This window comes from Microbulbifer sp. GL-2 (genome assembly GCF_007183175.1).
GTDB lineage: Bacteria > Pseudomonadota > Gammaproteobacteria > Pseudomonadales > Cellvibrionaceae > Microbulbifer.
This window is the reverse complement of record NZ_AP019807.1, coordinates 2,068,357-2,126,027: the sequence shown is the minus strand read 5'-3', so window position 1 is coordinate 2,126,027 and position 57,671 is coordinate 2,068,357. Positions and strand designations below refer to the sequence as shown.

Annotated in this window: 45 protein-coding genes; 17 read left to right on the top strand and 28 right to left on the bottom strand. The window is 50.7% G+C overall.

Annotation, left to right across the window (positions count from 1 at the left end):
* Positions 1-83 precede the first annotated feature (83 nt).
* Complete coding sequence (gene aceK / locus GL2_RS09265; protein ID WP_143730384.1) at positions 84-1,838, top strand: bifunctional isocitrate dehydrogenase kinase/phosphatase; 1,755 nt, start codon at positions 84-86, stop codon at positions 1,836-1,838.
* Positions 1,839-1,894: 56 nt separating this feature from the next.
* Positions 1,895-2,395, top strand: a complete 501-nt coding sequence (locus GL2_RS09260) for a hypothetical protein (RefSeq protein ID WP_143730383.1) — start codon at positions 1,895-1,897, stop codon at positions 2,393-2,395.
* A gap of 5 nt (positions 2,396-2,400) precedes the next feature.
* Here the strand turns inward: GL2_RS09260 and ppk1 are convergent, their stop codons facing one another.
* On the bottom strand, positions 2,401-4,449 hold the full coding sequence (gene ppk1 / locus GL2_RS09255; protein WP_143730382.1) for a polyphosphate kinase 1: 2,049 nt from the start codon (positions 4,447-4,449) through the stop codon (positions 2,401-2,403).
* A 272-nt stretch (positions 4,450-4,721) separates the two neighbouring features.
* On the opposite strand from ppk1, the gene GL2_RS09250 reads away from it, so the two are divergent.
* The 3 genes from GL2_RS09250 to GL2_RS09240 all read left to right on the top strand — a co-directional run bounded on the left by GL2_RS09250 (position 4,722) and on the right by GL2_RS09240 (position 8,313).
* Complete coding sequence (locus GL2_RS09250; RefSeq protein ID WP_143730381.1) at positions 4,722-6,194, top strand: Ppx/GppA phosphatase family protein; 1,473 nt, start codon at positions 4,722-4,724, stop codon at positions 6,192-6,194.
* 73 nt (positions 6,195-6,267) lie between these two features.
* Entirely contained in the window at positions 6,268-7,734 is a 1,467-nt protein-coding gene (locus GL2_RS09245; protein ID WP_143730380.1) for a YdiU family protein, read from the top strand.
* A gap of 159 nt (positions 7,735-7,893) precedes the next feature.
* Positions 7,894-8,313: a DUF2147 domain-containing protein gene (locus tag GL2_RS09240; protein WP_143730379.1), complete on the top strand. Its 420-nt coding sequence runs from the start codon at positions 7,894-7,896 to the stop codon at positions 8,311-8,313.
* Positions 8,314-8,395: 82 nt separating this feature from the next.
* Here the strand turns inward: GL2_RS09240 and GL2_RS09235 are convergent, their stop codons facing one another.
* From GL2_RS09235 to parC, 3 genes are all read right to left on the bottom strand, one after another.
* Positions 8,396-9,475, bottom strand: a complete 1,080-nt coding sequence (locus GL2_RS09235; RefSeq protein ID WP_172621100.1) for an HlyD family secretion protein — start codon at positions 9,473-9,475, stop codon at positions 8,396-8,398.
* A complete protein-coding gene (locus GL2_RS09230; protein ID WP_143730377.1) occupies positions 9,468-9,932 on the bottom strand; it encodes a MarR family winged helix-turn-helix transcriptional regulator in 465 nt (154 codons plus the stop codon). The genes GL2_RS09235 and GL2_RS09230 overlap by 8 nt, the downstream gene beginning before the upstream one ends.
* Positions 9,933-10,066: 134 nt before the next feature.
* The gene (parC, locus tag GL2_RS09225) at positions 10,067-12,316 is read right to left on the bottom strand and encodes a DNA topoisomerase IV subunit A (RefSeq protein ID WP_143730376.1); all 2,250 of its coding nucleotides are present in this window, start codon (positions 12,314-12,316) and stop codon (positions 10,067-10,069) included.
* Positions 12,317-12,572: 256 nt separating this feature from the next.
* Here parC and GL2_RS09220 point away from each other — a divergent pair, with 256 nt between their 5' ends.
* Both GL2_RS09220 and fetB read left to right on the top strand, forming a co-directional pair.
* Positions 12,573-13,178, top strand: coding sequence for an ATP-binding cassette domain-containing protein (locus GL2_RS09220; protein ID WP_143730375.1), 606 nt, complete (start codon positions 12,573-12,575; stop codon positions 13,176-13,178).
* Complete coding sequence (gene fetB, locus GL2_RS09215) at positions 13,175-13,972, top strand: iron export ABC transporter permease subunit FetB (protein ID WP_143730374.1); 798 nt, start codon at positions 13,175-13,177, stop codon at positions 13,970-13,972. Before GL2_RS09220 ends, fetB begins: the two co-directional genes overlap by 4 nt.
* Before the next feature lie 76 nt (positions 13,973-14,048).
* On the opposite strand, the gene GL2_RS09210 is transcribed toward fetB, so the two are convergent.
* The 5 genes from GL2_RS09210 to GL2_RS09190 form a co-directional block, all read right to left on the bottom strand.
* Positions 14,049-14,396 carry a hypothetical protein gene (locus GL2_RS09210; RefSeq protein WP_143730373.1) on the bottom strand — a complete coding sequence of 116 codons (348 nt, stop codon included), beginning with the start codon at positions 14,394-14,396 and terminating at the stop codon, positions 14,049-14,051.
* A 262-nt stretch (positions 14,397-14,658) separates the two neighbouring features.
* Positions 14,659-17,700, bottom strand: a complete 3,042-nt coding sequence (locus GL2_RS09205; RefSeq protein ID WP_143730372.1) for a hypothetical protein — start codon at positions 17,698-17,700, stop codon at positions 14,659-14,661.
* A gap of 733 nt (positions 17,701-18,433) precedes the next feature.
* Entirely contained in the window at positions 18,434-18,742 is a 309-nt protein-coding gene (locus GL2_RS09200) for a hypothetical protein (RefSeq protein WP_143730371.1), read from the bottom strand.
* 187 nt (positions 18,743-18,929) lie between these two features.
* Positions 18,930-19,253, bottom strand: coding sequence for a GFA family protein (locus GL2_RS09195; protein ID WP_197736541.1), 324 nt, complete (start codon positions 19,251-19,253; stop codon positions 18,930-18,932).
* Between the two features lie 166 nt (positions 19,254-19,419).
* On the bottom strand, positions 19,420-19,785 hold the full coding sequence (locus GL2_RS09190; protein WP_143730369.1) for a hypothetical protein: 366 nt from the start codon (positions 19,783-19,785) through the stop codon (positions 19,420-19,422).
* Positions 19,786-20,017: 232 nt separating this feature from the next.
* Between GL2_RS09190 and GL2_RS09185 the strand changes: the two genes are divergently transcribed.
* Entirely contained in the window at positions 20,018-20,557 is a 540-nt protein-coding gene (locus GL2_RS09185; protein WP_143730368.1) for a carboxymuconolactone decarboxylase family protein, read from the top strand.
* A gap of 14 nt (positions 20,558-20,571) precedes the next feature.
* Here GL2_RS09185 and GL2_RS09180 read toward each other — a convergent pair whose 3' ends face one another.
* Both GL2_RS09180 and GL2_RS09175 read right to left on the bottom strand, forming a co-directional pair.
* Positions 20,572-22,143: a DUF748 domain-containing protein gene (locus tag GL2_RS09180; RefSeq protein ID WP_172621099.1), complete on the bottom strand. Its 1,572-nt coding sequence runs from the start codon at positions 22,141-22,143 to the stop codon at positions 20,572-20,574.
* Positions 22,144-22,211: 68 nt separating this feature from the next.
* Entirely contained in the window at positions 22,212-25,757 is a 3,546-nt protein-coding gene (locus tag GL2_RS09175; RefSeq protein WP_143730366.1) for a hypothetical protein, read from the bottom strand.
* A 261-nt stretch (positions 25,758-26,018) separates the two neighbouring features.
* Between GL2_RS09175 and selD the strand changes: the two genes are divergently transcribed.
* From selD to cobB, 3 genes are all read left to right on the top strand, one after another.
* The gene (gene selD / locus GL2_RS09170) at positions 26,019-28,304 is read left to right on the top strand and encodes a selenide, water dikinase SelD (RefSeq protein WP_143730365.1); all 2,286 of its coding nucleotides are present in this window, start codon (positions 26,019-26,021) and stop codon (positions 28,302-28,304) included.
* A 128-nt stretch (positions 28,305-28,432) separates the two neighbouring features.
* Positions 28,433-29,740 (top strand): NAD(P)/FAD-dependent oxidoreductase, encoded by a 1,308-nt coding sequence (locus GL2_RS09165; RefSeq protein ID WP_143730364.1) that lies wholly within the window; start codon positions 28,433-28,435, stop codon positions 29,738-29,740.
* A gap of 179 nt (positions 29,741-29,919) precedes the next feature.
* Positions 29,920-30,624, top strand: coding sequence for a Sir2 family NAD+-dependent deacetylase (gene cobB, locus GL2_RS09160; protein WP_143730363.1), 705 nt, complete (start codon positions 29,920-29,922; stop codon positions 30,622-30,624).
* Between the two features lie 11 nt (positions 30,625-30,635).
* Here the strand turns inward: cobB and GL2_RS09155 are convergent, their stop codons facing one another.
* The gene (locus GL2_RS09155; protein WP_143730362.1) at positions 30,636-31,220 is read right to left on the bottom strand and encodes a histidine phosphatase family protein; all 585 of its coding nucleotides are present in this window, start codon (positions 31,218-31,220) and stop codon (positions 30,636-30,638) included.
* Positions 31,221-31,397: 177 nt separating this feature from the next.
* Entirely contained in the window at positions 31,398-31,874 is a 477-nt protein-coding gene (locus tag GL2_RS09150) for a DNA binding protein (protein ID WP_143730361.1), read from the bottom strand.
* A gap of 547 nt (positions 31,875-32,421) precedes the next feature.
* Between GL2_RS09150 and GL2_RS09145 the strand changes: the two genes are divergently transcribed.
* Complete coding sequence (locus GL2_RS09145; protein WP_232053808.1) at positions 32,422-32,868, top strand: CBS domain-containing protein; 447 nt, start codon at positions 32,422-32,424, stop codon at positions 32,866-32,868.
* 24 nt (positions 32,869-32,892) lie between these two features.
* Here GL2_RS09145 and GL2_RS09140 read toward each other — a convergent pair whose 3' ends face one another.
* On the bottom strand, positions 32,893-34,743 hold the full coding sequence (locus GL2_RS09140) for an SLC13 family permease (RefSeq protein ID WP_143730360.1): 1,851 nt from the start codon (positions 34,741-34,743) through the stop codon (positions 32,893-32,895).
* 200 nt (positions 34,744-34,943) lie between these two features.
* Positions 34,944-35,543 (bottom strand): hypothetical protein, encoded by a 600-nt coding sequence (locus GL2_RS09135; RefSeq protein WP_143730359.1) that lies wholly within the window; start codon positions 35,541-35,543, stop codon positions 34,944-34,946.
* Between the two features lie 825 nt (positions 35,544-36,368).
* Here GL2_RS09135 and mnmH point away from each other — a divergent pair.
* Positions 36,369-37,520 carry a tRNA 2-selenouridine(34) synthase MnmH gene (gene mnmH, locus GL2_RS09130; protein WP_197736540.1) on the top strand — a complete coding sequence of 384 codons (1,152 nt, stop codon included), beginning with the start codon at positions 36,369-36,371 and terminating at the stop codon, positions 37,518-37,520.
* Positions 37,521-37,563: 43 nt separating this feature from the next.
* Here mnmH and GL2_RS09125 read toward each other — a convergent pair whose 3' ends face one another.
* The 9 genes from GL2_RS09125 to GL2_RS09085 all read right to left on the bottom strand — a co-directional run bounded on the left by GL2_RS09125 (position 37,564) and on the right by GL2_RS09085 (position 44,393).
* The gene (locus GL2_RS09125; protein WP_143730358.1) at positions 37,564-38,493 is read right to left on the bottom strand and encodes an SDR family oxidoreductase; all 930 of its coding nucleotides are present in this window, start codon (positions 38,491-38,493) and stop codon (positions 37,564-37,566) included.
* A 14-nt stretch (positions 38,494-38,507) separates the two neighbouring features.
* Positions 38,508-38,891, bottom strand: coding sequence for a VOC family protein (locus GL2_RS09120; protein ID WP_143730357.1), 384 nt, complete (start codon positions 38,889-38,891; stop codon positions 38,508-38,510).
* 55 nt (positions 38,892-38,946) lie between these two features.
* On the bottom strand, positions 38,947-39,315 hold the full coding sequence (locus tag GL2_RS09115; protein WP_143730356.1) for a DUF2750 domain-containing protein: 369 nt from the start codon (positions 39,313-39,315) through the stop codon (positions 38,947-38,949).
* 182 nt (positions 39,316-39,497) lie between these two features.
* Complete coding sequence (gene rlmD, locus GL2_RS09110) at positions 39,498-40,862, bottom strand: 23S rRNA (uracil(1939)-C(5))-methyltransferase RlmD (RefSeq protein WP_143730355.1); 1,365 nt, start codon at positions 40,860-40,862, stop codon at positions 39,498-39,500.
* A gap of 45 nt (positions 40,863-40,907) precedes the next feature.
* Positions 40,908-41,615: a M48 family metallopeptidase gene (locus tag GL2_RS09105; protein WP_143730354.1), complete on the bottom strand. Its 708-nt coding sequence runs from the start codon at positions 41,613-41,615 to the stop codon at positions 40,908-40,910.
* 30 nt (positions 41,616-41,645) lie between these two features.
* Positions 41,646-42,077: a hotdog fold thioesterase gene (locus GL2_RS09100; RefSeq protein WP_143730353.1), complete on the bottom strand. Its 432-nt coding sequence runs from the start codon at positions 42,075-42,077 to the stop codon at positions 41,646-41,648.
* A gap of 73 nt (positions 42,078-42,150) precedes the next feature.
* Positions 42,151-42,762 (bottom strand): DUF2799 domain-containing protein, encoded by a 612-nt coding sequence (locus GL2_RS09095; protein WP_143730352.1) that lies wholly within the window; start codon positions 42,760-42,762, stop codon positions 42,151-42,153.
* Between the two features lie 43 nt (positions 42,763-42,805).
* A complete protein-coding gene (locus GL2_RS09090; RefSeq protein ID WP_143730351.1) occupies positions 42,806-43,456 on the bottom strand; it encodes an MBL fold metallo-hydrolase in 651 nt (216 codons plus the stop codon).
* 43 nt (positions 43,457-43,499) lie between these two features.
* Entirely contained in the window at positions 43,500-44,393 is an 894-nt protein-coding gene (locus GL2_RS09085; protein WP_143730350.1) for a hypothetical protein, read from the bottom strand.
* 460 nt (positions 44,394-44,853) lie between these two features.
* Between GL2_RS09085 and malT the strand changes: the two genes are divergently transcribed.
* The 4 genes from malT (at position 44,854) to GL2_RS09065 (ending at position 53,248) form a co-directional block, all read left to right on the top strand.
* Positions 44,854-47,544, top strand: a complete 2,691-nt coding sequence (gene malT / locus GL2_RS09080) for an HTH-type transcriptional regulator MalT (RefSeq protein WP_232053807.1) — start codon at positions 44,854-44,856, stop codon at positions 47,542-47,544.
* Positions 47,545-47,807: 263 nt separating this feature from the next.
* Positions 47,808-49,457: an alpha-amylase family glycosyl hydrolase gene (locus GL2_RS09075; protein ID WP_143730349.1), complete on the top strand. Its 1,650-nt coding sequence runs from the start codon at positions 47,808-47,810 to the stop codon at positions 49,455-49,457.
* Positions 49,458-49,798: 341 nt separating this feature from the next.
* Positions 49,799-52,336: a plasma-membrane proton-efflux P-type ATPase gene (locus GL2_RS09070; RefSeq protein WP_143730348.1), complete on the top strand. Its 2,538-nt coding sequence runs from the start codon at positions 49,799-49,801 to the stop codon at positions 52,334-52,336.
* A 39-nt stretch (positions 52,337-52,375) separates the two neighbouring features.
* A complete protein-coding gene (locus tag GL2_RS09065; RefSeq protein ID WP_143730347.1) occupies positions 52,376-53,248 on the top strand; it encodes a polyphosphate kinase 2 family protein in 873 nt (290 codons plus the stop codon).
* 67 nt (positions 53,249-53,315) lie between these two features.
* On the opposite strand, the gene GL2_RS09060 is transcribed toward GL2_RS09065, so the two are convergent.
* From GL2_RS09060 to GL2_RS09045, 4 genes are all read right to left on the bottom strand, one after another.
* Positions 53,316-53,717: an alpha/beta hydrolase gene (locus GL2_RS09060; RefSeq protein ID WP_232053806.1), complete on the bottom strand. Its 402-nt coding sequence runs from the start codon at positions 53,715-53,717 to the stop codon at positions 53,316-53,318.
* A 155-nt stretch (positions 53,718-53,872) separates the two neighbouring features.
* Positions 53,873-54,079 (bottom strand): alpha/beta hydrolase-fold protein, encoded by a 207-nt coding sequence (locus tag GL2_RS22340; RefSeq protein WP_172621098.1) that lies wholly within the window; start codon positions 54,077-54,079, stop codon positions 53,873-53,875.
* A 284-nt stretch (positions 54,080-54,363) separates the two neighbouring features.
* The gene (locus GL2_RS09050) at positions 54,364-54,600 is read right to left on the bottom strand and encodes a DUF1059 domain-containing protein (protein ID WP_143730345.1); all 237 of its coding nucleotides are present in this window, start codon (positions 54,598-54,600) and stop codon (positions 54,364-54,366) included.
* 607 nt (positions 54,601-55,207) lie between these two features.
* Complete coding sequence (locus tag GL2_RS09045) at positions 55,208-57,040, bottom strand: Ig-like domain-containing protein (RefSeq protein ID WP_143730344.1); 1,833 nt, start codon at positions 57,038-57,040, stop codon at positions 55,208-55,210.
* Between the last annotated feature and the right edge of the window lie 631 nt (positions 57,041-57,671).

The following is a 57,671-nucleotide window of genomic DNA, read 5'->3' as shown; positions in this document are numbered from 1 at the left end:
TGGCCCGGGAACCCCGGATTCCACAGGGAATGGTTTCCTCTGTGAAAAAGCTTAACCTGTAACTCAGTAAAAAAGTCTAGTGCATGACCAATCACTCACCGACCGCCCGCCGCATCGCAAAGACCATCCTAAATGGTTTTGACGCGTATTTTGCAGACTACCAGAACATCACTCTAGGCGCCAAGGCACGCTTTGAGACCGCTTCATGGCAGGCCGCACACCAGGCCAATAAAGAGCGGATCGACCTGTACAAGACCAAGGTCAACCAGGTGCTCAAGCTGGTGCATTCCGTCACCAGTAAGGACACCAGCCAACTGGACCTGTGGCGGGATGCCCGCGCCACTTATGCGCAGTTGATCGCCAGCCACAGTAACTACGAAATTGCCGAAACTTTCTTTAACTCGGTATTTTGCAGTCAGTTCGAGCACGCCAACATCCACGACAGCAATATTTTTGTCAAACCCTCGCGCACGCTCGATGATAAGCCATTGCGTGATTACAGCATCTATATCAGCTACAGCGGGCGTGGTGGTATAGAAAACATGATTGAGGATATCCTCAGGGATTTCAGCTTTTCCACGCCCTGGGAAAATATGCAGCGGGATATCGAAAATATCTGCAGGGCTCTGCGTGGAAAACCACTAGCCGAACTGGAAAGTGAAAAGCAACTGCGTGTGGATATGCTGGAGTCCGTTTTCTACCGTAACAAGGCCGCTTATCTTGTTGGGCGGATGATCTTCAATAGCGAGGTTGTACCTTTGATCCTGCCCTGCCTGAACAATGGCCGCGGCAGCATTTTTGTGGATACCCTGCTGCACAGTAATGACTCCGCCAGCATTATCTTCAGTTTTACACGCTCCTATTTTATGGTGGATGCGCCCATTCCCTCACGTTTTGTGCGCTTCCTCTCCACCATTATGCCATTGAAGGAAAAATCGGAACTGTACAATTCCATCGGTTTCCATAAACACGGCAAAACGGAGTTCTACCGCCATATCCTCGCCCACATGAAGGTGAGCAACGACAAATTCGTAATTGCACCGGGTATTAAAGGCATGGTGATGAGTGTATTCACGCTGCCTTCCTACCCGGTGGTATTCAAGGTGATCAAGGACCACTTCGATCGGCCAAAAACCGTCACGGAAAAAATCGTGCGGGAGAAATACAAATTTGTATCCCGCTCAGACCGGGTCGGCCGCATGGCAGATACCCAGGAATACACCAATTTTATTTTCTACCGCAATCGCTTTAGCGATGAACTGCTGGAGGAACTACAAAAACTTGCGCCCTCCAAGCTGCTGATCGATGACAAGTGGGTGATCATCAAGCATCTGTATGTTGAGCGCCGCATGGAGCCTCTCAACCTCTACTTGCAGAATTCCAATGAAGAAGAAACCCGGGAAGCTATGGAGGAATATGGCAACGCCATCAAACAGCTGGCCGCAGCCAATATTTTCCCCGGCGATATGTTGTTGAAGAACTTTGGGGTTACCCGCCACGGCCGTGTGGTTTTCTACGATTACGATGAGTTGTGCCCATTAACCGAGTGCAACTTCCGCAAGATTCCCGAGGCTAAGACCGCCGAGCAGGAGCTGGCCGACAAGCCCTGGTACACCGTGGATGAGGCGGATGTCTTTCCCGAGGAATTCCGCCTGTTCTTTTCCGGCAACCCCATCGCGCGTTCAGCTTTCGAGAAGCAGCACAGCGACCTGTACGACTACCGTTACTGGAGGCGACTACAGGACCGCATTCGCGCAGGCCATGTGGAAAGTGCTTTCCCCTACAGGCGCAAGTGGCGCTTTCGCCGCCGTGCACCGGCTATCGCCCGTAAAAAGTAAGGACTCAATCTAAGGCTATATTGGTAGGAGGTTTTCACTAATTAAAAAGGTGATGAGTGCGCATTTTTACATGGACTGTAACCCTTGCCGCCCTGGCTTTACTATCCTCCAGCGGCTGTGGCTACCTTCCCAGTGAAATGACCATTGCCGGCAAGGAAAAGGCGCCTCCACCTCACGCACGCATCACTGGCAAACCCCAGGTTGTCAGCTGCAATACCCCCGCTCAGGGGTTTCGCCCTATCGCCTTCGATACGCTCTACACCTTTACCGGTGATGAGCGCCAACCCTTCCATGAAAAAAGCAGCCTGCCGGCACAATACGATGTAGATGCCTATGTCTGGGGCAGCGAGCGCTGTGCGCCGCGCGCCTTCTGCAAGAGAGGGGACTACTATTGGCTGATTGGTCGCGGCCCCGGAGATGAATTTAATACCTGGGTGGTGACACCCCAGTATCCGCGTATGATTATCCAGTCCACTTGCTACGAGTGGCTACGGGTAGGACAGCGCTACCGCTTTTCTTTTAACCGCGGCAAGCTGGTGGGCTTTAGCAGGAACTAAGCCGATCAGGCCGAGCTGTGCTGTTTGAGGAAACGGTAGATAGCATCCTGAGCACGGCAACCCCGGCGGCTGTTACAAGCCAGGCGCCTGTTACTCTGGCCAGCATCCAATACCCTAGCCTTCTGGTTGTCGCTCCATTGCAACTCTAGGATTTTACGCACAATTTCACGATGCCCACTGTTACTCACCGGAAAAGTGACCTCCACACGGTGATCCAGGTTGCGGGTCATCAGATCCGCCGAAGACATCCACATCAGTTCCTCACCGCCATTATAAAAAATATAGACTCGCGCGTGCTCCAAGAACTTATCTACAAGACTGATCACCTGGATATTATCGGAGAGTCCCGGAGTTTCACACACCAGTGAGCACATACTGCGCACAATAATTCGCACCTTTACCCCCGCGCTGCTTGCGCGATAGAGCCGCTCAACTATCTGGCTGTCCACCAGGTTATTACACTTGAAAAACAACTCAGCACGACGCCCCTGCTGCGCCGCTTCAATTTCACGGTCTATGGCCTGCAATAGCGCTGCACGGTTGGTCAACGGGGAAACTGCAATATGCTGGAATACCGGTCGTCGCCGGGTGCGCTGGATAAGTTCAAAGACATTGTAAACATCCAGCCCCAGCTCCTGGTTGTTTGTAAGCAAACTGAAGTCACAATAGATACGCGCGGTGCTTTCATTAAAATTGCCCGTACCTAAGTGACTGTAAAATCGATCCTTCCCTTCCTCTCGCCGTACAATGGAAACCAGCTTGCAGTGCACCTTTAATCCGGGCACTCCGTAAATCACCTCAACACCAGCATCACCCAGTTCTTTTGACCAGTGGATGTTTGCCAATTCATCAAATCGCGCGCGTAGCTCTACCACCGCGATGACTTTTTTATTGTTGCGAACCGCGTTGATTAGTGCAGCAACCACCCGTGAGTTTTTCGCCACCCGATAAAGGTTGATACGGATCTCTCGCACTTGCGGGTCGATAGCTGCGGAAGCCAGTAAATTAGTGATCACGCAAAAGTCGTGGTAGGGATAGTAATAGAGGCGATCGGCGCTGGAGATATGGGCAAAGGCGCTCTCATCATCAGGTAATGTCGGCAGTGGTGCCAGGGATTTGTAGATATAGCGGGCAGAATCCGCCGGGAACTTCATAAGGTCTTTGGAGTTATGGTAACGACCACCCGGTGTATAAGTATCGTAGCGGCCCATCTTCAGTTTTTTCTTCACCAGGCTCAGCAATGTCTCCGGCATATCCGCATCGTAAGCGAGGCGCACGGGATCTGCTCGCTTGCGCCGCTTCAGGGATTTCTCCATGCGATCTATCAGGTTCTGGGTAATCTGCTCACCCAATTCCAACTCGGCATCACGACTGATCTTGAACATATAGGCTTGCGCCGAGCGAATCGGTATCACATGACGGAATACTTCCACCAGGCAGGCGCGGATAATATTGTCGAGAACGATGTACACCTTTTCATGCTTGCCCTCTCGAGGTGGAATAACTACGAAACGCGATAACGTATTGGTAGGAATTTCCATAGCCGCATAGCGCTGGCTACCATCCTTGAGGCGCAGAAAAATCGCAAAATAAATACTCGCTTCATTGAGCAGGGGCATGGTTTCACGATCATCAATAAAAAATGGTTCCAGCTCAGGCAGAACTTCACGGTGAAAATAATCCTCCACAAAACCGCGCTGGCGCTCGCTTAGTTTTGTTTCCCTAACCACGTGGATATCGTGCTTGTCGAGGTCTGCCAGTACCTTGGCATAGGCCCGCGCATAACGGCGCTGCAGACGCAGCACGCGATCATTAATCTGGCCGAGTAATTTAGCAAAATGCCTTTTTTGCTGTTCGCCACGGGCAAAGGCTGCAAGGCGTCGCACATCTGCCACACGCACGCGAAAAAATTCATCAAGATTGTTGGAGAAAATCCCCAGAAAACGCACCCGCTCAATAATGGGTACTGTTTCATCTTCCACTTCCTGTAACACCCGCTCATTAAACGACAGCCAGCTCAGTTCTTTGGGGTACAGAGGCGTATCGTTAAACATGGGCAATCTGCAAAGGACACTCTGCTACAGGTGAATTTCAATGGCCCCAGGATATTCACTATCAGGCCGGGGGAGGACAAACAAAACTATCTCACTGTGTGCACCACAGGTCAGAGTCGACACAATGCTGCGGAAAAGGGGATTTACACGTATTTTCGCCAGCTTCAGGAGCGATGTTCCGCCAGATTGGGATAATCAATGCGGGCACAAGGTTATACAGTTAATAGTAGAGCAGTTTGCCGTCTCAACTAAACATGGGTGCCAGGATGTCGATGCAAACACCGATAGAACGCTACGCTGCGCTCGACCTGGGTTCCAACAGCTTTCACCTTTTGCTGGCTGAATTTCGTGGCCAGCGCATGGTGCGCCTGCACACCGACCGCGCCATGGTGCGCCTGGCCGAGGGGCTGGATGCCGAGCGCAACCTCGATCCGGCAGTCTCCGAGCGTGCACTGGCAGCGCTCAACCGCTTCCAGCCAGTTCTGGAAAAGCTGCCATCGGATCATATCCGTGTGGTGGGCACCAATACCCTGCGTGCCGCAGCAGCCAACGCCGATGGTTTCCTTGAGGAAGCAGAATCTATTCTCGGTGTACCGGTAGAAATTATCAGCGGCATTGAGGAGGCACGCCTGATTTACTCCGGGGTCATGGCCGCCGCCGATGGTCCACCGAGACTGCGTTGTGTGATCGATATTGGCGGTGGCTCCACCGAGCTGGTGCGCGGCAGCGAATCCCCCGAAAAATTACAGAGCCTGTACATGGGCTGTGTGTCCTACAGCAAACGCTACTTCGCCGATGGCATTATCAGTAGGCAAACCGTCAATCATTTTAAACGCGCCCAGCGCGCCGCACGGGCGGAGTTACAGGAGCTTCAGCATATGGCCACCGAAGCGGAGGTGGTGGGCTGCTCAGGCACCGTCAAGGCAGTATCGCGGGTGTTAAACGGCGGCGAGGTGGAGGATATAAAGCGCGAGGACATCGATCGTCTGGCGCAGGAAGTCGCTGAAGCAGAACATATCGCCGATTTGGACCTGCCCAACCTGGATGAGGAGCGACGCCCGGTATTCGCCGCTGGCCTGGCAATTTTGCACGCCATTTTCTGCGAGCTGGATATCCAACGTATGGAGGTTTCTCCCTACGCTATCCGCGAAGGCATAGTGCATGACTTGGCTGGCCGTTTGCACGGCGGCGACAGGCGCGCTGATACCGTGGCATGGGTAGTGCAGCGCTGGCAGATAGACGCCAACCAAGCCCGCCGTGTCAGTGATACCGCCCTCAAGTTGCTGCAGCAATTGCGCCCCGAATACCCACCGGAGGGCCGGCAGCGATTGCGCTGGGCCATACAGCTGCACGAGGTTGGCCTGGCACTTACCCACAGCAGCTTCCGCAAGCTCGGTGCCTTTATGATCAAGCATGCCGACCTGGCGGGATTTTCCAAAGGTGAACAGGAACACTTGGCCTACCTGGTGCGCAACCAGCGCGGGCGGATCAAGCAGCTCAAAGAGCATTATGGCTTCCACCCGAGCCCCGATTTGCTGCTGTGCCTGCGTCTGGGCTGTATCATTCATCGCGACCGCACTGAGCGCACATTGCAAGGCATCAACCTGGCTGACCAGGGGGATGCCTACCGCCTGCAAATCGAACGGGAGTGGTTGGACAGTAGCCCGGCCATAGAGGAACTGCTCTACCAGGAAGAACTGCACTGGCAATCCCAGCTACGCCCTCTGCGCCTGTTAGCGGTGTAGGCACTGTTGCGCAAAATGTTGCCGCTGGTGTTACTGTCGGACAACACAAATTTTTACTTAAAATCCAGGTTCTATGAAGCTCAGCGACGTTACCCTCAGCCACCGCTATGCCAACCTCGGCGATGCTTTTGGCACCCGTATCGACCCTACGCCTTTCAAACACCCCCAATTAATCGATACCAACCCGCAAGTGATGCAATTGCTCGGTATAGATCCGACCGAGGCGGAGAATCCAGCCTGGGCCGAGCTGGGCTCTGGCGCCAAGCTCTTCCACGGCAGCCGCCCCTTCGCCATGAAGTACACCGGCCACCAGTTCGGTGTCTACAACCCGGAGCTGGGCGATGGCCGAGCGCTGTTGCTGGGTGAAATAGAAAATGCCGGACGCTGCTGGGAATTACACCTGAAAGGCGCCGGCAAAACCCCTTACTCCCGCTTTGGCGATGGCCGCGCAGTATTGCGCTCGACCATTCGTGAATATCTGGCTGGAGAGGCCCTGCATGGTCTGGGCATCCGCTCCACCCGTGCCCTGTGCATCGTTGGCAGCGATGAACCGGTAACCCGTGAGCAGGTTGAGAGCGGTGCCATGTTGATTCGAGTGGCAGAGAGCCATGTACGCTTCGGTCACTTCGAATACCTGTTTTACACCAAGCAATTACAGGCCCAGCAACAACTCATCAGCGAGATCTGCCATCGCTTTGTGCCCGATACCGAGGGACTCAGCACAGGTGAACAGGCCGAGGCACTACTGCGTTTCACAACCAGACGTAGTGCCGAGTTGGCGGCCAGTTGGCAGGCCGAAGGTTTCGCCCACGGGGTACTCAACACCGATAATATGTCGATCATCGGCGACACTTTCGACTTCGGTCCCTACGCCTTCCTCGACGATTACGACCCTGGGTTTATCTGTAACCACTCAGATCACACAGGCCGCTATGCCTTCGAGCAGCAACCGGGCGTAGTACTTTGGAACTTAAACGCCCTGGCTCACGCCCTTTCCGGCTTTGTCAGCGTGGAAGCACTGCGCGACTGCCTGGAACAGTTCCAGCCCCAGGTGACTCACGCTTATGCCGGACGTATGCGTGCCAAGCTGGGGCTTATTGAAGAGGAGGATGGGGACCAGGGACTTTGCGCCGATCTGCTACAGCTATTGCATCAGGGTGAGGCGGATTACGCCCGCTTCTTTCGCGTCCTGTCGCATTATCGTTGCGAGCGCCCACCAGAGGGCCTGCACGATTGCATCGCCACATCACAGCACAATGCCTTGGAGCTCTGGTTAGAACACTACGATCGGCGCTTGCTACGTGAAAAAAGCGACTCCCGCACGCGCAACCGCGCCATGGTAGCGGTTAACCCCAAATATATTCTGCGCAACTATTTGGCACAGAAGGTCATCGAGGCCGCCGGGCAGGGGGATTATCATCCTTTGCGTACCTTGCGCAAATTGCTGCAATCGCCATTCGAAGAGCACCCGGAGCACGAGACCTGGGCCGCGGCTCCGCCAGAGTCCGGCAAACGTATTCCCCTCAGCTGTTCTTCGTAAAGCGACGAAACTGATACAAAAATCAGGTAAAAAGCAGCTATATGCGGCCAAATGTCGTTTTTATACGGCTAAATTTTGCCCGATGGCGACTGACCCGCTGTCGCCAGTGATGACTTCATGTAAGATTTGGGTCACCACTTATAAGAGGAACACCTACAAATGATCAGAAAACTGCTCCTGGCCACCTTTGGCCTGATGTTCGCCCTGCAGGCCAGTGCCGCAGATGTTGTAGGCAAGTGGCGTACCATTGATGATGAGACAGGGCAGCCCAAGTCCATCGTCGAAATCTATGAAAAAGACGGTAAATATTTCGGCAAGATCGACCAGTTACTGATGAAACCCAACGACACTGTCTGCGAGAACTGCCCCGGCGACCTGAAAGGCAAGCCGCTCGTTGGTATGGATGTAATCACCGATATGGTGAAAAAAGGTGATAAGTACGAAGGCGGGGAAATTATGGACCCTGTCAAAGGCAAAGTTTACGACTGTAAGTTCTGGCTGGAAGGCGATAACACCTTAAAGGTACGTGGCTATCTCGGTTTCTTCTACCGCACCCAGACCTGGCAGAGAGTTCAGTAATACGATCAAGGCCCGTCTCGCGGGCCTAACTCCTCTTCCACTGCCTGCCGGGCAAACAGCTATTTCCCGCGACAATTCCGCTTTACAAAACCACCCTGCCACTCGCATCGGTAGAGGCTCGGGCCGATACCACCTTTGCATCCTCACTGGTATCGATACGTACCTTGGCACTCATACCTGCACGCAGCGGCGGCGCCTCTTTTAAAGGATAGAGGCGCAGGCGCACCGGTACCCGCTGAACCACTTTCTTCCAGTTGCCGCTGGCATTTTGGGGGGGGGTCGGGGCGAACTCGCTGCCGCTGACGGGGCTCATACTATCCACCTGAGCCTGCCACTCGAAGTCGGGATAGGCATCCAGGGTCACCTCCGCCTGCTGGCCAGTACGTACCTGAGCCAATTCAGTTTCCTTGAGGTTTGCCTCCACCCATAGGCCACTGGAACCGACCATATTGAGCAGGTTAATTCCGGCGGTAGCCATCTCTCCTACCTGGGGCACAGTATTGGCAATAGTGCCATCCACAGGAGCGATGATTCGGGTGCGCGACAACTGGTAACTGGCCTTGTCCAGCTGTGCCTGGGCCACCTTCAGGTCGGCCTGTTCCTCCAAGGCCACACTCGGATCGCCTCCCAGTTCCGCCCGTAGACTGGAAAGCTTCTCCGCATTGATAGTGATCTGTGCTCTGGCCCGCTCCAGTTGCTGGCGCGCGCTATCAAGCTCCGCTTCGGAGAACGCCACTTTGCCCAGCTTCTCATTGCGCTCCAGCTGACGACGGTAAAAATCCGCATCTTTGCGCGCCTGCTGCAGCGCTGCTTCGGCTTCGGCATACTCGGCACGGCGTGCCAACAGGTCGTTGCGCACCTGGGACAAGCGCGCTTCTGCTTCTGTCACAGCCAATTCAAAGGCGGTGCGGTCGATTTGTATTAACAGCTGGCCCTTACTCACCGCCTGGTTGGCGCTCACCAGTACCTTGGTAACCACACCGCTAACCTCTGGCGCCAGGGAGACTTTATCCGCCTTCACGTAAGCATTCTCTGTCTCGACAATGTCGCCACTGCCAAACAGGCTCCAGCCGGTCGCCAGTGTGGCAAATACCAGGACCAGGGTGAGGCCCAGGTTGCGCAGTGTGGCTCGGTCCAGCTTCAGGTGCAGCTTGTCAGTCACATTCAATCTCTTCGCGTGTCAGGTTCTTACGCAGCCGCTCCAATAGCATCTGCAGTTGTTTTATCTCCGCTGGGGAGAAGCCATCCAAAGCCTGGGAGCGAGTCTTCTGTTCCAGGCCTCCTAGCAGGGCAATAGCCGGTTCCGCCTGACCGGTAAGATAAACACGGAAGCAACGCCGGTCCTGCGGGTCGGGTCGCCGTTCCACCAACCCCTCCCGTTGCAGGTTGTCGAGCTGGCGCGCCAGGCTGATCGGCGCTATGTCCAGGCGTTCAGCCAGCTCAGCTTGCTTCTGTCCCTGCTGCCGTAACAGATGCCATAGCACCTGCCAACGGGAGCCGCTGAGCCCATGACCCCTGGCTCGGCGGTCAAAGTTACGCCGCAGTAAACGTGCCACACTGTGCAGCTCAAGGCTCATCCCGGCTGCAGTATCCATTCCCTGCGTATCTTTCCCTGGCATGTTCAGTCCTCATTTTGAGGGCGCTCATTATAAGTCTGCTTATTATTTCATCAATGAGTGGTTTATCAAAACCGAGGACACAATAAAAAAGGCGGTCGCTGTGACCGCCTTTACGCGCACCGAGGAACGGGAGCTTACTTTTCCAGTACCTCTACCCGATCGACCTTCTGGAACCCTCGCGGCAGCTTGTTGCCACGGCGCCCGCGTTCACCGCGATAGTGATCCATTTCTGAGATCTTGATCTTGGTATGGCGTTTACCGGCATAGACGACTAACTGGTCTCTCCCTGTCAGCACAGAGACGCCCACTAAGATTTCCTCGCGGCTTGCAGCGCGCGCCGAGGTAATGTTGATAATCTTGTTGCCTTTACCTTTCGACAGCTCTGGCAACTCGGTGACCGGGAACACCAGCATACGCCCTTCCGAAGTCACTGCCGCCAGCAGGGCATCCTCGGGGTTGTCCAGTAGGCAGGGTGGCAGTACCAGGGCACCTTTGGGCAGGGTCAGCATGGCCTTGCCGGATTTGTTACGCGACTGCAGGTCTGAGAGTTTGGCGATAAAACCGTAGCCGGCATCGGAGGCCAGCAGGATACGCTGCTCATCCGGGCCCATCAAAAGCCCCTCGAAAGTGGCACCGGAAGGCGGATTGATACGCCCACTGAGCGGTTCACCCTGGCCCCGCGCCGAGGGCAAAGTGTGGGGAGCAATAGCGTAGCTGCGCCCGGTACTATCGATTAACAGTGCGGGCTGATTGCTTTTACCACGCACGGCAAGGCCTAAACCGTCACCGGCTTTGTAGCTAAGTGCAGCCGCATCAATCTCATGGCCCTTGGCCGCACGAATCCAGCCTTTCTTGGAAACTACTACGGTAATCGGATCGGAGGACAGCAGCTCCGCCTCACTAAACGCCTTGGACTCTTCGCGCATAACGATGGGCGAGCGGCGCTCGTCGCCGAACTCCTTGGCCGCAGCCAACAGTTCTTTCTTGATCAGGGTCTTCAGGCGGCGCTCGCTGTCCAGGGTTTTGGTGAGCGTGTCCCGCTCTTTTTCTAGGTCTGCCTGCTCACCGCGTATCTTCATTTCCTCCAAGCGTGCCAACTGGCGCAGCTTGGTATCGAGGATATGGTCCGCTTGTATCTCGGTGAGTTCAAAGCGATCCATCAACGCCAGCTTGGGCTCATCACTGGTGCGGATAATCTCGATCACCTCATCGATATTGAGGAAGGCAATCAGCTGTCCCGCCAATACGTGCAGGCGCTTCTCCACTTTATCCAGACGGAACTGCAGGCGGCGGCGGGTAGTGGTAGCGCGGAAAGTCAGCCATTCGCGCAGAATCTTATCGAGGGACTTCACCTGCGGGCGTCCATCGATACCGATCATATTCATATTGACGCGGTAATTGCGCTCCAGGTCGGTAGTGGCGAACAGGTGGTTCATCACCGCCTCCACTTCCACCCGGTTGGATTTAGGCACTATCACCAGGCGCGTGGGATTCTCGTGATCCGACTCATCGCGCAGGTCGCTGATCATCGGCAGTTTCTTGGCCTGCATCTGCTGGGCAATCTGCTCCAGGATCTTGGCGCCACTCACCTGGTGGGGCAGCGCAGTGATGACAATATCGCCATCTTCCTTATTCCATAGGGCGCGCATCTTGATAGAGCCGCGGCCGGTGGTGTAGATCTTACGAATATCCTCCCGCGGCGTAATAATTTCCGCCTCAGTGGGCATATCCGGCGCGAGTATGTGTTCGCACAGATCTTCAATAGTGGACTTTGGATTTTCCAACAACGCTATTGTCGCGTTGACCACTTCGCGCAGGTTGTGTGGTGGAATATCCGTGGCCATACCCACGGCGATACCTGTAGTGCCATTCAACAGGATATTTGGCACCCGCGCCGGCAGCACACAGGGCTCATCCATGGTGCCATCGAAGTTCGCCTGCCAATCCACAGTGCCCTGGCCCAATTCCGACAGCAGCACTTCTGAATATTTTCCCATGCGTGACTCGGTGTAACGCATGGCGGCAAAAGACTTGGGATCATCCGGCGAGCCCCAGTTGCCCTGGCCGTCGATCAGTGGATAGCGGTAGCTGAACGGCTGTGCCATCAGCACCATTGCCTCGTATACGGCGCTGTCCCCATGGGGGTGATACTTACCGATCACATCGCCGACCGTACGCGCAGACTTCTTGTACTTCGCGCTATTCTTCAGACCCAGCTCGCTCATAGCGTACACAATACGCCGCTGTACCGGCTTCAGGCCGTCTCCGATATTCGGCAGGGCACGATCCAGGATCACATACATGGAGTAATCCAGGTACGCCTTCTCGGTATACTCCTTTAACGGCAGGCGCTCTGTGGCCTCATAGATAGAGGTGTCGGTCATACAGCACTCGTTATTCGATTCGGAAGGAGCGGATTATGGCGGACTGGGGCGGGAGGTTCAAAGGGAAGCGAAGAGTGCTAAAAGGATGTATGGCCAAACTGGAGCAGAATACGGGATTGGCTTCTAATCCTCAGCCAACCTAGCCACCACATACAAACCATGCGTCAATTTCACACAATAGATGTCTGTGCAATTTAGAATGCAGGTAGAAAACAAAAACCATTAACGGCAAAGTTGTTTGCAAGTAACCCTTGATATGCCTCAACTAAAATTAGAAACACTGAGTATCGGCTCTCTCGAAAGAATAGCACTGGATGTACCGCCGGGAGAAGTCATCTGCCTATCCGGCCCCTCCGGCTCCGGTAAAAGCCGCCTGCTCAGAGCTGTGGCTGATATAGAGCCCCATAGTGGCGAGATATCTCTTGGTGCCATAGAACAGAATAAAATACCTGGCCACCAGTGGCGTCGCCAAGTCATGCTGGTACCGGCACAGAGTGCCTGGTGGTATGAGACTGTCGGTGAACACTTTCATAAACCGATGGAAGAAGCCTTAAAGGTATTCGGATTTCCCGCAGAGGCCACAGGGTGGCAGGTGAGCCGGCTCTCTTCCGGGGAAAAGCAGCGCTTGGCGCTTATTCGTGCCCTCTCCTATGAACCCAGTGTGCTTTTACTGGATGAACCCACAGCCAACCTGGATACGGATACCACTAATAAAGTAGAAAAATGGCTGCTTATTAAAATTAAAAAACATCAATACCCGGTAATCTGGGTAGCCCATAGTAAAGAACAGATACAGCGAGTGGGCAGCAGGCATTTTGAGATTCAGGGCAGCCATCTTGTGGAGCGGGAGATATCACAATGAGTGTGATCGATCTTTCCTGGTGGCAGCTGTCATTGGCAGCAGCACTGGTAGTCGCCCTGGCAATTTGTACCCATATCGCACGATTACAGCTCGGCAAGCCACTGATTATCGCGGCAGTGCGCACTGCGGCTCAATTGGCACTTGTCGGAGTCATACTGGAAGCCCTGTTCGCTGTTGGCACCCTGTTATGGGTCAGCCTGCTTGGGCTGGCGATGTTACTGTTTGCCGGGCAACAAGTCGTCTCGCGGCAAAAATATCGCCTGCGAGGTGGCTGGAGTTTTACTATCGGCACTTTATCCATGCTGGTTTCCGCGTTTAGCATCACAATATTAAGCTTGTTGGTGCTGATTGGCCCCCAACCCTGGTATCAACCCCAATACTCTATTCCCCTGCTGGGAATGCTTCTGGGCAATACCATGACCGGAGTTGCCCTAGGCCTGGATCGACTAACAGAAAGCATGCGGCGTTCAAGAGATATTATTGAAAACCGCCTAATGCTGGGCGAAACCTGGCGGCAAGCCAGTATTGAATTTCGCCGGGATGCGATGCGTGCGGGATTAATGCCAACAATCAATTCGATGGCAGCAGCCGGTATTGTATTTCTGCCAGGTATGATGACCGGGCAGATACTTGCCGGTACAGCGCCTACCATCGCGGTGAAATATCAGATTTTGATTATGTTTACGATTGCAGCGGGTACAGGGTTTGGTACTTTTGTCGCTGTTTCTATATGTGCAAATCGTCTATTTGATGGTCGGGAGAGGTTATGTATAGATAGGCTCTCTGACAATTAAACATAACCTAAAAGCCCCGAAAGACGTATCTATCGGGCCCAATTTCAACGGATTAAACCTTAAAACTGCTCCTTAATCAGCCAATAAAATCATCAATGACTTCAAGGTTTTCATCAAACATAAGCGTATAAGAACACAACATATCCTTATCATGATCTTCATCAAGCGCGTAAACATAAATCATCACATAGATGTGAAAATCTGAAATCTGATCAAAGTAGAACAAATCTCCGATTTCAAAATTTTTTGAATATGAAATTCTTGCCAACTCTGTTTTAATTTCAGACACAGCATATTCATTAAATATCTCCCTATATTTATCAACATCATCCTTGTTAAGCCTTTTCGCAATATCCATAAGCGCATCATGCGCCTCTTGATACAAATCGGCTTCGTTTAGTAATTTCTCTTTAAAACTTATCATTGTTTCATGTGCGCCCCAACCTTAATCCACTCAAAAATGCCATCTTTCTGCTTATTACCATAGCCCCTTAGCACCAAATAAACCTTTGGAAAGCAATGCTCCTTGACTTAATGGAATCTGCTCAGCAAATACCCTGAGATTATAGGGTTTTGGTAATATACTGAATAGATTAAAAAGCAGCGGTTACGGCAATTGCCGTAGCCGCTTACTCATTACGCCTCAACTAATAATATATTTATATTAATTGGGGCTATTAACACTATCAAAGAGGACCGCCTGAACTTCCACCACTGCAGTTTGAATAGTTTCGAGATTTAGCACTATGTTCAAAGATTAATTCCACATCCCTAATCGCTTTAAGATCCACAACTTTTCCATAAACATCCTCCAACAAGAAAGATAAACGCCAACCTGTTGCAGCTATACTTTGTTCATTGAATAAGGTGGTTACACTACTAATGGAGCCAGAATTATTACCAAAAATATTTAATCCTGCTTTCATGGAAGCCTTTTGAATATTATTTCCTGCCACGAGTTGTGAATCTCCGACAACATCCCAGGACAACACACTATAAGAATTAAATTCCCCCTCAACTCCAATAGTCTCATCTTCATTCACGACTTCAGAGCCTGGCGTTGCTTGCCTAAATACACTTGCGCCACCATAGGTCAAATAAGCAACAGTTTCAGACTCTCCACTAATGTTGTATGAAACTGGGATGCTAAGTTCGACACTCTCAATCTTATCCCGGTAGTTTCCGCCGACTGCAATACACGCAGAGTCAGTTCCCCGGCCGGAAATAATCGGGCCATTGAACAGGTTAGCTGATAATGGCTCCTTGACAGTGCTAAATTCAATAGTCACATAGGTATCTTGGCCAAAAGTACGCGACAGAAGGCGCAGTGTCTCTTGGAAGGCTTCTAATGCGCTTATGCGGGGTCCGCTCCGCTGTTCAGGATCAGGATGCAAATAGGTTTGTTGAACCCCATTAACTCTATCCTTGTAACCAAAAACATCCTCCTTAATCGAAAAAGTATCTGTATACTTTTCTGGAGTAGCAATACCTGAGTTAAATTGTTTCATTTTGTTATGGAAACTCCATAACTCATCGGCACTTCGCAAACGAAGGATTTCGCCCCTACTAACGCCGCTTTCTCTTTCAAAAGATGCGTGCTGCCACTTATTTTCCAATGCATTGACAGCATGGAATAGCCACTTCTGCGCACGCTCTAAGTCATATTCAGTTTGCAATAAATTAGCAGTATCTCGATGACTGTTAATTGGATCAGCAAAATGACGCAGTGCCAGATCAGGATTTTCCATCGTTAACTGGGCAATAAAAATTTTAGCTTGATTCAAGAGAGGTGGTAATCGCTTGGCCTCTTGTACCAAAGTAGTCTCCGCCTGGGCAATATCAAAAGCAATAGCATTTGCTTCTAACCAAAGGCTTTGCAACCGATAAAGATTACCATCACTCAACATATTGCCAGTGCTATCAGACAGAATTGCTCTATGTTCAGCAGCCAAAATGGCATTCATCGCTTGCAGCTGCTCAAAATTACCAAGTTCATTGATGGTCTTTTTCACACCCATCACATGACTCGATAAGCTATCTATATCAATCCATCTACCATTATTGTAATCGTTCAAGGCACTAACCAGAGACTCAAACAGGGCTGCACGAGAATTGAATTCCTCCCGCTTATCTCGAATGCGATTTACCTGTTGTGATAGGGGGATTTGTTGAGAGCCGTAATCAATAATGAGTTTTGATAAAGCACCATTCTCCCCCTCAATTTGTGCAAACTGCTCAACTTCAGATTCTATGGTATCCAGGCGCCCTTCCAAGCGCTGTAAATTTCGCGCCAAAGAAGCTTGTATATTATTAATATTTCTCGACCAGTGAAAAAGCTCACTATTAATACGTGACTGGTAGTTAGCTACGGCACAACTTTCTACATAACAGCCTTCTGGAAAAAATACGCCCAATAGACTAGATAATCTGGTATTTATTCTTTGACGACGCCCAGCGAACTCTTCAGTTAAAGAATCGACGCTGTGAATATAGTCATCGAAATCAGCTTTCGCAGTATTAAGACTTTCCTGCGCCCTGGCAATAGGACCACTATCTTTACCTATTAAGTCACTTAGTGTATCAAAGGTATGAGATTTAGCATTGCTACCAAGTCCCTGAGGTACGGCTCCCCAAGAAAGCCCCAGGAAGTTACTGTCTCCTTCAAGCCAGGCTACAGAACTCTCCAACTCCACAATATGCGCATGCCATAAATTAACTGCTTGAGGTAGGCCTGTATCCAATGAAAATTGGGTAAAGTCAGCTTCTGGAAAGAGCGCGCGCAGCGTTTCCTCTCTGGATACCAAATCACTATGGAGGGTATTAACCTCCTCAATCATCTCTGCAGATAAAGTTGAATCATCCTGCCCAGACATTATTGCCAAGCGAACTTGCTCAGCCTTAACTGAAGCCAACTTCCCCATCAATTGATAGAGCATTGTGACATCTTTATAGCTACCAGGGAGTATTTCCTCTGGAGCAACAGCTCTCTGCTGCATTTCAGCCGGGTCAAAATATCGAGGGCTAGTTTGACCGCGTGAAGATGCCCACTTGCTCAAATAACCAGATGAAGAATCTAGCAGAAATTCATATTGTGCCAGTGCGCCCTTCAATAACTGGTATGCAGATTTAGTATGCTCAATCTCGACATCTACAGATTCATTCTGTAAGCGGCTATTAACAGCCCTGTCCAGAAACTCATTGGCCAGGATCATTTCTGCTACAGCACGATCATAATAAACATCCAAAATAGCATGCTGTAGGGATTCATTGTTAGGGTCGATAGCTAGCTGATCAAAAACAAACGCTTCAACTTGAGCTGCACGAGATCGTTCAGCAGCATCAAACAAATCAGAGAAGTTTCCTTGCAATTCACCGCTAAAATAGGGGTTAAACACACTCTCCGTATTTTCATTTAGTATATACATCAAATCCAGATAGCGAAAGGCGGCCTTATCTCGCGAGTAAACCCCATCATTTGGATTTTCATCATCTCCTGAAACAGTATCAGCTTCATTGTAGTAAAGCTGCTTGCGTATTATCTCCCTAACATCCTGTGCAATCACTTTTATTTGCACATCATTGGACACTGATAAATCTGAACCACTAGCAGAAATCAATTCTCCTGAGTGACTCGTTTTCGCCATTACATTGCCTGCAATGGGCAAGCTGGCCAGCGTTAGAAAACCTATTGCTGTCACCGGCTTTAATAACTGGATAGGTTTAATCATATCGTTTCCTTTTTAAATTATTAATTATTTACTTTTTCTACGCTTCAGCCCTACTGGATATCACTAAGCTATTCGATACAACAGCAAAACAGCCAGAAAAACACAGCGCGCTTTCTACCACGCAACAGGTTTATCATCAACAAAAAAATTAAACTTATAAACCATACAAAAATTAAGGAGATCACATGACAAAGAAAAGGGACACATAAGACGAATCACTATAAATCATCTATTAAAAATATGATGAAACCCGCACACTGAATACTTCACACCAACGCCAGGTTTTTCACTACTGATACAGCGCTTCTATTGAAGAAATATCGACTAGCGTGGAGTTCAATTTTCATATCGAACAGCAGTTTATTTCTATTAAATCAGGCCCCCAACTGCATGACTACTTTTGATCGTCCCATGTATATTACATAGGATTACAATAATAAATATATAGAGCTGAAAGAAACTTAATCACCCTCTACCAGAAAAGGGGAGATGGAAATCAAATAAAGAAATCAACAATAATTTAATTGGCAACAATAGATAACTTAAGAAGCAAATCAGTTCCGAATTCCTTCAAAAATGAAAACCATCGAAATAAACAGGAAAAGGCAGATACAGTAGCTAATATCGGGACGTCGAGGATACTAAGGACTATGAAGACTCAAAAGCAAAGATAAAAGAACTTAAGTTGGCGCCGACCTACAGCCAGCACCTCAAAGATTAAGAAAGTCTTATTCTAAGGACGACCTAATAATAATACCAAAACAGCAATAACTAGCCCGACCAATAAGACCCAAACTCCTCGCAACATCAGAGATCGGGCATATTCCGCCTCCTTATAGCGCAGCGCATAGGGAATCCCTGTGATTGGACCAAGAAAAATAGTTATTATCCCCCAGATCCAATGCTTATTGCCAAGTGCGGTGAGAGCTGCCATTAATCCCCCAAACCAACATAGGGTGACCCCAATCACACACACTACCAGGGCAATTATTGACCACCATTGGTTAGCCAGGAAGATTTCTACAATTTCAGTTTCTGTCATGGTGACCTACCGCTCCTTTTCTACCGCTCAGTCATTCAGCTACCCCGCCCCCTAAGTAATTCTCACAAATTACTCACGCGAACCAGGGAGAGTATCGCCCGGACGACGATACCTATGAGTGCCATATAGTAACCTTTAAGGAGGACAAATAGTCTCTTTTAAACGCAACAAGTTAGTAAGCAAATACTTACTCTCCGGAAAACTCCGTCACCAACTCCAGGCCCGTGATATTCCTGGTCTCGTTGGCAAAATCGTAGTACCCAGGTTTTTCATCGATAAAGATCTGGTGAGTCATCTTCACCTCCTGAGGAAGGTCAAAAATTCCCGCTGGAACCGAGTACTGTTGAGTTTCTTTCAAACGGTAAAAGAGGTGGGAACCACATTTGGAGCAAAAGCCACGTTCTGCCCAGTCTGAGGAGTCAAATACGGCAACATGTTCCTCTCCGAAGATCTCCACATTGGTTTGGCAATCCACCGCAAGCAAGGGACCACCGCTCCATTTTCTACACATTCCACAGTGGCAGACACCCAAATTTGATGATGGTAACGAGGCCTTGACAGTAACAGAACCACACAGACAACTTCCTTGTACTTGATTTATATCACTCATCTAACATCACTCTCTTAATGTAAAATTTACCTAAGTGCCCTTTATAAAATCTGCTATTACTACATCCTTAATCTTCATAGCTCTTACAACGCCGCTTGAACCAATTTACCCGCTTAATATGGTTCACTGGACAATTTCCACTACATTTATGCCCTAGATCATTTAAAGTGACTGCTTCCGGATAAGTACCTATAGTTTCACCAGATATTACATGACGATAACCGGGCTCATCTGCAGTCACCAGGAAGTGGTTCTCCTTATCCCCGATTAAAATTTTCTCTCTAGCCAGGGCATAAACTTCAAAATCCCACATGCCCCAAGAGCTCCACTTATTCATAATCAGACAGGTCGACATTGTTTTGAGAGGCTGCCTCTGCTCTTCAGCAAAGACCAATTCTGAAAATAGCAACGATAGAAATATAATTATTTTCATATTCACTCCGTGAAACCCATCATCCTATTTTATTGAAATCCAAAGCTATTAAGGCCAAAAGCCAATCAAAATTAACTGGATATGAATTTCCGCCTAACTATGAAGCAATTACGTATTTGCTTCAAGGCAACAATAGTCTAAGTGCATAAAGTGAAAGGTTTCTTTATGACTAGCTATTCACACCCTATCGTTCTTACTAATTCATGGTGATATCTTTATCAAGTAATACTTTATGAGTAATTTTTCCTTCTTACGATCCGAGGCCTCACCGCAAGAAATATTCTGCCATTTACACGGTTCTGGACCAAGCATCCTTAGGACATTTGAAGCAGCAATGAGAAGTCCTTCTGAATTGTCTCGCGGGGAGCGCGAGTTAATCGCAACATTCATTTCTGCTATGAATGGATGCCGATACTGCTATCTATCCCACGCAGAGGTGGCGCGTGCACATGGTGAAGCAGACGATTTGATAGAAGCGGCTCTCTCAGGCGTTATCAGCCAGTTCCCCGAAAAGTTGCAGGTTATTTTTAGCTTGGCAGAAAAAATAGCAATCAGCGCTCACTCAATCTCAAAGAAAGAGATCGAACTTACTATTGCAAAAGGATGGAAAGAGCAGACTGCATTGGATGTCATTTTTGTTGTATCTTGCTTTTCCTTGATTAACCGCCTGGTATCAGCTGCAGGAATAGAGCCCCTGCCCCTTCAGCGTAATATTGAAGTTGGAAATTATATTGCGAAAAATGGCTACTATCAGGAAAACCAGAAAGAATAATAGATTAAATTCTGTTAATTTGAAAAATCTACTCTTGGCTCTCCAAAATCCCGTCCATTGTAGTCTGGAGCGCAAGGAATCAACTCTGCTGCTGGAATACCTGCATCGATCAAATATCGTTCCACCTTTCGGCTGCGCTCTTGGGCGAGTCTTTCAAACTCCTCCCGTAAAAAGATAGGTGGATTACGATAGAAATCAGCAAGAAGACGGCGGCTTCCCCGTAAGCCTACTGTAGACTGTGGATACATCGCATTCCAGTCTCTGGCATTAGCTATACCGCAAACCCCGGGGCGAGTATCCGGGTGTTTGTGCAGCACAACAAGCATTTGCTGTAACTGGCCCATAGCCACACCGCTCAATTCTGTACTGCCGGGGGCAAACTCAATAGAGTCAAAATCTTTTGCCATAAACCTTCCCCAGGCCAACTTCGCCAGTAGATAAATACCGTAGGGTGTTAAGTAACTTAACAGCGCATCAAAAATTGCCTTTTGCAGCAATTCACTAAAGACAAATGCCAGGGAAAATTTTGGATCGTGAATATTGCCTGTAACCGGCATTCCAAACTTCACATTCCCCTGTCCATCTTTTAGTAGCCAGAGTGCTACATTTAAGGGAATAAGCTTTGATTTAACCGGTAACTGATCATCCTTACGAACACGCCGGACCTTAATTTTTTCTAACTTCACATCGGCAAAGGCATTCAGTTGATTTTCTTGTACATGGATGTTCACTACAGCATCCATTTGTCCCTGCAGGATTTTGTATCCGAGTAACTTGGCCATGTAGGGTGTTGCGGGAATCAGATTTACATTTTCAAGATAGCCAGTTAAATCGGCATTCCATATATTATCACCCAGATAATCAATGGTGCCCCCCAACTGAATATCACCAAAGCCTCCAGGCCTGCCATTAGCAACCAGCACGGCCGCAGGGTGCTCTCCCAAGTTACTAAAATGACTAAGGTTTAGATTGATATCACGTACAGGCAATCGAGCACGAAATTCATCCTGTCGATCAACCCAGGTAAATGTACCGTGCCGCAGGTAAATATCTCTAATATGGTAGGACAGAGGGAGGGGCTTTTTTCGTTCCAGATCAATCCTGTCTGCCCCCTTGATGCCTCTCAGTTGGGCTAATTCCTGTAATACTGGGAAGTGTCCATGATCATCGCGCACTAAAATAAACCTTGGCCGCAGGAAGTCGATAAAATCTATATTCAACAGTTTATAGCGCCGATCAAAGGTTAGCTCTTCGATATGTAACAGCCTGAAATCACCTACTGTACTGTGACGATCGTACTCTGGTGCATTACTATCTCGATCAAAAAAGTGAAAGTGAACTGCCTCTCCCCAAGCGAGGCGCCACTCTTGGTTATCTAGGGACACTTGTGACAAGGTAATACTTTCGCCGTTTACCAATAGCTCCCCCTGGGGGGATAGTAGATCAACCCTCTCTGCTTTCAATAATGAAAACAGCAGACCTTCCCCGCTGGTAAAATCTCCACTCAACTGCAAGTTACCAAGCTTAAAGCAGTGCGTCCCTTTATCAAAATAACCGCTGGGGATACAGCTGGAAATATTCTGCAACTGAAGCTGCTGTACCTGTACGGATCCCGAACTAAAACGCAACAGCTCTACTAGTAGATTTTCTGTCTTTAATAGCTGTTCTGGTAGTGATTGCCCCCCTCTCTAGCTCGCATCTGCAAGCTTGCAGAACTTATATCAAAGACTTCAAAAATTCGCCCAGAGCCGGTATTCCGGCTTCTAACTTTGCCGAGTTTAAGTTGCTCCAGTTGATAACAGGGCGCAATTGAACTGTCCTTTAAAAGCCCCGTTGGCAAACACCCACTTATCTTGCCAACCTGTATCAGCGATGTACCCTCAAGGGAAATATTATCTAACCGGAAGCTGGGCATCCGGATAGGATCCGCATTTTTCCTAACCAAAGATACCCCAGTCAACTCCATGGAACCTTCAAGGGCAAAGGGGCTGCTCAAAGATATTTTCTGTACACCAGGCATTAATAATTCATCGAGCCCATAACAACGCTTTGCATCCCCTGGCCTGGCCATTTCTAATAACTGTACGCTAACAGCCCTTCCAGAATCAGGTAGGCAAACCCTGGTATTGTCCAGCCGAAAATCCTGAACTGATAACTCCCCACCACCATCCCAGGTCAAGCGCTGCCAAGCCATTTGTTGCAGGCCGGCTTGCAAATAATCATTTCCCTTCTGCCAGAAGGCGATGGGTGCGGTTCGAACCGGTCCTAGACTCAGGCGAGCCACATTTTCATTGAGGCCAACCTGTACAGTGCCACCAATAAAATCCACCTGTGGTGTCTCAATACAATCGGCCAAAGGAATTTGGCCGGTTTCACTGGGCAACAGCCGCTGCAAACCACAAATAAGGATGTTGTCGATAACCAAATGATGCAGATTGAGGGTATCAGGAGAGAAAGTGATTTCATCTATAGAGAGTTTCGCAAATTGCCATAATGGCTCATGTGATTTTGCAGTTGAAAATTCCGTTTCTCCAATAGATATGCCGTTGCTACCAGTAGAGTGTAAATCCAGACTGGTCATGCAATGGGGCAAGGCTTCCGTGAAGTTCATATGTTCAGGCAGGCATGCGTAGATTGAATCCGCGGACAGATCTTGCATTTTTAATGAAGAGGCTTCGGCATTATTGTGCGACCAGACAAATTCCAGCTCTGGTATGACCAGGTTCTGGACATCCAGTATTGGGATATCGCCGCTATCCAACAGTCGCACCTGTTCAATAATAGTGGCATCCAGGTTTGCCGATACCTGCTCATCGCTCACCTCCAAGTTAAAGTACCCTCCGAGTTGCACTGCTTGTAGGTCCACACAATGAAATCCTATACGGGAACTATTTACCTCCCCGGGCGGGCAGGCATATAGCAGGTCGACAGTGCCATCTGGTAGGGCAACGTAGGTGCTGAATGAGGCTGCAGGAATATGGCGTATCCTAGCCAGAGGTAAGTCGAGATTGAGTAGGTCGAGCAGCGATCGATCTGTTTTGGTTCTTGCCGAAGCGCGGCCAATAGAAAGCTCTGCAGTGGCAAAGTCCACTCCCCCCTGCCAAGCCAGTACAAGGGGGCTACCCTGCTGCAGGTCACGTAGGTCAAAACAGTCAGGCATTTCCTGCGGTGCAGAGGCGGAGTGATAAATTAATTTCGCCCAGTTGGGTGGCAAGCAACCATCCAAACGCACCAGGGAACTGTTCTGCAATTTGAAATTTGGGGCATTGATGGTGGCCAGTGCCAGACCTTGCAACCCCTCGGCAGAATTGGGCTCTTGCAGGCGCCCCTTCTCTTTACCGTAATCCCCCTCTCCTACAGTGCTGTCTGTTGATGGGAGAGCATTGGCCCAGGGGTCCTCAACAGGTTTACGCCTAAAATATCCCTCACCGGTATGAAGTTTCTGTAACAGGATCCCTTTATTGCCGCCACTCGTTTCTCCCAGTTTCAGACGCTGCACCCCCAGCTTTCCAAAAATGGCATAGCCATCCTCCCCACCCTGCCAGGCAAAATTGCCGCGCCCATCCAGATTATTCAGCTGCGCACAGAGAGGCCCCAAATCAGCCGGAAGCAGTCCCCGTGACAGGCAGCCGGAAAGGGATTCCAGGGAAAAGTCCTGGATGGAAAGTGGCGTTTTTACCGCCAGGGTATCAATTCCACTCCATTTTAATTTTCGTAGCTGCAGCTGCTCCTCGCCAAGCCCTGCCAGTTTCAACTGGGCGAGGGATAATGGCCCGCTGGCAAACCCCCAGGGTATTTTCAGCGGCTTGGAACCAAAGCGCAGGGCAGCTTTTTCTTCAGCACGCAAACCAGCCAAGCGCACACAGTGGTCCGGTTTTTTCCACATATCACCGGGAACGCAACCGCTGGCAGTTCCCATTGCCAGGCTGTCCACCGACAGTATGCGGCTTACAATGTCAAATTCGAGAGACCCCAAAGCAGCTTGCTGGGCGGTGAGAGGTTGTCGATGCGGCTGGGCGACATCCAGGTATCGTACCTGCTGCGCGACACTGGGCCCGGTAGTAATTTTAAGGCGTCGACTCCAGTCAAAAGTGGTTGGCTCGGGCAGCTGTAAAGTGGTAGCGCGGACACAAAAATGATGATTTTTATCTCGTAAATCCCTCGGGCACCAATCAAACGCAGTGGCCTGCCCCCGGAGCCAATTCAGTCGTTTGATTGGGCGGACAAATTCAAAGTCACGAATGGTTATGGTTCCGGCGCGCCAATCCTGCCAGCGCTGATTACTACGCCTGAGTAAAACCCCCTCTCCACTCGCGTAGCGCCATTGTGCCAATCCATCGCGACCAAACCCAAACTTAAGGTCACCCTTTACATTGAGACTACGCGCTGCGGCACAGTGCCCAATCAGGCGTTGCAACCCGTGAATTGCATCGGCCCATCTCTGTGGTGGACAGCCAGAAAAGAGTTCCGCCTGAAAGGATTCTGCTCCGGTGCGCAAACTTGGCCAGCGAAAATCCCCCCCCTTCAAGTGCAGATTTGCCAGGGTAGTATTGTATTGGACTGAATCTTTTTCCCTGGCCAATAATTCCCGAAGCTGAATATCCGCAGAGGCAATATTCACCTTGAGCGGTACATCTCCCTTGCGCCATAAACCTAAAAGGAAATCCTGCACCTTGGCATCGCCAACATAAACACAGGTTGCAGTCGGCCAGATCGGACGATGGCGGTAACACAACTCGCTGTCACGTACTCTTGCCCAACCTATCCCCAGATTAAAGTCCCGATCCTGGCGCTTCCCCTGTCCCAGATCCCAACCTCCCACTTCCCATTCCCGATGTTTTTCACCGGGTATAGATTGCAAATCCATATATGCGCCACTTACCGAAGCACGAGGTAGCTGGGCGCGCCCGCGTAACAATTGCCACCAGCTGTAATCCAGCATCACCTCGCGGGCGGAAAATCCCCGTCCCTCGCGATTAAATGCGTGTACCCCCACAATCACCACAGACAGATCCAGAAGAGAGACACGAAAATAATCGGCATGGAAATCCAGGCCCCGCTGCGCCAACCAGACATCGGTTTTATCGCGCACATAGCCTGAAGCAAAAATGGAGAAGCCTTCCAAGAGCAATAGCCCACCAACCAGCCACCAAAGCAGATGGCGAAAATGAACACTATGACGAGTGAGCTCTGATGGCATCGGAAAAATGGCGCCGCAAAATTAATTAAGCGCAAGCTGTAACGACAGCCAAGCCCATAAAGTAAAGACCAGCACCTGTATCTTTTTTTACCCTGGCGCCACGATTCACGATAATGGAAGCTGGCGTCGTGCTATGAGTCTCACTTCAACTCATGCTGTCTACTATTTATCCAGAAGTGAATTTGCGCGGCGGGAGTTTTTGGCTGGCGGTAAAGGTTCTTTATCGCTGCGACCATTCCATCAAATGAGCAATGAGTGAAAATGCAGGAGCACCCTAATTACCAGGATATCGTTCTGGTCGGCGGCGGACATACCCACGCCATAGTGCTGCAGATGTGGGCTATGAATCCATTACCTGGCGCACGCCTGACCCTGGTTTCCCCACAAGTGCAAACCGCCTACTCAGGCATGTTGCCGGGCATGGTGGCAGGCCACTACTCATTGGATGATACCCATATAGATTTAACCCGGCTATGTCGTGCAGCCGGTGCGCGCTTCATACAAGCCTGCGCCCATAACATTGATCTCGAAGAGCGCAAAATCTCCCTTTTGGGGCGCCCGCCACTGGAGTACGACCTGTTGTCACTGGATGTAGGCGCAACCCCGGCACGGGAACTGCCGGGGTCGGAGCTGGCTGTCCCGATCAAGCCCATTGGGCACTTTTACCGCTTCTGGCAAAAGTTGCAAAAACATGTACAGAAAACCCGTGCGCCCCTCAAGCTGGGTATTGTCGGTGGCGGTGCCGGGGGCTGTGAATTGGCCATGGCTATGGCTCACGCAATGGAGGAGCAGATATACTCCGGGCGGGTTCAGGTACACCTGATTCACGCCGCCGCGCAAATCCCCCAGGGCTACCCTTTACTCGCGCGCAAACTGATGGAACGTGAACTCGATCAACTCGGGGTACAACTGCATCGCAACTGGCCGGTTGCAGAAATTACCGAGCAGGGGGTGCGCAATGACTGCGGCAATCTGCTGGAACTCGACCAGGTGCTCCTGTCCACCAATGCCTGCGCGCCACCCTGGCTGGCTAATTCAGGCTTGGCACTGGATGAAAAGGGATTTGTACTGGTGGATCGCAAACTGCGCGCCCAGGGGCGGCAGGAAATCTTTGCCTGTGGCGATGTAGCCAGCTTCTCCTCGGAGCCCCTGCCCAAAGCCGGCGTCTACGCAGTACGCCAGGGGCCAATTCTCTTTCACAATCTGCGCTCCTCTCTTATCGGGCGCCCACTGAAAGCCTTCCGTCCTCAAAAAAGCTTTCTCAGCCTGCTGTCCTGCGGTGGCAAGCGTGCAATCGCGGTGCGCAACGGGATGGCCGCTGCCGGCGGTCTGCTATGGCGTTGGAAGGATCATATCGACCGCACTTTCATGCAGCGTTTTAGTGACCTGCCCATCGCCATGGAGGAAATGTCCGGGACCCAATCCCAGGAGATATTAACTCAGCGCGATGGAATCTCCTTAGCTGTCATGCGCTGCAATGGTTGCGGAGCGAAGGTTGGAGCAGAAGTCTTAAGACGCGCGCTGCAGAATCTACCAACCCAACAGTCTGAATATCTATTGCGCGGCGTAGGCGACGATGCTGCGGTGATAGACCTGCCCGCCGACCAATTGCTGGTACAGAGTTCCGACCAACTGCGTTCGCTGGTGGCCGATCCCTGGCTATTCGGACGAATTGCCACCCTACATGCACTCTCAGACCTGTTTGCTATGCATGCCCGCCCAGTGAGTGCACAGGTGCTGGCAACCCTGCCCACCGCTGCTGCGGAAATTACCCAGCGTGATTTACAACAATTACTGGCCGGTGCCATTTACGAGCTCAACCGCCACAATTGTGCCCTCTCCGGGGGACATACCGCCGAGGGTGTGGAGATGCAGCTGGGTCTCACCGTGAATGGTCTGGCCGAACGCGACCAGTTATTGGAGAAAATTGGCGCCCGCGAAGGGGATTGCCTGATCCTGAGCAAGCCCCTGGGTGTGGGTACCATTCTCGCTGCCGAGGGCATGGGCGAAGCTGAAGGACGCTGGGTGCAGAAAGCACTGGAGTGCATGTTGCTCAGCAATGCAAATGCTGCGGAGATGTTCGCACAGCATGGCGCACACGCCCTCACCGATGTCACCGGTTTCGGCCTGCTCGGCCATCTGCTGGAAATGCTCGACGCCGACAATCTCGGGGCCACCCTGATCGCTGAACAGCTCCCATTGATTTCAGGCGCGGCAAAGTGCATCGAGCGCGGCTGGCTCTCCAGCCTGCAACCACAAAATGCCCGCGCTTACACCGCAGTAGAAAACCCCCAGGAATGGCAGTCCCTGCCACATTGGGCGTTACTTGCAGATCCACAGACCAGCGGTGGCCTACTCGCTGCTGTACCGCAGGCACATGCTGAAACCTGCGTGCGTGACCTGCTGCAAAGTGGCTGTGGGCAGGCTGCGATCATCGGGGTCATCACTCACACCAATAATGTACAGTCCAGTGTGCATCTATGCCGAAATGGGAACTGGCGCCAGCTGATAACCCGCGACAATGAGGCGGTGCAAAGCCAAGTTTGAGTTGCCAGCAGTACTGATTGCAGGGATACTGATGCCAGAACAAATGCCGGCAACCAAGTATTCCGGCGAATAGGTCTTCACAGATTGGGGAGTCGGCTTTTTAGCAATCGACAGGAAGACCACTCACCATGCAGAAAATTGTGATTATTGGCGGTGGCGCCAGCGGCCTGCACTTGGCCACGCGTCTCGGGCACTATTTCAACTTCTCTCAGGGGCTGCGACGGCGGCGTAAATCTCCCTCAGTACAAGTCACACTGGTCGATAAAAATCGTACCCATATCTGGAAGCCCCTCCTCCACCAGGTCGCAGCCGGCGCACTCGACGCCAATATGGACGCCCTCAATTATCAAGTTCACGCTCGCGCCAACGGCTACGAGTTCCAATTGGGTGCACTGCAATCCCTCGATAGAAAACAGCGGCTACTGAAGCTAGGCGCAGTGCTGGACGATGACGGTTGCGAGCTGGTGCCCGCACGGGAGTTGGAATACGACTATTTGGTGTTGTGCATTGGCAGCCAGAGCAACGATTTCAGTACACCCGGTGTACGCCAACACTGTGTCTTTCTCGATAGCAGTGAACAGGCACAGAAATTCCACCAGCAGCTGCTCAACCATTTCCTACGCCTGGAAACCTGCGTCGAGGAAAAACTACAGATTGCCATCGTCGGCGGTGGTGCCACTGGAGTTGAGTTGTCCGCTGAATTAGTAGATGCTGCTAAATTAATGGGGAATTACGGCCGCATCCACTCCGATGCAATAGAGATAACAGTCATCGAAGCCGGTCCTCACCTGCTGCCGGCACTGCCCGCAAGGCTCGGCAACAATGCCGAAAAAGAGTTGGGGAAAATGGGGGTGCGCGTACTAACCAGTTGCAATATTGCCGGTGCCAGTGCCTCTGGCCTGACTACCGGTGATGGCGAGGAAATTCCCGCGAGCATCCGCGTCTGGGCCGCAGGGGTAAAAGCCCCGGAGTTCCTTAGCCACTTGGATGGCCTAGCCACTAATCGCCTTAACCAGTTAGAGGTGACAACCACCCTGCAGACCCAAAGCGATCCACATATTTTTGCCATGGGTGACTGCGCCAGTTGCATTGACGGAGACGAGCAACGAGTGCCACCACGGGCCCAGGCAGCACAACAAATGGCCACCCTGACGGCAAACAATCTGATCGCGCTGTTCGAGGATAAACCTCTGAAACATTTCTATTATCGCGATCGCGGTTCACTGGTATCCCTGAGTAAATATACTGCGGTAGGCAACTTGATGGGCGCCTTGGTCAAAGGCAGCCTCACGGTGGAGGGACGTATCGCAGGCTTTGCCTATCGCTCCCTCTACCGCATGCACCTGGCAGCAATTCATGGCTGGCCCAAGGCCATGTTGCTCTACTTGGTCGGGCAGGCCAATCGCGCCGTCAGCCCACGGCTAAAACTGCATTAACTGAGCAGCACTAATTGGACTATTCCATAGGGTTGAGTATTTGCTGAGGCACAGGGAAGTGCCTCTGGAAAATTAACAACAGGCCTTCCCTCCGTAAACTGATACCCTAAAAATCCTCCACGACAAATTATGCTATCTACTTAAATGCCTATCCCAGGTGCGGGCTAAAACGGACATATATGCAATATCACAATATCGTGGTCCTCACCGGTGCCGGTATCTCGGCAGAATCCGGAATTCGCACTTTTCGTGGAGCCGAGGGCCTTTGGGAAAACCATCGCATTGAGGATGTCGCCACGCCGGAAGCCTTCGCGCGCAATCCTCGCTTGGTACAGCGTTTTTACAACGAGAGACGCCGGCATTTACTTTCAGGAGCGGTCACTCCCAACAGCGCCCATCGCGCTCTGGCAAGTCTGGAGAGGGAATTCTCCGGGAACTTTTTATTGGTGACACAAAATATTGATGACCTGCACGAGCGGGCTGGCAGCAGCAACCTGATTCATATACACGGGGAGTTACTGAAAGCGCGCTGCAGTACCAGTGGTCAACAGTTCCCTATTCACTCCGATCTGGAAATAAGTGACAGCTGCCCCTGCTGCGGCCTGAACGGTACTCTGCGCCCTCACGTAGTCTGGTTTGGAGAAATGCCTTTGCATATGGATATCATTTACGAAGCCCTGAGCCAGTGCGACCTATTTATCAGCATCGGCACTTCCGGCAACGTCTACCCCGCAGCGGGCTTTGTGGAGTGCGCCAACCTGGCGGGCGCCCATAGTGTGGAACTCAACCTGGAGCGCAGTAATATTGGCGATGCTTTCGCCGAGCATCGCTATGGACCCGCCTCAGAAGTGGTCAATCACTTTGTCTGTGAGCTACTGGAATAGAGGGCATAGTGCTACTCTCGCTCCCCTGCCGCCTCACTAGTTGATTTACGCTTGGCTTTGGCACTGCTGTCGGCACCGTAGCGTTGTAATAAAGTGATCACTTCACCGCGATCTCGGATCACAATATAGAGGCGGTCGTACTCATCCAGCTCCCTGATCGGCCGACCCTTATCACCACCGAGTAGCTCCACCAGTTTGGGGGTTGTGTTACTGTGCCCAACCACCAGTATACGCCGACCGGCCTCACCCAACTCTCCGGCAAACGCCTTAAGTTTGCGCGGGTTATAAGTTTGTACCGGTATGCCCAGGTGTTCAGCAAGTGGTTCCGCTGTCTCTTTGGTGCGCGCATAATCAGTGCTGTACACTGCATCGATACCCACCTGGCCAAGCACACGGGCTAACTGCCTGGCACGCTGCTGCCCTGCTTCTGTCAGGTGCGGATTCATTCCACTACTGATCCCACGCTGTTTTTCCGCATGTCGCACCAGGTAAATAACCTGGTTATCAGATTCTGTGGTTTTATTGTCAGCCCAGGCACCCATTCCAAACAGCACCATTACGACACAGACAAAGCGGGCAGTTATACGGGAAAACACGGATAAATACTCCCTATCAAATAATCGACATGACGTTATGCAGAAGATGATAGAGCAAGTAAACCCGAATGAGACAAAACGCAGCTATATACGCTCAGCAAGTAAAGAAAAGTAAATATATGGAAGGGGGTATCCGGTGCCGATATAACCGGCACCGGATTGGCGATCATAAAGAGGTTAGATCTTCCACTCTTTTACAGTGTCCAACCCATACTCATCGATCCACTGACTCAGCGCTTTCGGGTTACGCTTTTTCTTTTCTACAGTGGCGCCAGTATAGGGATTGCGGTAGTGGCCGGTTTCCAGCTTGGGCTCAGCAGACTTATTAGCCGGTGCAGCGCGGCGACCACGACGGGGAGAATCTCCCTCTTTCTTCAGGTAACGGGCTACACGGGATTTCAGGGTCTGGACATAGTCTGGAGCGTCCTCATCACCCAACTGATCAATCAACCATTCAACAACCTGCTGACCACGGGCGACGAAGAACTCTTCCTCTTCCATCTGGTATTCAGCAGCCAGGTTAACCAATGCCTTGTCAAAGGCGATTACGCCATCTTTTTTACGTTCTGCCTGGGCCATTTGCTCTTGCAGTTCTTCGATTCTCGCCTGGTGCTCGGCGATTTGTTGTTCAAGTTGTTCGTATTCCTGAAACATTCAATAAACCTCAACGACGGTTATTAAAAAATACAGAGGTAACACTGTGACGGTAACCGACACAGGGCCGGGTTCCGGGTACTCGAAATATAATAATTTGTGAACAACAGCGATAACCGATTAGGGCGGTTAGGTACTGTTATAGTCGGCATATTACGAATTGGCCGAAACCGAAAGTAGATACCGCTACGCAGGTGGACTCCAGCGCTAGATATATTCGGCAAATACATTATTAAAAACTAACCGAGTACAGAAAATTCAGACATGACATCCGAATCACTGGTTATATTTCTCGGCTGAGGTCGCGAATAATAAGCTTTCGCCGGCAAATAGCAACTGTTTGCACCCTGTCATTTGAATATAATATGAATCTTCGCCTATATCGCTGCTAAAAAGTAACAAAGGCGGGGATATCTCCCTCAAAGAAGGGATATTCAAGTAGGCCTGTATTGGCTATATTGTACCTGCAGTCGCCAATTGCGAATTCATGTGTTGATAACTGCAATAGACTTCATTGCCAAAAACCATTGGATACTAATCGCCAGCTATGTCCAATTCTCACAATATTCATCATATGCCCACTCTCGCGGCTCTGATGACTCCCTTTCCCTACCATATCGATATTGATGCCACCGTCGAAGACGCCCTGGCGGTAATGGAAGAACACAAGGTGCGTCACTTACCGGTAACTCGTGCAGGGGAACTGGAAACGGTGATATCCAAAGGGGATATCGAGCGCGCCAATGCACCCGGTCACCGCCTGGAAGAACAGCAACTCTACGTGCACGACCTCTGTGCACGACGCCCCTTTATCGCCGATATTCACGACCCACTCGATAAAATCCTGCTGGCTATGGCCGATACCGGTATCGGCTCAGTGCTGGTAATGCGTGAGGGGGAGTTGGTCGGTATTGTTACAGTGACTGACATACTGCGTTTTTGCAGCCGTTATATGGCGGAGCTGGCCCAACCGGTGGATGATTCTATCGCCTGACTTCACAACATTGAGTTATTGCACTTAGAGGGGCCAGACCCACAACAATACAGGGATGCTGACCAACACCACCAGTATCTCCAGGGGCAGCCCCATACGCCAGTAATCGCCAAAGTCGAAGCCTCCCGGCCCCAGTATCAATGTATTATTCTGGTGACCAACCGGGGTCAGGAACGCGCAGGACGCACCGATCGCCACCGCCATCAGGAAACTGTCCGGATTTACTGCCAGCTGCTCTGCAGTACTAAAGGCTATCGAGCACATCACCGCCGCAGTGGCCACATTATTCATAAAATCTGACAGAGTCATGGTGACAATCAAAATCAATGCCAGGGCCACTACTGCACTGCCCTGAGCCAGGTTATCCAGTAATACCTGCGCTACCAAATCCGCAGCACCGGTAGCCTCCATGACATCCGCTACTGCTATCAAAGTACCCAATAGCACAATCACCGAGCCATCCAGAGCCTCATAAATATTGCGCAGCGGCACGACTTTCAGCGCCATAAATGCCAGCACGCAGGCGGCAAAAGAGATGGCCGCAGGAATCAGACCAAAGGCGGCTCCTCCCACTGCCACCGCCATGGCAATCAGCGCAATGGCTGATTTTTCCTTGTTCGGCATACTGATATCCCTCTGTGCCAGGGGGACACAACCCTGCTCCCGTGCAAAACTATTCAGGTTGTCATCTGCCCCCATCATTAACAGGGCATCACCCGCCAGTAACGGTGTAGAGCGCAACCTGCGCACTGAGCGTCGTCCACGCCGGGAGAGGGCCAGTAAATGGATCTGGTAGCGAGCCGACAAGTGTAAAAACTGGATTGATCGACCCACCAGGAAGGAATCAGGCATCACTACCAGCTCGCGCAGCTGCATTTCTTCGCGATGAGGAGAGTTTTTTTCCTTTTCTCCCCCTTTATCTTTGCTCTCGACTGCAGCGGGAGCACTCTGCTCTACTGGCTGAACTTTGTCTTTCTGCGCATCCTCCGACTCACCCACCATTTTGAGTCCAAGGCTGGTCAAGCTGGCGGCAAGGGATTCCGGCTCAGCCTCAATCACTAAGATGTCGCCGCTGTGCGCCCGGTGCCAGGGAGTTGCAGGGGACACACGGGCGTCGTTGTGCACAATACCCACTACTTGGGCATCCTCAGCGGCGAGCAGCTTGCCAATCTCACGCAGACTTTTACCCGCAGCAGCACTTTTCTCCCCAACCACAGCTTCAGTCAGATAGGTACCAGTATCAAAACTGGATGCGCCAGCCTGTCCGCGCCCGGGCACCAGTCGCCAGCCAATCAGGCCAATAAACAGCAATCCCACTAACGTCACCACCAGCCCTACTGGAGTAAAGTCGAACATTCCGTAGCTTCCGGCGCCGGCACTGGCGCGAAAACCGGATACCACCAGATTTGGTGGCGTACCAATTAAAGTTGTCATACCACCAAGGATGGTGGCAAAAGAGAGCGGCATCAAAACCTTGCCAGGTGCCAGATTTTGCTTTTCCGCCATATCTGCGGCCACCGGCATCAGAAGCGCCAAGGCGCCAACATTGTTCATAAAGCCCGACAAGAGTGCTCCCAAACCGGTAAGCAACAGCATCGCCAGGGTAATGTTACCGCTGCGTGGCACCACACGCTGTGCCAGAGCATCCATCGCTCCAGTATTTTGCAGCCCGCGGCTCAAGATCAAGACACAGGCGACAGTGACCACTGCAGGGTGACCAAATCCGCTAAAGGCGCTTTCTGGTGGAATTAACCCGGTGAATACACAAGCGAGCAGAGACGCCAGGGCTACCATATCGTGCCGCCAGGGGCCCCATATAAACAGTGCGATAGTCACCATCAGGATGATCAGGATCAGCAACTGGTCGAGGGTCATGGATAGGTGTGTCCTGGATACGGCATCCGCAAGAATTCTTCGAGACGACTTATTCAGGGTACACAAGGAAAACAATAGGACGAGTGATTCAATGCCAGAACACCGACAGTGGGAGCATTATCACTGTGAGCAAGGGTATTCTTGGACTGAAAGAGAGGAGCAGTAGCACTTCCCAGTGCTACTAAATTGAAAATTGGCTCTTAATTTCCCAGGGAGAAAGTTACAGCACGATCTTCGAGAGGATAAAATTTTGTACCCACCTTGATACAGACCCGAGTGGTACTGCAGGAAAACCAGCCCCGGTATCCGGTCACCTGAAGACTCCTGTAACTGCTGCCCATCTGCTGCAGCAAGCGTTGGGCCCAGGGCCTCAGTTCACTGCCATCGTAACCAGAACCACAAGCACAGACGTGCAGGTCAACAAAGTTTGCTGGCAGCCCCTCTTTTACCAGAGTGCTCGCCAACTGGGTGGGGGTGTAGGTTTTCCACTCACCGCCCTGCCATTGCGCCATGCCCTTCACATACACTTTCTTCTGCTTGTTTTTGCCACTGTTGCGCTGGGCACCGATCATTTTGCCATCGGGAGCACCGGTGCCATGGGTTACAATATAGAGAGTGTCCGAAGGAGTAAGTTTGCTAAGACATTTGTCCACCCAGCGATACATTGCTTTACCAACGCCAGACGTCACCTTGTTGGCAAGAATCTGGTTCACCGGAATATTCCAAGCACCAGCCAGGTCCTTTGCAAACTCCTGCATCTCATCGCTATTTATTGGAATATAAATATATTTTTTTGCCATTTTTTTACATCTTCCCTGGAGTCCCCTGCATTTCCTCAAATCACGCATTATTTATTGCTCAAGCTGAGCCAAAAAATATTACTGCTAATTGTGAAATACATTCGTCCCCGGTTATATTCAACGCAGATCTCTAACAGGGTTTAGAAAAAATTATAGTAGACTTCCCCCCGCTTCCAACAATCACTAATGAAACACAAAAGAAATGGATAATCAATCCTGGGTTAATAGAGAGGAATCTCCATTCCACTTTGTGCAAGAACACTACTCACAGCCAAACCTAAAATTCATAGGACCAAATAAATTCCAGAAAAATCTGCATACAAAGGGAAAAGAGAAGCTCCCAAGGAAATTAATCAACCAATTTTCTCAAAGCACACTTACTTATTTGCGTGTCTCACCAGCATGTATTTTCCCTTTGATGACAAGACTTACTTCAAGACTCTTCGTACTATTGGAGTTCCACTTTGATTGTTTTAATAGAAAAACTGATTGAAGCTCAGACACCATGCAAGCCAAAGAATATAATTACTGATAAGGGCTTTAAATAAAACTTCCCAATGTAACAGGTATTAGTACCATCCACTGACATGCATATGGCGAACACTGTTAATGAAGCTAACCTGGCGAACAGTTGACAGGGACGCATAAAAAAGGTTGCGCATTTCTACGCTCCTTCCTTCATATTACCTCCGATCTCCACTCTTTCTCTCCCTCCTGCTGATCCTACCCAACAAAGCGTATTAGTCTTTACCGCATGTGCGTCTCCCCCTGAATATCAGCGGTACAAATACCTGAAAGAAAGCACTCCTGCCAAGATTCTGGCCCATGGGTTCACCATCAAGTATCTTATCGGTATCCCCCATATCCATTGAGAGGCTTCCATTGCGGCAGAGCACAGCAAACTATCGAGAACTTTTCCTCAACGACATTCCGTTGCTGGATGTGCGCGCACAAATGGAGTTCCAACGCGGAGCCTTCCCCACTGCAGAAAATCATCCACTACTGGATAACCGACAACGCGAACTGGTCGGAACCGAGTACAAGAAAATAGGGCAGCAGGCTGCCATATCCTTGGGATGGGAGCTGGCCACACAGGAGGTAATACAGGCAAGGCTTGTTGCTTGGCAGGCCTTTATAAACAAACACCCTGAAGGCTACCTCTACTGCTTTCGCGGCGGCCTGCGCTCACGCACCACACAGCAGTTACTGCGCGACGCAGGTATTGATTACCCGCTAGTTGAGGGTGGTTACAAAGCGATGCGCAATTACCTGATTAATGAACTGGAAAACCTGAGTAAGCAGATACCATTCGTTGTCATTGCCGGACATACCGGCAGCGGCAAGACCGAGTTGATTCAGGCAGCCAGTCGCTCCCTGGACCTAGAGGCAATCGCCCGGCATCGCGGCTCCAGTTTTGGCCGTACAGGGCGCGAGCAGCCAGCACAAATTGATTTCGAAAACCAAGCTAGCATCAATTTACTCAAACTGGCGCAAACTTCCGGCCGGGTTTTTATCGAAGATGAAAGCCGCTTGATTGGGCGTTGCGCCCTGCCACCGTCCCTGCAAAATGCGATGAAAGCAGCTCCGCGTATTTTGGTGGAAGAACCAATAGAGAATCGCGCCCGCCGTATCGTACGCGATTATGTTAGCGATGCCCTGCCACGCTTTGGCACGACTGAATTCCGTGCCGTCGCACTGGGGGAGGATCTGCGTGACAGCCTGGGGAAAATACGCAAGCGCCTCGGTGGGCAGCGTTACCAACAGCTGGATACACAATTATCCGAAGCCAATCAGGAACTGAAGCGCAGCGGTTGCAGCGAAGCCTATATCCCGCTGGTGATGGCTCTATTAAGAGAATATTATGACGGTAGTTACGCCTATCTGATGAAAAAGCGTGAAAACGAAATCCTGTTTAGCGGTACCCACGCCGAAGTGAAATCCTGGCTGGAAGAGCCAGAAGCCTACCTCCACAAATAATTTCTGACAGGCCGATTAGCAATTATCAGTAAAAGAGCCACAATCAGGCTTTTTGTGCTAACCGGTTTAACTTAAAGCGACGCAACATGAGCCAGTCCCGCAGTCCGCGGGGCAGCCAGCGTGCCAGCCAGGGCAATAGGCTACTTCGATTACCAATTCGTACCAATGTACGCGGCCGCTTGCGCAGCAGCTCTCGTACCAGTTTGCGCGCCAAAGTGCTGGCCAGAGTGGCATTTTGCTGCGACTCCTGAGCGCGTGCACGCACTGTCTCCTCCTGGCGCTTATACAGTGAATCCGGTGGTAGGAGGCCGCGTAGCGATATTTCCGCATGACGGCCAAATTCCGAGGCAATAGCCCCCGGCTGTACTGTCATCACTCGAATGCCAAAGGGTTTTAGTTCGAGGCGCAGTACTTCAGAAAGTGAGTGTAGGGCCGCCTTGGAGGCACAGTAGGCACCGGAGAAGGGTGTTGCCAATACACCGGAGACCGAGCCGATATTACAGACCACACTGCCCCGCCCCCTGCGCATCAGTGGTACGCAGGCACGTACCACTGCGAGCGGCGCGAATACATTGGTTCGGAACTGGTTTTCCAGGGTCCGTGTATCCAGCTCCAATAATGGCCCCATCTGCCCGTAACCGGCGTTATTGATCAATATGTCCAGGCGTCCGTAGGCAGCTTTGAGGGCGTGCACCACGCGATTGATATCCGTCTGACAATTGACATCCAGGGCCTCCGTGGCGATCCCCAGATCGGCTAGCTCTTGCAGGCTTTCCGGGCGCCTTGCCGTGGCAATGACAATTGTGCCGCGGCGGTGTAACGTCAGGGCCAGTTCGCGCCCGATACCGCTGGAACACCCGGTAATCAGGACAACCCTGTCCGGCGCCACATAGCCGCGCCCTATCTGGGCTAGGCTCTCTGCCGCAAAGCTCTGATTTGAAGTACGAAAACTGGATACTGGCGGTCTGTTCACGGGGACTGCTCCGTTTACTGTTCTGAAACCTCCGGCTTAACTTGCGGGTGTTCGATCAACCCAAAAATGTTGCCGTAGGGGTCGAGAAAGCTCGCCATCAGTACGCCCTCACCAACATCCACCACATCGCTGTGTTGTCGCGCACCCATGGCTCCGAGACGTTCTACCTGTGCGGCCATATCCGCAACCGCCCAATAGGCGATCACACCATCCGCACGACTGATTGCACTGCGCGCATCCGGGTTCAGGCCCAGCTCACACTGGCCGATTCGAAACCCCACATAGCATTCACTATCAAAATAGGGGTCCTGTTCCAGTACTTGCGTATACCAGGCTTTGGCTTCCGCAATATCCGTTACACCATAAATAACCGTGTGCAAGCCGAGAATCTGCCCCATTTGAGACACCCTCTTGTATGATTTTTATCCGCCGGGTGGTGCACTCTGGCGTGGCTTATTGCAGCTCCTGCTCCAGCTGCTCCAGTAGATCGAGCGGCTCCAGCTCCACCCCTTCCAGTTCAGTGTTCCAGTTCAGTCCTACTAGCAGCACGTCTTCATGCATACCAGTGAGCCAATCATCCATAAATTCTTCCAGGTCGATGGCTACTGCTTCGTATTCGGCCCAATCGCCTTCACAGTGCATCTCAGCGAATTCACGCTGCGACCAGAACGGCATCACTTCGCTTTGCGCACGCTTCTCCGATTCGCATAATGCAAAGCCATCCTCCCCCTGCAACGCCCACACACAGCCTTGTCCAGCCGCCTCAGGCAAAAAACGCGCACAGTTTTCTTCAAAATCATTAGTCAGGGGTGCACTTTGCATAACATCTTCGCTTCAAGGATTTGCCAGCAGTGTACGTTAGTTTTCCTTTGGTACCAATGCGGTAACCAGGCGTATTTTTCTCTATTTACCTCCCCCCCAATAACCGGGCCACCCGCACCATAATTGCCCTGAAACATCCCGGCTTTTTTGCATCGATTATTTTTGACTAGCCAATTAACTGTTCAGGATTCCCGTTCAAAAACCGCCATGGACTCGACATGATCGGTATGGGGGAACATATCCATCACCCCAGCCTGACTCAGGCGATAGCCGAACTGTGCCAGCTCCCCGGCATCCCGTGCGAGGGTGGCCGGATTACAGGAGATATAGACAATTTTCTTTGCTTCAAAGCGCGCGATACCTCGCACCACCTGCAGTGCACCACTACGCGGAGGGTCCAACAGGATTTTATCGAAACCGCCCTTGGCCCAGGCTTGATTTGCTATTTCTTCATTCAGATCTGCTGCGTGAAATTGCACATTATCCAAATTATTAAGTGCAGCATTCTCCACTCCCCGGCGGGTGAGCACGCCCTGGCCTTCAACCCCGACCACTTCACCCGCACGTCGCGCCAGCGGGAGGGTGAAATTCCCCAAGCCACAGAAAAGATCCAGTACCCGCTCATAGGATTGCGGGTCCAGCAGCTGCAGTGCATGACTCACCATTTGGCGATTAATTTCGAAATTAACCTGGACAAAATCTGCTGGCTGAAAGCGCAGGGTCAGATCAAATTCAGGCAGTTGATAGCTGAGAAAAGCCTCCCCTTCCCGGGGCCACAAGCGTTGAGCGGAGTCGGCATCAGCAGCCTGTATATACATGTGTATACCTGCACTTTTAGCAAAGGCCACCCAGCGCTCTCTATCACTATCCGCCAATGGTCGTAAATGACGCAGTACCAGTGCCACCACATCATCCCCCACCGCCACATCCAGCTGTGAAAAGTGCATTCGGCCATCGCAGTCAGCCACCAGTTTTTTCAATTGTGGTATCCGCCCGGCAATTGCCGGGTGCAACACATGGCACTCATTGATATCAGTCAAATCATTGCTGCGTTTTTTACGAAATCCAAAAATCAACTCCCTGCCCTTGCGGGATTTCAACTGGCGAATTCCGATACGTGCTCTGCGTCGATAACCATAGGATTCGGCGACCAGTGGCGGCAATATATCCCCCGGCGTAATACTTCCAAAACGGAAGAGTTGATCCAATAATATTTTTTGCTTTTCGGCAATTTGTTCACGCGTTTGTAGATGCTGTATTGAGCAGCCACCACAGAGATCTACATGGGGACAGCGTGGTACGCAGCGCTGTGGTGAAGCCTGCAAAATATCAACAGCAGTGCCCTCATCAAAGCGGGCACGACGAGTGTTGTAGCGAAAATGCACTTTTTCCCCCGGCAGGGCGTTATCAATAAATACTGTTTTACCGGCAACACGGGCGATACCGCGCATATCGTGGCTGAATTTCTCTACGCTGACTTCGACCTCGGCTGGCAGTGTTTTTTTTGCCGGTTTACGCGAAGTAATAAAACGCGGTTTTTTACTCATGCTACTCATCTGAATTTTGAAACATCTGAACTGCACTGGTATTTTTTACACAGTGAGACGGTGGCCGTTATCGCGCAACCATCTGCGCAATTCTTTAAAGCGGGGGCAAACTCCCTGTACCAACTGCCAGAATTCCCGACTGTGGTTATGGTGCCGCAGATGGCATACCTCATGTGCAACGAGGTAGTCCACTATCGGTTCGGGAGCCAGGCAAACAAGCCAGTTGTACTGAAGCTCTCCACGGATACTGCAGTGTCCCCACTTACTTTTGGTGCGACGTACACGCACCGAAGAGAATATCACCCCCAGTTGATCTGCCACCTGTTGAGATTTTTCTTTCAACAGGGCCAGTGCCTCACGCTGGTAAAGGCGCTGTAAAGCGCCCTGCAGTTGAGCCTGGTCAGGTGCCTGTGAGCGGGTATAGAGACGAATGGAGTCCGGGGCCATTCCGGCATCACGAGTGTTTCTCGCGCGCTCTAGCGGCAGTTGTCTCCCCAGCCAGGTAAAATGTTCGCCAAAAGCATAGGTGTAATGCGGCACCTGGGATGCGCGTTGATTGGCCGCAAGTAACTGAGCACGCACCCAATGGATATTTTCCTGCAGGAACAGGTGACCATGGCGTGCGGCGCAGCGCTGCGGTATCCGCACTTCCACTCCGGCCTGTGCCAGTACCAGGCCCAAGCGCTTGCGGCGCGCAGAGCGCACCACTCGATAGGGAATATCCTCAAAAATAAACTCGCGCACTTCACTCACCGGGACAACTCCACCGGGGCATTGCACAATTTACTGACCACTGTGGGCCACCACCGCCATGGTGATACGGGAAATGCAGCTCAGCTTTCCGTTGGGCGCATAAATCAGAATTTCCCAGACTTGGCTGGTACGCCCGATATGTACAGGCTTGGCCCTGCCGACGACCTCGCCATCCGGCACAGGGCGCAGGTGATTTGCATTAATTTCCTGGCCAACACAATAGTATTTGCTGGTATCTACCAGCAGGTTGGCACCGATGGAGCCCAGGGTCTCAGCCAATACTACATTGGCACCGCCATGTAAAATTCCGAAAGGCTGACGGGTGCGGTGATCTACCGGTAACTTGCCCTCCAGATAGTCCTCACCGATCTCAGTAATCTGTAAACCGAGATAGCCAGGCATACATTGGGCCGTACCCTGGTTAATATCCTGCAAGGTGGGTGTGCTGTGCCAGATTGCCATGAAATAAACTCTCTTGAAAAATAGCGGTGGAGTGCGAACGAAGTTTTACCTCGATCGCACCTCATCATTTGATTCACCAGTAAAAAAAGCCGGAAGAGAAAAACCCGCGGGGATATAAGCCGGGAGTGTAGTAATGGGGGCCGAAAAGCCCATAGCGGTGCAATTCCATATCCAGCAAACGCAGTTCCCATTCCAGGCGACTGTGCTGGAAATGCAGAGAGCGTCGCTGGCCATCATTGTCGGTATGCCTGAGAGCATAGTGCAGGGAATACAGCTCCCTCTCTAAATTGTCGCGGCGCCATAACAAGTTGCGATAATGTTGCTCAACACGGTACTCGGCCAGGCCGCGTTGGTAATTTTGCACAAAGATATCGGCGGTGGGGCCTGTACACACGCCCTCATATTTCTGCCCCCGGCGCCCCTGTTGATAGCCGTTGTCTGGTGTGCAGAACTGCTCTACACCCTCCTCGTGACCACGTAACCAGGCTTCATTATCCACGTAAATTTCGTAGCTCTGGCATTCCTGAGCCAGGTCGTTTACCAGCGACTGGGAGCGCCCGCGAGCACCATCCTGCACACCGCGCTCATACCAGAGTCCAGCGCGACATTCGTCCTCGGAAATTACCGCACAACCACTCAGCACAAAGGCAAAAATCAGCAGAGGCACACTTAACTTTGCAAACATTGGCTGTTCTCCCGTATTGGTTATTATTCTCCCGCTTTAAATCTCACCCAAAGCGCTTGTCCGCTACAAACGGGTTAGTTTGGCGTTCCTTGCCGAAAGTGGACATGGGGCCGTGGCCGGGCACAAAGCGTACTTCATCGCCGAGAGGCCAGAGGCGCTCCTTGATCGAGCGGATCAGGGTATCGTGATCCCCCTGAGGAAAATCAGTGCGCCCAATGGAACCTGCAAACAGAACATCACCCACCAGTGCCAGATGGCTCGGGCGGTGAAAAAACACTACGTGGCCAGGTGTATGACCAGGACAGTGGTGCACCTCCAGCTCCTCTTCACCGACAGTGACAGTATCCCCTTGTTCCAGCCAGCGGTCCGGGGTAAACACCTCCACTGCGGGAAAACCAAACATCTGTGCCTGTACCGGCAACTGCTCTATCCAAAAATTATCGCCTTTATGCGGACCTTCAACAGGTAATTGCAGCTGTTTGGACAGGGTCGCAGTGCCCCCCACATGGTCCAGATGGCCGTGGGTTAGCAATATTTTTTCCAGCTTAAGGCCACGCTCTTCTACAGCAGTGAGAATCTTGTCGAGGTCGCCACCCGGATCCACTACTGCGGCGCGTTTGCTGTCATCACACCAGAGCAAAGTGCAATTTTGCTGAAAGGGAGTAACCGGGACCGAGTGAAATTGCAGCGACATAGATGAGACCCATCCTTTATGGACCAATTGCAGTAGCCCGGGATTATACCGCGAGTGTCCGCTGAGATCGCTGTACAGGCGCAGAGCCTCCTTGGTGCCCGTTTTTCAGTAGTGCATGTAAGTCTTCGAGCAATTGTTCCAGCACCATCCCGTTACTCCAGTAATCCTCTGGTGGAAGCACTTGTGGGCCAGACACATTAACTTGGTGATCATCCAGTGGACGCGTCTCATAATCCTTGAACACCGCATGATTGTAAGTTGGGCTCAGGGGTTTCAGGGGCCAGCCAAACAGGTCATCCGGATGGTAGAAGTTTTTCCAACGGAATCGATAGCCGCGGGAGTCAGCGGTCACTGCCTGGATCTGCTCGCGCGCTCTGCCAGCGCACCAGAGTGGATTGTTGGCGCCGAGGGTATACCAGTAACTCAGAGTCTTCAGTCGCAGAAAGCGCTCACGCGCGGAGCCCTTACGGACTCCACCGGGGCCTCCATCACGCCAGATTCCATGACTGACACTCGACCTCTGGGCATCCCAGAGGTAATTGGAAAGATTGATACACCCAAGTGAGTGGCTCAATAACACCACCGGGGTACGCTCACCGGCCTCCACCGCAGCCTTTTGCAGCACACGGTAAATCGCACCCTGAACTCTCTCATAGGCACCATCACGCTGCTGGAGATCTCCCAGTTGCGCCGCGCCCAGGGCTATACCACTAAGCAGGAATTTGCGCGCGCGCAGGTAATCCATCTCGCCCTTGCACATGCTCTGGAATACACGATCCACATTCCCCGTCAGAGACTCCAATGCGGGCAGAGTGTCGCAATATAGGCGCGACCAGTCATCACCCAAGGCTACTTTTAAGGCCGAGAACAACGGTTCCGCAAACTCCCTATTTGCCGTTCCTGCTCCGGCGGCGGCCAGGACTACAATATCTACCATAATTGCCTCTTCTTATTATTGTTGTTGAATTGGCACCAGGTCCTCGCAAGCAGCAGTGATCCGAACTGGATCCGCCGCGTAAAAACTTCTCGCGTACCACGGCAATCTGAATAGAAACTGTCAGGAAGACTGCTCAATTTGCCGGATTGACTTTGCGCCAAAGGGCGATCAAAGGGTCGGATGGACCTATTTGCTCGCCGGGGTAAGGGGGCACAGGGACGTGCCCCTGCCGGCAGCCACCCTATGGATCGATGTGACCGATTTGTCTCCTCGGTAATATACTGTCCAAAGCAAAGTCCACGCCAGCCTTAATCGAAGCAAATCTACCAATTGTGTTCCCGCCCTGCTTGTCGCAACGCTGTCACATTATCGCTCTCCTGGTGCATAATACGGTTTGTACAAAAATCAGACGTTTAAAGCGATCCCGCCCGCAGCGATGCTATTAACCTCGAAATACAGTTTGCCGGACTGCCCCGAGCACACCCTGGCGCGCCCTCGCCTGCTGTCGTTACTCAACGACTGCCACAGCGACCAGTTGCTGCTGGTGACGGCACCCGCGGGCTATGGCAAAACCACACTGGTCACCTCCTGGGCATCGAATCAGGATAACCCGGTGGCCTGGTATACCCTGGATGCCAGTGACAACGAGCCGAGCCAGTTCTGTCGCTATCTGGTGGAAAGCGTGCATCGCGCCACAGGCAACGGTGTACCCCAGACTTACCAACTGCTGACTGCTCCCCAATGCCCGGACCCGGCCTCCGTGGTCAGCCACCTACTGGCCGAGTTACGCGCCCTGCCCAGCGAACTGCGCATAGTGCTGGACGACTACCACCAGATTGATAACCAGGCCGTACACGACACCACACGCTTTCTACTACGTCACGCCCCAGCCGGTGTCGGCATAGTACTCACCAGCCGCAGTCAGCCGCCCCTGGGGCTTGCAACATTGCGCGTTCAGGGGCGTCTGCTGGAGTTGGGCAGCGATGCGCTGGCCCTAAATACCGGAGAAATCGCACAACTTCTCAAACAGCGACTGCCATTCACCCTGGATGCCGACCGCGCTGCTCAACTGCAGCATTTAAGCGAGGGCTGGCCGCCAGCAGTGCAGCTATTTACCCTCTCTGTACGCGATCGCGAAGAGGTTGACCGCTATCTGGCCGAACTGGAACAAGGCCACAGCCATATTCTCGATTATCTCGCCGAGGAAGTGCTGGAACGACTGGAGCCTCAGCTGCGCGACCTGCTAGCACGTACTTCGATTCTGACCCGTGTAAACGCCCAACTGGCAGAACGCCTCAGTGGCTGTGACGATGGTCAACAGTTGCTGGAGGAGGCCGCACGACGCGGACTCTTCCTGCAGGCACAGGACTCCAGCCGCCAGTGGTTCAGGTTCCACCCGGTATTTGCACGCTTCCTGCAGCGCCAGTTGAATAACCGGAATCAGGTGCTGGAGTTGCACAGTATCGCCTGTGACACCTGGCAAGTGCTGGGCCAGCCGGTCGAGGCCCTGCGCCACGCCCTCGCTGGCGGTGATCGCCAGCGCCTGCGCCAGCTGCTGGATACTCAGGGCGAACAGCTATTACGCGGCGGCCAGTCCCGCTTGCTGCGCGACTGCCTGGAGTGGCTCGGTGCCGAAGAGCTGCAGCATAGTGCGCGATTTACCCTGCTCTCAGCCAAAATGGCGCGAGAGAATTTTGAATACGATCAATGCGAAAAAAACCTGGCTGCCGCCGAGAGCTGGCTGCAGCGTCAGGACTCACAACAATGGCGCCAGTATGAAGGCGCCTTTGCCACTATGCGCGCCCAGGTCGCTATCGCCCGCGGCCAGACGCTGCAGGCTAAAGAATATGCTGAAGAGGCTCTAGGACTGTTGCACAGCGATCAACTGGGGGAGCGCATTTCCGCCCTGTTGGTCACCGGCGAGACCAGTTTCTGCCTCGGTGCCCTGGAGCAGGCCAGCACCCATATGCAGGAAGTGGAGGCCCTCGCCATTGCCGAGAAAGATATTCCCAGCGCCGCCTGGGCTATCTGCCAGCAGACCGAGATCGCTTTCGCCCAGGGGCTTTTGAAAAAGTCTGCATCGCTACAGGAGAAGGTGTACAACCTGGTACAAAAGCACCACTTCTCCACCCTGCCAATTTCCGAGTTTGTCTGCCGTCTGCGTGGCCAGCTACAGTGGGAGCGCGGCGATCTGGAAGGCGCAGAGCGCTCCGCCCGCCGCGGGATGCAGATCAATCGTAAAGTGGGCGAACACTGGCTGCTGCCGGAGTACACCCTGTTATTGAAAATTGCCCAGGCTCGAGGGGAAAAAGAGGAATCCCTGGAGTGGTTGAATCGCATCGAGCGCCTGCTCTCCGACGAGCGTTACCACCGCGACTGGATTGCCAATGCCGACGCCGCGCGTATCCGCACCTGGCGCGCACTGGGCAACCAGCAGGCTGTTGCCACCTGGTTGGAGCAGGCCGAACCGGTAGCGGATAGGCCCAGTAATCACTTTGAGCAATGTCACGGACGCAACCATGTACGCGCGTTGATTGAACTGCATCGCTGGTCCGATGCCAACCGCTTGTTAAGTCGCTTTCAACAGGTGGCCGGGGAGTGCGGCCTAGTAACCGACCGCCTGCGCAACCGCGTACTGGAGTCCCATTTGTTATGGTTGCGAGAGCAGCATGTCCAGGCTGTGGAGGCGATCACCGAGGCACTGCGTTTAGCGGCTGGGCGGGACTTCCGCGCCAGCTTCCTGCAGATAGGCAAGCCCTTGATCGTTATTTTAAAGACCGCCCTGGAGCAGGGTCTGGGTGAGGCTGAATCAGCCAAGGCTCAGGAGCTGATCCGGGTAACCCAGCAACAGCCTGAACTGGACGGTGGCATACGTATAGAGCTGGATGACACCATCATCCGGGAGATTCTCGCCAGTGACGCGGTACCGGACTTCCTGCGCCACTCTCCCCTCACGCCAAGGGAGTGGCAGGTACTGAACGCCATCCACTCAGGCCTATCGAACGAACGCATCGCGCGCCACTTCAAGGTCGCGCCCAGCACTATCAAAACCCATATCCGCAGCCTCTATCAAAAACTGGATGTAAAGGACCGCCAGGAGGCAATTGCCTTGGCCGAACAGATGCTGCGCTCTGTGCAGGACCGCCCCTGAATCCAGCCATGGCACAGGGATGTGCTTCAGCTACTCGCACCCCGCTTTTCCCGGGTAATCGCTCTCCGAGTTAGCTCAACTTTCTCAAAATACCCAATGCTTTTCACAGTAGAGGGACTGCGCCTACAGTTAAATCGGTACTCTCGGTCTCTCCCCCCCTCCACGGGGAGGAGGAAGCCCGCCTGCACCTCCTCCATACTCAGTGCATCTTTCCAGGGTGGGCCTTGTCCCACGCTTCGAATAATGAAACAAGGCAGTAATCCATGACCGGCAACAGCACCGAGTGGTGGCGCAACAGCGTTATTTACCAGATCTACCCCCGCAGTTTCTGCGATGCCAATGGCGATGGTATCGGCGACATCCCCGGTATTACGCAAAAGCTGGATTACGTGAAATCTCTTGGCGTGGATGCCATCTGGATTTCGCCCTTCTTTAAATCCCCTATGGTGGATTTCGGCTACGACGTAGCGGACTACCGCGATGTGGATCCGATTTTTGGCCAGCTACAGGATTTTGACCTACTGATTGAAGCCGCACACAAACGCGGCCTTAAAATTATTATCGATCAGATTCTGAGCCACACATCAGACCAGCATTCCTGGTTCGAAGAAAGTCGTTCCAGCCGTGATAACCCTAAAGCGGACTGGTATATATGGCAGAACCCAAAAGCCGATGGCAATCCGCCAAACAACTGGGTATCTGTATTTGGTGGTGGCTCCTGGCGCTGGTGCACCCGCCGACGCCAATATTACCTGGCCAACTTCCTCAAAGAGCAGCCGGACCTCAATGTGCACAACCCGGAAGTACAGGAACAACTGCTGGCCGATATGAAATTCTGGCTGGACCGCGGTGTAGATGGTTTCCGCCTGGATGCAGTGAATTTTATTTTCCACCAGCAAGCCCTCAGTGATAATCCTCCACGCTCACTCAAGCTGGATGAGAAAGGACTGCCACCAGTAAACCACTACGATTATCAGTGGCACAGAAATGACAAATCCCAGCCGGAAAACCTGGTGTTTTTACAGCGCGTGCGTCAACTAATGGACCAGTATCCTGGCGCAGTAACCGTAGGCGAAGTGGGCGATGATAACACCCATAAAATCATGGCCGAATACACTACGGAAAAACGCCTGAATATGGCCTACTCCTTCGATCTGTTGACCGAAGACTGCTCTGCCGGCTTTCTACGCGAAACCCTGGAGAAAAATCGTGAAGTCATAGAGCAAGGGTGGCCCTGCTGGTCCATCAGCAATCACGATGTACCCCGTTCCATAAGCCGATGGAACAAGGGCTTCAGTGATGACCTGGCCCATGCACGCGCGCCGTTATTCCTATTGATGCAACTGACCCTGCGTGGGAGTGTCTGCCTGTACCAGGGCGAAGAACTCGGCCTGCCAGAAGCCGATATTGCGTTTGAGGATCTGGTAGACCCCTATGGCATCAACTTATGGCCCGAATTTAAAGGCCGTGACGGTTGCCGCACACCCATGCCCTGGCTACACGAGGGTGGACAAAGTGCCGGATTCTCCACCAGCAAGCCCTGGCTGCCAATACCAGAAGAACACCAAAGCCGTGCTGTCAGTGCTCAGGAAGATAGCCAAAACTCCATGCTCAACCAGTTCCGCGCCCTAATCGAATGGCACCGCAAACTACCAGTAAGTCTGGCAACAGCGGAACAGAAAGTGATCGACACAGGCAATGAGTTAATGGTATTTACACGTCGCACTGCAGATGAGGAGTTCTTGATCGCCCTCAACCTGGGTAAGACCAATGAACTGTACAGCCTGCCCCAGGAATTTGCCGGTGCCGAGAACATCACCCCGAACCTGTTTGGCAATGAGTACAACGAAGATACCCTGAACCTGGCCCCCGCAGAAGCCTGTGTACTACGCCGGGCAAAGAATCCGTCATAAACAGATAGTTAATACGGCCAGCGGCTCCTGCCGCAGGTCAATACTTTCAGAAAAATAACATCACCTCTCCCAGGTATTCAGTGTTGCTTTTTCTGTGTCTCTGCAACGTCATCTTATCCTTTCGACGTCTGCTTCCTCGCCGGCCCAGTGCCGGCTTTTTTATAAATCAAAAATAATCAACATTAATATTTAATTTTTATCTGAAAAACTCTATAGACAGTTCTTGCAACATTCCGCTTGGCGCATGCTGCTAAATTATATAGTTACAGAAGTTCGGTTTATCACAGCTGTTTCAGTGACTGGAGTAGCGATACAAACTCGCGATCAAACGGAATATTCCCGTGCCGAAATCTGGGTCAAAAATTCAAACTGCTTACATCTCGGAAGCAAGCCCGGAGGACGGCCGGGTGGACTTGCAAAAGGCAGCACTCTCTGCCGTCTATTCTGCGCTTAAAACCTCTCCGAAAGGTCTTAGCCTGACCGAGGCAAAGGTACGCCTCGAACAGTACGGGCCAAATACCATTCAGGAAAAAGAACAGAGCGCACTGCTGAAATTCCTACATTTTTTCTGGGGCCCTATTCCCTGGATGATCGAAGCAGCCGCCTTACTATCTGCCCTTATTGGTCACTGGCCAGACTTTGCCATTATCATGGCACTACTTCTCTACAATGCCATCGCCGGCTTTTGGCAGGAACATAAAGCCTCCAATGCCCTCGCGGCACTAAAGGCCAGTATGGCGCCACAGGCAGAGGTTCTGCGCGATAGTAAATACCAAACTATCGCCGCAGCCGATGTCGTGCCTGGCGATATACTGCGTATTAAGCTCGGCCAGGTAGTACCCGCTGATGTGCGCTTTATTGATGGTAAATCTATCAGCATCGACCAGGCCGCCCTCACTGGTGAGTCCCTCCCAGTTAGTAAGAAAGTGGGAGATATCGGCTATTCAAGCAGCATCGCCAAACGTGGAGAGATGATCGCCGTCACTATCGGCACCGGACGCAACACGTTTTTTGGACGTACAGCAAAATTAGTAGCTGGCGCAGGCCTGGAAGCCTCTCACTCACAAAAAGCCGTCACCCATATTGGCGATTTCCTAATTGTGCTCTGTCTGATACTGGCGCTATTACTGGTCGGCACTCAACTCTATCGGGATATAGTGACAGCGCCCAGCTGGCACTGGTCAGATGTTATTAATATTTTACGCACGGTACTGGTGCTGCTTATAGCCTCTATTCCCGTGGCCATGCCTTCGGTTATCACCGTCACCAATGCCCTTGGGGCACTGGCATTGTCGCGTAAAAAAGCTATCGTCTCTCGACTGGAGTCTATTGAGGAGCTGGCAGGGGTCGATATCCTTTGCTCAGACAAAACTGGCACCCTAACCAAGAATCAGCTGAGCTTGCACAACCCGAAACTATTCAAGGCAGGAGACAGTGAAGAGCTTATCCTGGCTGCCGCCCTCGCCTCTGAAACCGGCTCCAGCGACCCCATAGACCAGGCAATTTTTGCCGGCCTCAAGGATAAAGAAAAACTCCGGCATTTCCATTTAAAGGAGTTCACCCCCTTTGATCCAGTAACCAAGCGTGCCCAGGCACTGGTATCGGACGAAAAGGGGAGTGACTTGTCATTTTGTAAAGGTGCACCCCAGGCAATTATGGCATTGTGTAAACTCAGTGGTAACAGCGAAGAAAAAGCCAAAGTCTGTGTTCAGGAGCTTGCTTCCCATGGCCTTCGATCTCTGGGCGTAGCTCGAAGTAATAACAGTAAAGAATGGTCTTTTCTGGGAATCCTGTCACTGGAGGACCCCCCGCGGGATGACTCCAAACAGACAATTAGCCGGGCGCGGGAACACGGGTTGCAGGTTAAAATGATTACCGGCGATGATGTTGCCATCGGCAAGGAAATCGCCTCCCAGGTGGGTATCGGGCAGAATATCTTTGCAGCGGGGGATGTGTTCAGTCAGTCGGAAAATTTAGAGCATCTACCAAAAGAAGTTATCGACTGTGTTGAACGTGCCGATGGCTTTGGCAGGGTATTTCCAGAACACAAATATGCGATTGTCAAAGCCCTGCAGGGTCGTGGCCATCAAGTTGCCATGACCGGAGATGGGGTAAACGATGCACCCGCTCTCAAACAGGCCGACTGCGGAATTGCTGTCAGTGGCGCCACTGATGCTGCCCGTGCTGCAGCCGCTATCATTCTTACTGCACCAGGCCTATCTACCGTTGTCGATGCCATTGATGAAGCACGAAAAATATTCGAACGTATTATTAATTACGTGCTTTTTCGGGTCTCCATGACCCTCGATATTATGGTTGTTGTAGTTTTCGCCACCATACTCTTTGGCTTTTCTCCCCTTACCCCGGTCATGATCGTACTCGTTGCCTTACTGGACGATATTCCGATTATGACCATCGCTTACGATAATACCTTACTGCCTAAAGAGCCTGTGCACTGGGAGATGCGCGACCTCTTACTGGGCTCAACGATCATCGGTCTATTCTCCATTACACAGACAATGGGGCTTCTTTTGATCGGCATGGAGTGGCTGCAGAATAGTCAGTGGCAGGCCTGGATATCTCTCACTAAAGAACAAATACAGACTATTATTTTCTTACAGATTGTCGCTGGAGGTCACTTACTGTTATTTGTAGTGCGCTCACGAAAATCTTTCTTTGCAAAACCCTTACCTGCAATGAAATTATTTCTCGCGATTGTCGGCACTCAGATTTTAACGGTGCTAATGTGTGGATTTGGTTGGCTGGTTCCCGCCATTCCCTGGAGTATTATCGGCCTGGTGTGGCTGTATATGATCGTCTGGATGTTCGCTCTGGACTTGGTAAAGAAGTTACTCTACCGTCGCCTTGAGGATATCTGAAGATACAGAAATTTTTCCTATCCATTGATGACCTAAACCATGAATTGTTTCGAAGCCTTCCAAGTTAAGCCCGGCAGCAAGGTAAAGCTTGATAAAATAGACCCCGGATTCAAGGATTGCTACAAAAATCGAGAGGAGACCGATCCGATTATAAAAAAGCTTGATGAAAGGATCCACGATCAGCAGTACTTGATGTATGCAGAGCACAAGCACTCATTACTGATTTGCCTGCAGGGGCGGGACGCCGCCGGCAAGGATGGCACTATCAACCATGTACTTGGCGCTATGAACCCCCAAGGTTGCAGTGTTACCAGTTTCAAGCAACCCTCTAAAGAGGAATCCGCTCATGATTTCCTCTGGCGCTGCCATAAAGTTACACCCGCTCAGGGTCACGTTGCAATTTTTAACCGCTCTCACTATGAGGATGTCCTGATTCAACGGGTACACAGTATGGCACCCAAGCGGGTATGGTCCAAACGCTATGAGCATATCAACCACTTCGAGAAGTTGTTGTCTGATCACGGCACCCTGATCCTGAAATTCTTTCTGCACATTGATGCAGATGAACAACTTAAGCGTTTTAAACAACGAATTGATGATCCCACCAGACACTGGAAAATCAGTGAGAGTGATTACACAGAAGCTGGTTATTGGGATTCCTATACCAGCGCATTTGAAGATGCTCTAAGTAAATGCAGCACCTCATATGCACCCTGGTTTGTTATCCCAGCCAATCACAAGTGGTTTCGAAACCTTGCTGTAGCATCCATTGTTGCTGATGCCATGGAAGCACTAAAAATGCACTTCCCAGCACCTAGCGTAGATATCAAAAAAATCAAAAAGAAGTATCACAAATTGGACAAGCGAGACATTGAGGAGGGGCTGGTTAATGCCCCCCAAAAGAACAAATAGTGAATAGCAACTGGCGCTCTATTAACTTTTACAGTTGTAAAGATCGAGATAGCTATATTACTTTCAATTAATTTTCTGATTTTTCCTTATGTTGCCTGTTCGAGAAAAGCTTCTCAAAAGCATCATAAACTGCTAGGTGCAAAGTATCACTATGATCCAGCTGCTCAAAATAACCAAAATGCACCCTTCCCTTACTTTCATTTTCCGTCAGCTTACTGAATAATGTTCTGGAAAGCCGCTCCATAACCTGCCCTTCCTTTCCCACTCCAACATAAATTGACTTATCACCACAACAATCTTTTGGGATGTTAGCCAACAGAGCTTCCTCACTCCACCAGAGGCTAGGACTGATAATGACATAGTTATCGAAAAGGTCCGCCTTTTTAAATAGAATCTCTGTAGCCAATAGCCCACCGAAGGACTGACCGACCAATGTGGAACTTCCACTCACCCGATATTGTTTTTCCACAAGGGGCTGAATTTCCTTCTCAAGAGTTTCTATAAATTTCCCCGCCCCCCGAGGACGGAAACTCTTTTCTATCCCGAGCCTCGTCAGAGGGAAAAGTAAAATCTCGTTTCCTGTCTACATTAACCACCCCTACAAGAATGGACTCTGGCACCATATTAACCCAGGAAAAGGAGCCAAACTGCAATATGAACAAAATCCTCACTCATAGCCCCATCTAAAAGGTAGATTACTGGATAGTTCTTTTTAGGCTCATTTTGATAACTCGCAGGAAGGTAAATATTCAGGCTACGCCTCTCATCAAGTATTTCAGATGAAAAATGAATAGCACCCCCTATTATCAACGACGATCGCTCAAGATCCACAGCTCTGACAAAACAGGAAATAAGAGACAACAAAAAAACAAAAAATATTTAATCATAATTATTCTTAATTGATATGCACGTATTGAAAACCAACCAACTTGGATAGAGTTAAACCAGTCATCTATAGATCCTCAGCTTAAAATCTAAAAGCGGTACGCCAACTATCTAAACGGTAAAAACTAAAACACAAATAGGCAAAAAACTTAATAAGCCTGAAATATAAAACATGCTTTACACTTGATGACATAGTCAAATCATTACAGGGTATTGTAAAACTGAGATCCTCAACTTTCAGGCAGGGCTTCAAACTCTCTCTTCTTAGCCTCATACCACTCCTGCATTGCTTCAGGGTTCTTCATCAAATGTTGCATTTCCTGCATGGCCTGCAGATGAAGAGCATCTTGCTTTTGATACATCTCAGTACCATGCTCCTTACTCTTTTCCGCCATCTCTTCAAAGGTACTGGCACGAAATTCCAAGTCGCAAGCTCCACCCAACTGCCTACACGTCATTATTCTCATCTGGATATTCCCCATTCCTAATTTATTTTTCTTGTCCTGGTGAATTCAGGATTCAAGCATTTTTTCAAATCCAGGAGATTTGGGATTCACATAATCCCAGAAAGCACCATTACCTGTATACACTACCATGGACAGGGAGGACTATTCCAAATTATGAAGGCTTTCCACTCCTCAAAGAGCGAATTTTGGCACGACATTATTTTCCGCATAGTTGTGAGAACTACAACATGGACAGATGCCTCTTCTTACAAGCCTTCCTAATCCTGTACATCTTTCATAAAATATGAACTTGCCGGATATACAGATACTATCTTTTGGAACGATAGTACCCGACATATGGTCCACTCTACTGTTTTTGGCAGCCTCTGCACTAACAGTGCTGCGCCACCGCAGCGTTATTACCACATGTGTAGCTTACAGCATAAAATAAATACTCCTTGGGTAATTTCTACATCTACCCAGATTTACGGGAACCATCCCACCTAATTCATGCAGATATCCAGGCAAAATTAACAATTAATATTACCTTACTCTATTACTTGTCAGGTCGTAATTTCGACCTGACAGTATTACAAAGCAACCTTTCAAAGTTACTCAAAGTAGCTCTCTAGCGTGATTTAAATATCAATACCCGATTATTACCACTATCGGTTACAAATAGCTTATCTTGATTTCCAATGACTCCCTCAGGCCATTTCAGGGTAGAAGCATTTGGTAGCTCACCTTGATCACTTACACCATTTTGATTAGCATCATTAAAGGCGGATTTTTCAAAATTAGTCTGGCCCAACACCAAATCTGCTGAAGTAAAATTGACTTCTGGCCATTGATCCCAAATCAGTACACGGTGGTTACCACCGTCTACTACAAACAACTGTATTCCATTAGACCAAATCCCCAAATATGGCTCATTAAAGGTTTTGTTTGTTGCAAGCCAACCTTCAGCCCCTCCACTGTCTTCTCCTGTTTTCCTATCAAAGAAACTCTCCTGACCAAGTACCACATCCGCCGGAACAAAATTATTTTTTGGGAAGGTATTCCACAATAGAACCCGATTATTCAAGGTATCAACAACAGCCAATTTTTCTCCATCACTCCAAATATCATTTGGCTGGGAAAGTGTTCTGGCTGTGGGAGCAATACTAGAACCATCCTGATTATCATCATTGGCGAGACAGTTGCTAAGTACTGACTGCCCTACTACAAAATTTGCAGGTGTATCATTATGCTCAGGTAATTTATCCCAGATTAATACACGAGAATTTCCTGTATCTGCAACAATGATCTTTCCATTGGCGATGATAGAAGCTTCTACAAAGCTAAGCTCAGCACTATTACAGGTATCTCCATCTCCATCCCGTAACCCCAAAGCCAAAAGGGGAATAGCCTCACCATTTTCAGGCACACTATCGTAGACAAAAATACGGCGAATGAATGACTGTGTAACAACAAGTTTATTATTATCAATACTCACCCTTGAGGGTAAACCGTAGGTGTTAGAGTAACTACTATCACTAACCGCTGCAGCACTGTAGAAATCCTCTTGCCCCAGAACAAAACTGGCTGGGGCACCATTGACTTCAGGGATCTCATTAAAGGCCAGAACTCTGTTATTCTTAGTATCACTCAGGAAAAGCGTCTTATCCGCACTAATAGCTACAGCGCCTACGGGATACTCTGCAATATTTTTTTCACTGAGCCCCGTGACAGTGCTGGAGAAATCCTCCTGTCCTATCACAACCTGCGCAGCATCGAAATTTTTAAAGTAAAGTGGAACGGTAAAACTACTTGTTGATTCTGGGAGAATATTCCCCGCGTTATCTGCAATCTCAATAGTAATGGTCCGCTTCTGCCCAGAAACCCATCCTGCTTTAGGGGTAATGCTAAGCGTATCGTTTTCGCTCTCACTTTTGGACCAGGCCAGGTCATATTCATCGAAACTCAACGACCCAGTCAGCAATAGGCTTTCACTATCCATAGTCTCAGAAAATTGCACCGTAATTGTGTCACTCTTCTCCAAGCGTACCCTATCTGGTGAAATACTTACCACTGCTGGAGCAACCACCTCAACCTTGTAGCTCGCAGAGATCTCTTGCATCGCATTTCCAGCCACATCCTTAGCATTGATCAACAAGGATAGAGTCTCTCCCTCCGTCCATGTCTCCAGAGGAGAAAAATTCAATGTATCATTATCAACCTGAGTAAGCTTTCCCAGTTTCTCCATATCTCCGGATAAAGTAATATCTCCAAGATCAACCGCCTCACTAAAGTCAATCAACACACTATCCTGCAAAGATAAGGTGCTACCGCTAATAGGGCTTAAGGAAATAGTTAGCGATACTACGTTCACAGGGTTATCACTGTCAGATCCCCCACTACAGGCCGAAAGCGACGATACAATCACCGCATAGAGAATCCCTTTCAAAACATGTGCTTTCATCTACATACTCCTCGATTAACAATGAAAGACCTAAAGAGTCAGCCCTACCAATAAATACTGAATGGCACATAAAGTCACATTACGGATTAATGGATAGGCGGGGTAGGGGAAACTTAATAATGTCTCAATAGACTTCACTTCTGGCAGTAATCGCTTCTGGCGTCAGGTAAATTGAATATTATTTGAGCTAGACCACTCGAAAAATATGAAGACACAAAGTCCTTGTATATTGTAGATATCGCCCGAGCTATGAAAATGGGAGCAAAAAATAAGGCTGCATCTCAATTTTTACCACACTCATACAAACTACAACCCATTAGAAGTAGAGGGACACGGGCGGGAATAGGGAAATAGATACTCCAAGGTCAAGTGTGATAATGAGCACAATTTAAGTATCGAGAAATAACATTATAAAATGGATTTGGTCAACAACCGGGGACAAGAATAGTCTATTTAGCACCTCCTACAGACCTCACCTGGATACAGTCATCACTATTAAACCCTTACAATTATTAGCGTTTTGGAATAGAAACTAAAAGTACTGAATTATTGAAATTAATTTAATCTCATACAATACTGACTTTTCATTTTTCAGAACAAGAATTGGACTGAAAGAGCGACAAAAGGACTG

Bases quoted from the DNA above. Each gene is read 5' to 3' on its own strand.
- aceK (WP_143730384.1), top strand. From the start codon at position 84: ATGACCAATCACTCACCGACCGCCCGCCGCATCGCAAAGACCATCCTA.
- ppk1 (WP_143730382.1), bottom strand. From the start codon at position 4,449: ATGTTTAACGATACGCCTCTGTACCCCAAAGAACTGAGCTGGCTGTCG.
- GL2_RS09250 (WP_143730381.1), top strand. From the start codon at position 4,722: ATGCAAACACCGATAGAACGCTACGCTGCGCTCGACCTGGGTTCCAAC.
- GL2_RS09245 (WP_143730380.1), top strand. From the start codon at position 6,268: ATGAAGCTCAGCGACGTTACCCTCAGCCACCGCTATGCCAACCTCGGC.
- GL2_RS09240 (WP_143730379.1), top strand. From the start codon at position 7,894: ATGATCAGAAAACTGCTCCTGGCCACCTTTGGCCTGATGTTCGCCCTG.
- GL2_RS09230 (WP_143730377.1), bottom strand. From the start codon at position 9,932: ATGCCAGGGAAAGATACGCAGGGAATGGATACTGCAGCCGGGATGAGC.
- parC (WP_143730376.1), bottom strand. From the start codon at position 12,316: ATGACCGACACCTCTATCTATGAGGCCACAGAGCGCCTGCCGTTAAAG.
- GL2_RS09220 (WP_143730375.1), top strand. From the start codon at position 12,573: ATGCCTCAACTAAAATTAGAAACACTGAGTATCGGCTCTCTCGAAAGA.
- fetB (WP_143730374.1), top strand. From the start codon at position 13,175: ATGAGTGTGATCGATCTTTCCTGGTGGCAGCTGTCATTGGCAGCAGCA.
- GL2_RS09210 (WP_143730373.1), bottom strand. From the start codon at position 14,396: ATGATAAGTTTTAAAGAGAAATTACTAAACGAAGCCGATTTGTATCAA.
- GL2_RS09205 (WP_143730372.1), bottom strand. From the start codon at position 17,700: ATGATTAAACCTATCCAGTTATTAAAGCCGGTGACAGCAATAGGTTTT.
- GL2_RS09200 (WP_143730371.1), bottom strand. From the start codon at position 18,742: ATGACAGAAACTGAAATTGTAGAAATCTTCCTGGCTAACCAATGGTGG.
- GL2_RS09195 (WP_197736541.1), bottom strand. From the start codon at position 19,253: ATGTGTAGAAAATGGAGCGGTGGTCCCTTGCTTGCGGTGGATTGCCAA.
- GL2_RS09190 (WP_143730369.1), bottom strand. From the start codon at position 19,785: ATGAAAATAATTATATTTCTATCGTTGCTATTTTCAGAATTGGTCTTT.
- GL2_RS09185 (WP_143730368.1), top strand. From the start codon at position 20,018: ATGAGTAATTTTTCCTTCTTACGATCCGAGGCCTCACCGCAAGAAATA.
- GL2_RS09175 (WP_143730366.1), bottom strand. From the start codon at position 25,757: ATGCCATCAGAGCTCACTCGTCATAGTGTTCATTTTCGCCATCTGCTT.
- selD (WP_143730365.1), top strand. From the start codon at position 26,019: ATGCAGGAGCACCCTAATTACCAGGATATCGTTCTGGTCGGCGGCGGA.
- GL2_RS09165 (WP_143730364.1), top strand. From the start codon at position 28,433: ATGCAGAAAATTGTGATTATTGGCGGTGGCGCCAGCGGCCTGCACTTG.
- cobB (WP_143730363.1), top strand. From the start codon at position 29,920: ATGCAATATCACAATATCGTGGTCCTCACCGGTGCCGGTATCTCGGCA.
- GL2_RS09150 (WP_143730361.1), bottom strand. From the start codon at position 31,874: ATGTTTCAGGAATACGAACAACTTGAACAACAAATCGCCGAGCACCAG.
- GL2_RS09145 (WP_232053808.1), top strand. From the start codon at position 32,422: ATGTCCAATTCTCACAATATTCATCATATGCCCACTCTCGCGGCTCTG.
- GL2_RS09140 (WP_143730360.1), bottom strand. From the start codon at position 34,743: ATGACCCTCGACCAGTTGCTGATCCTGATCATCCTGATGGTGACTATC.
- GL2_RS09135 (WP_143730359.1), bottom strand. From the start codon at position 35,543: ATGGCAAAAAAATATATTTATATTCCAATAAATAGCGATGAGATGCAG.
- mnmH (WP_197736540.1), top strand. From the start codon at position 36,369: ATGGGTTCACCATCAAGTATCTTATCGGTATCCCCCATATCCATTGAG.
- GL2_RS09120 (WP_143730357.1), bottom strand. From the start codon at position 38,891: ATGGGGCAGATTCTCGGCTTGCACACGGTTATTTATGGTGTAACGGAT.
- GL2_RS09115 (WP_143730356.1), bottom strand. From the start codon at position 39,315: ATGCAAAGTGCACCCCTGACTAATGATTTTGAAGAAAACTGTGCGCGT.
- rlmD (WP_143730355.1), bottom strand. From the start codon at position 40,862: ATGAGTAAAAAACCGCGTTTTATTACTTCGCGTAAACCGGCAAAAAAA.
- GL2_RS09100 (WP_143730353.1), bottom strand. From the start codon at position 42,077: ATGGCAATCTGGCACAGCACACCCACCTTGCAGGATATTAACCAGGGT.
- GL2_RS09095 (WP_143730352.1), bottom strand. From the start codon at position 42,762: ATGTTTGCAAAGTTAAGTGTGCCTCTGCTGATTTTTGCCTTTGTGCTG.
- GL2_RS09090 (WP_143730351.1), bottom strand. From the start codon at position 43,456: ATGTCGCTGCAATTTCACTCGGTCCCGGTTACTCCCTTTCAGCAAAAT.
- GL2_RS09085 (WP_143730350.1), bottom strand. From the start codon at position 44,393: ATGGTAGATATTGTAGTCCTGGCCGCCGCCGGAGCAGGAACGGCAAAT.
- GL2_RS09075 (WP_143730349.1), top strand. From the start codon at position 47,808: ATGACCGGCAACAGCACCGAGTGGTGGCGCAACAGCGTTATTTACCAG.
- GL2_RS09065 (WP_143730347.1), top strand. From the start codon at position 52,376: ATGAATTGTTTCGAAGCCTTCCAAGTTAAGCCCGGCAGCAAGGTAAAG.
- GL2_RS09050 (WP_143730345.1), bottom strand. From the start codon at position 54,600: ATGAGAATAATGACGTGTAGGCAGTTGGGTGGAGCTTGCGACTTGGAA.
- GL2_RS09045 (WP_143730344.1), bottom strand. From the start codon at position 57,040: ATGAAAGCACATGTTTTGAAAGGGATTCTCTATGCGGTGATTGTATCG.